Origin of the sequence: Pseudomonas sp. ES4 (assembly GCF_050586665.1) — a bacterium.
Classification (GTDB): Bacteria; Pseudomonadota; Gammaproteobacteria; order Pseudomonadales; family Pseudomonadaceae; genus Aquipseudomonas; species Aquipseudomonas frederiksbergensis.
Map to the genome: position 1 here is coordinate 113,052 of NZ_JBOBDO010000007.1, position 57,671 is coordinate 170,722.

Genomic DNA, 57,671 nt, shown 5'->3' on the forward strand with positions numbered 1-57,671 from the left:
AACCGTCAACCTGAATCCAGTCGGCCAGACTGGTCAGCACCAGTTCGGCTTGCATGAAGGTGTCTTCAGCTTGTTGCGCCATGGCCCGTGTCAGGTTTGTAGACGCCACTTGCGCCAAGGCCAGGTCATGCCGGCGCGACTGCTCCAGTTGCAGGTACAGCAAACCGCACAGGCTCAGGCACACGACTGCGATAAACAGTACCGCTGCTTTGCGCAAAGGTAACCGTTTCAGCGTGACGCCAGTGGCGTTGTGCGGATCGTGAAGAGGGATAGACAAAAGCTCGTCCTGTAAGGGTAAGGCATGGGTATCACCCCAAAACCCTTATTTTTTGTGAGCTTAGTCTACGAGGGGATGGCGGGCAAATGCCGTTTGGCTAGCCGTTGCATCGCACTGCGCAAATGCGCCCGAGCTGGCGCATTTGCCGGTATGCCCGCGGGGCAACCTCCCAGACATAATCACCCAACAAAAAAACAGGCGCCTCGCGGGCGCCCATTAAGTACGAATTACCTTCAGATCAACTTGTCGATCTCATCCAGCGTCACTCGGGGAATGAGTTCGCCGGGAATCCGTGAGGAACTGGACAGGTTGTAGACCCGAAAATCTTCACTCACGACGTACTTCGACAAGATCTCGAACGACGGCAGGATTCGCGTATAAAAATGCTGATCGAGCAGGCATGGCGAGGCGACCGTGTCGGCCCCTTCATAAAACCGGCTTACAGACTGATTCAAATCGACGCCTACCAGAAACACCTTGGTAAACCCCACGTGATAGGCAATCTGTAACGCCAGATAAGCCACCGTACGAGCATCAAAAAAACCGCGTTTAAGGTTCTTGCTGAAACCAAGGGTTCTGTTACGGCCATTTCCAAGTTTGCGACTTCTGACGAGTTCTTTATCGGCCCTGAAAACCAGGTCCGTCCAGGAGAGCTTGGGGGCTCGGCCGAGTAAATACAGTTCGCCTTCAGGCGGGACCGTCGTATGCCAGATGTGCTCTTGCCACAGCGCCACCCGCTGGCTGATGCGCATGGCCTCTGAAAACAGTTCGGGTTGTTGCCTGGAAAAGCCTTGATCCGTACAGGCATAAAAGAAAGGCTTGATACCTGTCCCGGAGAACATGGAAATGGCGCCGTTCATTGTGATCATCGGAACGTTCGCAAACTTTTCCAGCGGAAAATCCTTGGCGGACGCCCCCGAAGCAATGATAAACACGGCACCTTTCTGGATGTTGCGGCACTCATCGAGGTCATGCCCATTAAGCATGCCTGTATTGAGTGACGGTTTTTTTTGCGCAACATCCATCTTCAATTCCCTATCCCTTCACATCAATGATCGGCGGACTTTTTTTGCATTGTGATAGTTTTCAACAGGCGAGCCAACCTTTTGGCTTCCCCATTCCCTGAATCTGCGACGGAGCGCAAAGGTTGATGCAGAGCGCTTGCAACGTCAGTGCATCGATGACCTGCCGGTTACCTACGGATAGCACACCTCGCCTGTTTCAGGATCATTACCGGTTTTGCCCCGTCGCGACCGCGGAAGTTCCTGCTCGTCGCACATCCAGGACGGGCAGTTCCGAAGGCTGATTGAGCCCCCGCAGTACCGCGGAGTCATAGCCGTATACATCAGGTTTAAACATCACTCGACCATCACTACTCAGATCCACCGTCCAGTAAGCCAACAGCACCGGCACTTTGACAGGAAGCCTGATGTTTTCGGTCTTGCCGTTAGCCAGCTGGGCCCGTATTGCGGCGCTGTTCCAACGAACCGGGTCATTGAACAGTAGCTCTACCAACTGCAGTGGATTCTCCACTCGTATGCAGCCTGAACTGGTGGCTCGGCGCGATTGCGCAAACAACTCGCGATGCGGCGTGTCGTGGAGATAAATCGAATATTCATTGGGAAACCGAATGACCACCTGCCCCAGCGAGTTGTCCGGCCCCGCATCCTGTCGCAGCGTGATACCGCGTGCGTTATCCCAGTCGACGGTCGACGGATCGAGCACATTCCCCTCTCGATCAAGGGCTCTTATTCGGTTGGCGGCCAGGTAGCCGGGATCTCTTCGTATCTTCGGCAGCATGTCTTTGACGAGGATGGTCGGTGGTACGGTCCAGGTGGGGTTGAACGTTACGTAAGTGATCTCGGATTGAAACACCGGCGTACTGCGAAACGGCTTACCGACCTGAACCCGGGAACGCCATATCGCCTTCCCGTCGCGATAAAGCGCCACCTTGTAACCCGCAATATCAACGATGACAAAAGTGCCCTGAAGTTTGTACAGCAACCAGCGCGCGCGCTCCATGTTCACCCGGACCTGGTCTATCCGTGCTTCTACGGGCACATTCAACGCCGCCAGTGTCGCGGCGCCCGCTACGCCATCCGCCCCCAGGTATTGCTCGGCCTGATACTTTTTCACTGCTGCGGTGACGCTGTCGTCGTAGTCAGTGCGTGGGCTCTTCGATGGGGCCAGATAACCACCCGCCACCAAGCGTGCGCGCAACTGCGCGACAGCGACGTCATCCATGCCTGGCTTGAGCGATTGGCCTTCGGCAACCTTCGGCCAGCCGCCAGTGTCCCGAACCTTGCGCAGTTGCGCCAGGCCCACGCGCAGGCTGCGGTAAACCGCCTCTTGTGGCGGTGCTTCGGCGAAAGCGCGCGCCACGTCATGCGCATCGAGCGCGGCGAACAATTTATGCATGTCTCCACGGGGATCGGCGCCCACAGGGTCGAAATTCCAATGAATGTCCAGACGCGAAGGGTCAACCTTGCCACGCCGCAATTGCAGCAGCGCCGTGACAAAGGTACGGGTGGCTGCGATATCGAACGCCGCCCGTTGCGCCACTGTTGGCGCTGCTGCCTGCATCGACGCCCGGGCATTCGCCAATTCCTCGATATGAAAGTCGGCAGGGTCCAACCCATCGGCCTGGGTCTCGCTCAGGCTTTTCAATAACTGGATGACATCGCGGTCGTTGGCCCAGGCCGAGCGGTAACCCCGATGCATGTAAAAATCCATGACCACACGACTCGGGTCCATCCGTTGATGGCCACGGGAAGTGAGCAAGGGAGGAAACGATGAGCTCAAGGGCTCAAGTGCCGCCTGAATCGTTTGAGCGACGTAATCGTCAGGTGCTGCGCCATTTCTGCGGATAGCAGCAGATACCCCCTCAATCGGCGAGGTTTCTGCAATCGCTGCGCCGCTGATCAGAAAGCCCATAAAAAACATGCGGCTTATGACGAATAACCTTGTTAACTGCCCCATGGATAATCCTTAATCGCCCCGTATTCAACGGCTAGCATCCTGCACACTGCTAGACTCGAAACATTAATGTGAGATTTACATATGGCGCTAGACCGCTTTTGTTTCCTGTTCTCGGCCCTGCTGCTGACGTCAGTTTCAGTACCGGCAGCCTACGCCGATTCGCTTGAAGCCGCGCTGCTCAAAGCAGCACCTGGCGCCAACGCCAAAGTCATCGGGCTGGCCGTACGCGCGACTCAATGCAGCTTGGCCCAAGGTAAAGCGCCTGTCCAAAGACTTGCTGTCATCGACTATTCACTGCCTTCGACCGAACAACGGTTGTGGGTGTTCGATCTGAAGAAACGTAAATTACTGTTCCACGAACTGGTCGCCCACGGTCGCAACAGCGGCGAGAACATGGCGGTCAAGTTCTCCAACCAGAATGAAAGCTTTGCCACCAGCCTGGGTTTGTATCGGACCCAATCGAGCTACGTCGGCCAGAACGGGTATTCCTTGCGCATGGAAGGCCTGGAGCCGGGGTTCAATGACAAAGCGTTCGAGCGAGCGATCGTTATTCACGGGGCGCCCTATGTCAGTCCGGTTCTTGCCCGAACCAATGGCCGGATTGGTAGAAGCCTGGGGTGTCCAGCGGTGCGGCCAGCAATTGCGCATAAGTTGATTGATTCAATGAAAGACGGGCAGTTGTTGTTTTCTTACTATCCGGATCAGCGCTGGTTGAAGTCGTCTTCGTATATCAATTGCGGGGGCGGCACCGTGGCCACAACATCAACGCCCGGTACACGCCAATAAATACGGCATGAACCTGTCAAAAATGTAATCTGCGCCTCAGCCTGCTGAAAGGCGCCGCCCATTAGCCTTGTCACCAAGCACTCTCCACGCTGACGGACCAGGAAAACGGCATGCATTCCAACACAACAAGACGCACCTTCGTGAAGGGCCTGGCCGCAGGCGGGCTCCTTGGCGGCCTCGGGTTATGGCGCACACCTGTCTGGGCGGTCACCAGTCCTGGCGAGCCTCAAGTGCTGGCAGGCACCGATTTCGACCTGTTGATCGGCGAAACCCCGGTCAACATCACCGGCAACCCGCGCACCGCGATGACCATCAACGGCGGTATTCCCGGCCCCCTGCTGCGCTGGCGCGAAGGTGACACGGTGACGCTGCGGGTAAAGAACAAACTCAACGCCGACACCTCCATTCACTGGCACGGCATCTTGCTGCCGGCCAACATGGACGGCGTGCCGGGGCTGAGCTTTCACGGCATCGAGCCGAATGGCACGTACGTCTACCAGTTCAAGGTCCGGCAGAATGGCACTTACTGGTACCACAGCCATTCCGGTTTTCAGGAACAGTCCGGCGTTTACGGGCCACTGGTGATCGATGCAAAGGAGCCGGAGCCTTTCCAGTACGACCGCGATTACGTGGTGATGCTGACCGACTGGACCGATGAAGATCCGGTCGGCCTGATGAAGACGCTGAAAAAGCAATCCGATTACTACAACCACAACAAGCCCACCGTGGGTGATTTCATCCACGACGTCAGCGAGAAAGGTTGGGGTTCCACGGTCGCCGATCGAAAAATGTGGGCCGAGATGAAGATGAACCCCACCGACCTGGCCGACGTCAGCGGCGCAACTTACACCTACTTGATGAACGGCCAGGCGCCGAACTCGAACTGGACGGGTGTGTTCCGGCCGGGCGAAAAGCTGCGCCTGCGCTTCATCAATGGCTCCGCCATGACGTATTTCGACGTGCGCATTCCCGGGCTGAAAATGACGGTGGTCGCTGCGGATGGGCTGCACGTCAAACCGGTGAGTGTCGATGAGTTTCGCATTGCGGTGGCAGAGACCTTCGATGTGATTGTCGAGCCCACCGAAGCGGCTTACACCTTGTTCGCCCAGTCGATGGATCGGACTGGCTTTGCACGCGGCACGCTCGCAGCGAAGGCGGGGTTATCCGCGCCGGTACCGCCGCTGGACCCTCGGCCGCTGGTGACCATGGATGACATGGGCATGGGCGGCATGGATCACGGCAGCATGGCGGGCATGGATCACAGCGCCATGGCCATGCCCGGCATGCAGTCCCATCCCGAGACGGAAAAAGACAACCCACTGGTGGACATGCAAGCCATGACCACCGCCCCCAAACTCGACGACCCCGGCCTCGGCCTGCGCAACAATGGCCGCCGCGTCCTGACCTATTCCGACCTGCGCAGCACCTTCGAAGACCCGGACGGTCGCGACCCGAGCCGTACCATCGAGCTGCACCTCACCGGCCACATGGAAAAATTCGCCTGGTCGTTCAACGGCGTGAAGTTCTCCGACGCCGAACCTGTGCGCCTCAAATACGGCGAGCGGGTTCGGGTGGTGCTGGTCAACGACACGATGATGACCCACCCGATCCATCTGCATGGCATGTGGAGCGACCTCGAAGACGAGAACGGCGAATTCATGGTGCGCAAACACACCATCGACATGCCACCCGGTTCCCGACGCAGCTATCGTGTCACCGCCGATGCGCTCGGACGCTGGGCCTATCACTGCCATCTTCTGTACCACATGGAAATGGGCATGTTCCGTGAAGTTCGGGTGGAAGAATGAGGCGCCTATCGATGACCAGACTCACTTCCCTCTCTTTGGCACTCGTGACCGCGAGCCTGACACTCTCTTCGGCGATGGCCGCCACCGACGACATGCAGAACATGGATCACAGCCAGATGCCGGGCATGGACCATAGCCAAATGCAAAGCATGGACGACGGCCAGATGCAGCCCGCCGCACCGACCGAAAGCCGCACGCCGATCCCGGCGCTGACCAATGCCGACCGCGCCGCCGTGTATGCCAGTCCGTCCGGCCACATGGTGCATGACACCGCGCTCAACTATTACTTCCTCGCCGACAAACTCGAATGGCAAGACGCTGACGACGGCAGCACCCTGGCCTGGGACATGTCCGGCTGGATCGGCGGCGACATCGATCGCCTGTGGCTGCGCTCCGAAGGCGAACGCACCAATGGCAAAACCGAAGACGCCGAAATCCAGGCCCTGTGGGGCCATGCCATCTCCCCGTGGTGGGACGTGGTGACCGGCATTCGCCAGGATTTCAAACCTGGCGACCCGCAAACCTGGGCCGCGTTCGGCGTGCAAGGGATGGCGCTGTACAACTTCGAAACCGAGGCCACCGCCTTCATCGGCGAAGGCGGCCAAACCGCTGCACGACTGGAAGGCGACTACGACATCCTGCTGACCAACCGATTGATTCTGCAGCCAACCGCCGAACTCAACTTCTACGGCAAAAACGATCCGCAACGGGGGATCGGTTCCGGGTTATCCAACACCGAAGCCGGCCTGCGGCTGCGCTATGAAATCCGCCGGGAAATCGCGCCCTATATCGGCGTGACCTGGAACCGCACCTACGGCAAAACCGCCGACTACGCCAACGATGAAGGTGAGGACCGCAGCGAAGCACGCCTGGTCCTCGGTGTTCGCCTGTGGTTTTAAACGCATTAACTCAACAACCAAAAAAACAACCGCTTAAAGCGGTAAGAGGCCTTGCATGCGCATGATTAAAACGACCGCTGTTGCCATTGGACTGCTCATGAGCGCGCTCGCTCAAGCGCACCCGAAACTGCTGTCCTCCACCCCGGCCGAAGGTGCGGACGGTGCGGCACCGAGCAAGATCGAACTGCACTTCTCGGAGAACCTCATGACCCAGTTCTCCGGCGCAAAACTGGTCATGACCGAAATGCCTGGCATGGCGCACTCCCCCATGCCGATGAAAGCCAAGGTCTCCGGCGGCAACGATCCGAAAACCATGGTCATCACCCCGCTTTCGCCATTACCCGTCGGCACCTACAAAGTCGAATGGCGCGCGGTGTCATCGGACACCCACCCGATCACCGGCAACGTCACGTTCAAAGTGAAGTGATTGATGAGCGACTCGGTCAGCATTGCACTGCGCTTTGGGTTGTATGTGGATTTGATGCTGCTGTTTGGCCTGGCGCTGTTTGGGCTCTATAGCCTTAAAGGACAGGAACGGATTTCCGGCGCGGTGTTGCCGTTTCGGTCGATGTTGGTGGGCACGACGGTGCTGGGTGTGCTGTTTTCCATCGCCAGCATGGTGGTGATGGCAAGCGCCATGAGCGGTGAGACGGACTTTGCCGAGTTGCACCCGCATATCGAAATGATGGTGCTTGAGACGGACGTGGGATTGGCCTGGGTCGTGCGCCTCATCGCGCTGGTGGTCGGCGGTTTGGCGGTCGTATTCAACCGGCGAGCACCAGGATCCAGCCTGCTGATCGCGTTTATTGCCGGCGCTATCGCCCTCGCCAGCCTGGCCTGGAACGGTCATGGAGCGATGGATGAAGGTGACCTTCGTTATTGGCATTTCATCACTGACATCGGGCATCTGCTGGCTTCGGGCGCCTGGTTCGGTGCGCTGGTGGCGCTTGCCTTGATGGCAAAGATCAACGCGCTGCAAACCGAGGAGCGCATCAGATTGCTGGCTCGGGCTGTCCGCCGATTTGAATGGGTGGGCGCGGTGATCGTGGTCGTCATCACGGTCACAGGCGTCGTGAATTACCTGTTCATCGTGGGCCCGACGCTCGACGATCTATTGCTCAGCACCTACGGGATTTTACTGTCGATCAAAATCGCGCTGTTTGCCGGGATGCTGGTGCTCGCCGCGTTGAACCGGTTTCACCTGGGACCGTTTTTGGAGCGGTCGTTGCGTGACGGTCAATATCGGGTGGCAGCGAATGCGTTGCGCCGCAGCGTGGTGGTTGAATTGGCGGCGGCGGTGCTGATTGTGGGGCTGGTGGCGTGGTTGGGGACGTTGAGTCCAGGGATGGAAATGGGCGCGGAGTAACGGAAAGAGGCACCACTTGATATGGATCAATCACGGCCTCTTTCTCGGGACTAAGCTCAAGGTAACTCCTCGGATCGGGTACACACTATGCTCTGGTTCCGCACGCACCTACCGCTGCTGATCCGCCAAGTGCTCGCACTGTGGCTGCCAGCACGCCTGCGCTTCGTTCGCTTCAACAATTAAAACAGTCCTCCGAGCGTCTGGAACTCCGGACGCCCCTTTGGCTTCACCTCTTTAGCGCTGCTCCATTCCCGTACGTCCCTGACTCACTGGAGATTGCCATGCAAATGCACTTCAAAGCACTCGTCGCCGCTCTGCTCATCAGTAGCCCATTGGTTGCCCTCGCTGTCGAGGAACATCACCCCGACACACCGCCAACCGCACCGACCACCGCAGCTACCGCCCCCGCTACCGCGCAAGACAAAGCCATGAGCGAACAGATGGAAAAAATGCAGGCCGCTCACGAAAAAATGATCGCTGCCAAAACCCCGGCCGAACGCCAGGCCGCCATGCAAGAAGGCATGGCCACGATGAAGGACAGCATGGGCATGATGCACAACCATTGCCAAGGCATGGGCATGGGCATGGGCAAAGGCATGTCCGGCGGCATGGCTCATTCAGACCAGATGATGGACATGATGATGAAAATGATGGATCAGCAGTCGAACATGATGAAAAAGCCGATGAGCAACTAACGCCCTTTAAAAAGCGCTTGACCTTGCCATCGCGGCAAGGTCAACCATCGATCTCATCCATCCCCCCCTGCCACTCACGGTAAAAGAGGTTTACGTAATGAACAGCACTGAACTGCAAGTCGATGGCATGAGTTGCGGGAGTTGCGTCAAACACATCAACGCCGCATTGCAACCACTCGCAGGAGTGGGTGAAGTGACAGTCGATCTGACGGCCGGTCGGGTCAAGGTGACTGGAGATGCCGAGAGCGAAGTTCTGTTATCGGCATTGAAAGAGGCAGGGTATCCGGCAAGCGTACTGACAGAAGACAAACATGAAGGCGTAAAGAAGAAGTCTGGCTGCGGCGGTTCAAGTTGCTGCTGTCACTGAGTCCGGCCCGGCGAGGATGATGTTGAGCAGAGCAGCAGAAAGTCAGTACTCTCAGCACCCACTCCATCATGGAAGCCGGATAACAATGAACAACCTGAAAAGCACAATGCTGCTCGGTGGCCTGCTCGCTCTATCGTTTGCCGCTCAGGCAGAGCCATCGCATCTGGACAGCGTCATCCAACAGGGCCAACTGCGCGTGTGCACAACAGGCGACTACAAACCCTATACCGTCAAAGCCGAAGACGGCGAATACTCGGGCATCGACATCACCATGGCCCGCTCGCTGGCCGACAGCCTGGGCGTCAAGGTCGAGTGGGTGCAGACCACCTGGAAAACCCTGATGCCCGACATGCTCGCGGGCAAATGCGACATCGGCGTCGGCGGCATATCGGTCACGCTGGAGCGCCAGAAAAAAGCCTTCTTCAGCACCACGCTGGACGTCGACGGCAAAATCCCGCTGGTGCGCTGCGAAGATCAGGCGCTGTACCAGACCGTCGAGCAAATCAACCAGCCTTCGGTTCGTTTAGTCGAACCGGCCGGCGGCACCAACGAAGCCTTTGTTCACGCCTTCCTGCCCAAGGCGCAATTGCGCCTTCACGACAACGTGACCATCTTCCAGGAACTGCTGGACAAGAAGGCTGACGTGATGATCACCGACGCTTCGGAAGCGCTCTATCAGCAGAAACTCAAACCCGGTCTGTGCGCGGTGAACCCGAAGCAATTCATGCAATACGGCGAGAAGGCTTACTTGCTGCCGCGTGATGACATGACCTGGAAGTTGTACGTCGATCAGTGGCTACACCTGGCCAAAGTCACGGGCAACTACCAAAAAATTCTGGGCCAGTGGATAGCAACACCCGAACCCAAATAACCGCCACCTACTCGATCCATGTAGCAGCCGGCGAAGCCTGCGTCCGGCTGCGCAGCAGTCGCCAACTCAGCACTCACCATGTCTCAGGCAAACCACGCAACGGCAAAAACACTTCGGCCGTTGCGTCCGCCCTTAGTCGTGCAGCACCCCCACTGTACTCAATGAAGCTGCTACCGATCGCGCTCCCGCCTAAGTTCAACATGTTGGGGTCGAGGCAGTGATTGCAGGTGCGAATCACGAAGAGAAGGAAGGGCCGGCCGTACGGATGTTTCAGGAGATGATCTGGAAGCGGCTGCAGCGATCCGCGAAATAGAACTCTAGAAGAAAGATCTAAGTCCCCAGCAACTCACCGCCCAACTGGGGTTGAGAACAAATAGGTGCAAGGCCGCTGCATTTATGAGGTGCGGCCTGACCCCTAAGGAAATTCTGTAGGTGAAAACAGAGCCAACGGGAGTCAGGTACGATTGATTCTTTTACCTGATTGTCGCTCGCTACATTTTGCTGTTTCTAGGGTCGTCCGCCGGGTTGAGGTAGGTGATCCCCCAAGGCCCCGTGCCGTGGAGTTGGAGCACGGTTTCCTGCTCTCGACTGGCGCCGTACATCGGCATGCCGACGGGAATGATCAGGGTATCACCCGGTTGATAGGCCTTGGCCCGTGCCGAATCGAATGTGTCTCCGGTGGCGAAGTAGAAAATGCCTGAGATAACGGTTACGCGTTCGGTCACGGGATGGGTATGCACGCCGATTTTCGTATTTGCCGGCAGCTTCAAGCGCAGAGTGAAAGGCTCGGCGGCTTTCAAGTCACCTTCAATCACTGCAATCATCGCACCGGGCCCCACCGACGGCGCGGCTGTCCACTTGAGTTCGGATGGGGTGGAGGCAATCAAACCCGCTCCCTCGGCCAGGGCGGCAGATGTGAAGAAGGCTGCGCTGAGCAAGGCCAGCGAAACAGCGACAGCTTTGTGGGAGTTCATCATGGTTTCCTCGTGTTTGGGAGCTGTGGGTGTATCGCAGCAGAGGCAAATAAATATAGCTTCAACGCACAGGAGCAGAGCCTGCGCAATCAAGTCATATACGATGACGGTAGCCGAATGGTGAAGCGTGGATATACCCATTATGAACAGCGCTATAACGCACAGGTATGGACTGTGACCTCCTACAGCAGGCGCTGTGCTGTTCGCTGTCAGGTCAGCCATTGGCGGTGCCAAGGATGACGGCCGCAGATCAGCAGTAGCAAGACTCACCAACGCTCCGCCAGCCCAATCCTGATAAACTCCCCACCTTCCAGCCTCACCGATCCAGATTCCTAATGTCCATAACCAACGCAACACCCGCCCCGCTCTCCCGCCGCTTCAGCGTTGCGCCCATGATGGATTGGACTGATAGGCATTGCCGTTTTTTCCTACGCCTACTCTCCAAGCACGCCCTCCTCTACACAGAAATGGTCACCACCGGCGCGCTCCTAAACGGCGATCACGACCGCTTCCTGCGTCACAACGAAGCCGAACACCCGCTCGCGCTGCAACTCGGCGGCAGCGTCCCGCTGGACCTGGCGATGTGCGCGCGCATGGCGCAGGAGCACGGTTACGACGAGGTGAATCTGAATGTCGGCTGCCCGAGTGATCGGGTGCAGAACAATATGATTGGTGCGTGCCTGATGGGGCATCCGCAGTTGGTGGCGGATTGTGTGAAGGCAATGCGTGATGCGGTGTCGATTCCTGTGACGGTGAAGCACCGCATCGGGATTAATGGGCGGGACAGTTACGAGGAGTTGTGTGATTTCGTCGGTACGGTTCGGGATGCCGGGTGCACGAGTTTTACGGTGCATGCGCGGATTGCGATTCTGGAGGGGTTGTCGCCGAAGGAGAATCGCGACATTCCGCCCCTGCGTTATGACGTGGCGGCGCGGTTGAAGACGGATTTTCCGGAGTTGGAGATTATTCTCAACGGCGGGATCAAGACGCTGGAAGCCTGTCACGAGCATTTGCAGACGTTCGACGGCGTGATGTTGGGCCGTGAGGCTTATCACAACCCTTATGTGATGGCTGAGGTGGATCAGCAACTGTTCGGCAGCACGGCGCCGGTGATCAGCCGGGCTGAGGCGCTGGCGCAGTTGCGGCCTTATATAGCCGCGCATATTGATGCGGGCGGCTCGATGCACCACATCACTCGGCATGTGCTGGGGCTGGGTACCGGGTTTCCCGGGGCGCGCAAGTTTCGGCAGTTGTTGTCGGTGGATATTCACAAGGCTAAAGAGCCTTTAGTGTTGCTGGATCAGGCGGCGGAGTTGCTTGAAGGGCGTTAACGGTCGCTTGGGTTGAACCTGTGGTCTGATTTGGCATCGTATTTACCGATACCGCGCCCCGCCATTCAAACAGCCGTTTTCCGGTTGTTGCCGCTGGGGCCCTCGATACGTACACGCACCCTTGAGTGGCTGTCAGCGCTCGGGTAATGTCATTAGACCCATAGGACAGAGCACGCCCATGACTTCCAAGCTGGAACAACTCAAACAAATGACCACCGTGGTTGCCGACACCGGCGACTTCGAAGCTATCGCTCGCGTTAAACCCGTGGACGCTACCACCAACCCTTCCCTGCTGCTCAAAGCGGCGGCCATTCCCGGTTATGCCGAGTTGCTGAACGCTTGCGTCAGCGACTGCAAGGGCGATGTGGGCCTGGCCAGCGACCGTTTTGGCGTTGCGGTAGGGCAAGAAATTCTGAAAGTGATCCCCGGCCGTATTTCCACCGAAGTGGATGCGCGCCTGTCGTTCGACACTGACGCCGTATTGAAGCGTGCGCACCGTCTGATCGACTTGTACGACAAGGCCGGCATTGGCCGTGACCGCGTGCTGATCAAGATCGCTTCCACCTGGGAAGGCATCCGTGCTGCCGAAATTCTGGAAAAAGAAGGCATTCAGACCAACCTGACGTTGCTGTTTTCGTTTGCTCAGGCTGCGGCGTGTGCTGACGCCGGGGTGTTCCTGATTTCGCCGTTCGTGGGTCGCATCTACGACTGGTACAAGAAAGCCAACGGCAACGACTACACCGGCGCGGATGATCCGGGCGTGCAGTCGGTGACACGCATATACAACTACTACAAGGCCAATGACTACAAGACTGTGGTCATGGGTGCGAGCTTCCGTAACCTGAATCAGATCGAGCAGCTGGCCGGTTGCGACCGTCTGACCATCAGCCCGGATCTGATTGATAAGCTGGCGGCGGATACTGGCAAGCTGGAGCGCAAATTGGCGCCGGGTCATGCTGGTGAAGCGCGTTTGAGCTTGAATGAAGCGCAGTTCCGTTGGTTGTCCAACGAGGATGCGATGGCGACCGAGAAACTGGCTGAGGGTATTCGCCAGTTCGCTCGCGACCAGGAGAAGCTTGAGGCGTTGCTGCAAGCCAAGCTGTGATCCAGTAAGAAAACGCAAAAGGGCGAACCTTTACGGGTTCGCCCTTTTTTATATGTCGATTTTGGGGCTGCTTCGCAACCCAGCGGGAGCAAGCTCCCTCGCCACAGGTATGCGGTGAATCAGTGACGCTCGAGGGCGTTCACCAGATCATGGAACGCTTCACGATTGGAGTCGTTCAGGCCCATGAGGATCTTGTGCGCTTCGAGCACTTTGATCCGTACCACTTCTTCGGACTGATCCTGGTCTGGCAGGTCGGTCAGGCACTCAGGGCACGGGATCGGGCGGTCAACAATGTTGAACACTTGCTCGAAGCCCATGGACTGCAGCAGACGGGTGATGTCTTCGTGGGTGGTGACGACGGTCGGCAGCAAGCCGACCTTTTGCCGCGACAGGATCGACAGCTTGGCCAGCAGGCCCAACGTCGTGCTGTCGATGCTGCGGGTTTCGGTCAGGTCGATCACGATTGTGTTGAAGTTCAACGCCGTGAAGATCCGCTCGATAGTCGCATCCAACGCCGAACACAGGGTCAGGCGAACTTCACCGACGAACTTCAGGACGAAGGTGCCATCCTGCTCGGCGAACTGGATTCTACCGGTACTCATTAAAGATTCCTGCTCAACACCAACAGGGCGATATCATCCGGCATCTCCCCTAGCGTGGCCAATCCAAAAACCTGCCGCAGACCATCCAGGCTGCCGCCCGCTGCCTTGACCCGTTGGGGCAAAGCCGCCTCTTTTTCTTTGAGTGTAGGTTCTGGCAAAAGGTCCAGAATGCCATCGGACATCAGCGTCAGGCTGAACGTCGGCGGCAGTTCCAGTACGTGATCTTCGTAGGTGGCTTCATTGAAGAGGCCCACCGGCAGACCACGCCCTTCCAGGTAACGAACACTGTCTGGCGTGTACAACACAGGCAACGGTAAATGACCACCGATGCTATAGGTCAACAAACCTGTCTCCTCGTCGATGACTCCACCGACCATTGTGACGTGTTTACCCAGCTTACAACTGATCAGGCCTCGGTTGATATGACCAAGGACCTCTGAAGGCTTGAATTCCGGCAAGGTACCGCTGCGCTTGGATTCGAACAACAAGCGCGTGGTCATGAACTTCAGCAGCACGGTAACGAAGGCTGAAGAGGCGCCATGACCGGAAACGTCCGCCAGGTAGAACGCTACCCGACGCTCGTCGACCCGAAAGTAGTCGACGAAATCACCCGACAGGTACAGCGACGGGATGATCTGGTGAGCAAACTGGAACTCGTCGATGGTCCAGGGGCTGACCGGCAGCATGTTCATCTGCACCTGGCGACCGGCGTTCTGGTCTTCCTGGAGCAGGTTCAGGCTGGCGGCGAGTTCGCGGTTGGCCTTTTCCAGCTTCTCGCGGTAGCGCTGGTTTTCCAGCAACAGGCGCGCACGATCCAGGGCCCGGCGCACAGAGTGCTCGAGCACAGCCAGATCTTCGAGAGGCTTGATCAGGTAATCCGCCGCGCCCAGGCGCAGGGCCTCGACCGCGTCGTTCATCACGCCGGCGCCCGAAACCACGATCACCGGGGTTTGTGGTGACAGCTCGGTGACCTGGCGAATGAGTTCGAGCCCGCCCATCTGTGGCATGCGCAAATCGCAGATGACCAAGTCGGGCTTGTCTTGCTCGAATACCTGAAGACCCTGCTGGCCATTGCTGGCCTGCAAGACGCTGAAACCACTGTCTTCCAAATAGGCGGCGAGGCTCGCGCGCACTACTTCGTCATCATCGATTATCAGCAGCGTGGCACTGGTTTTTGGCATGTGGGCAAACGGCGCCAGAATTAGGTTGGCGTAGCAGGCAGGGGCTTTGTCCCGGCTCATACTACTGGATTCGCTTTCTAGCCTCTCTAGCGCACTGTTTTCGAGCATTTGCCCTACACACAGGTACACCAGAGGTGCCCTTCTAAGGCGCAGACGGTACTCCCATCCGCGGGTCGTTTCAAGCTCACGCCGATGGTCGCTTGACGTCTTTCAATTTCAAATCACCGGGAGTTATAAGAACCGGCAAAACCGTAACGTAATGGAAGGTTCAAACCATCGCTGAAACTGGCCAAAAAGCCAAACGAAAGAAGGCGGCCTACTGGCCGCCTTCTTCACGTTTTACCGGTCGAGATCAAAAATCGTCTTCAACCTGGCCGTCCTTTACTTTGAATTCGCGGTTCTGCAAGTACGCATTACGGATGAATATGTATTTGTCGCCGCTGATCAGCTTCTCGCTCGACAGCAGGCTGGCGCGGGTGTCAACGATGTTCAGGCCGAAGATGGAGTTACGCACAGGCACGTCGTGGATGTAAGGGTACGGGCCGGTATAGCCGTCGACATACTTGGATGGCGCGTCACGCAAGGTGCTAGGGCCCAGAAACGGCAGCATCACGTACGGGCCGCTGCCTACGCCCCAGTAGCCGAGGGTCTGACCGAAGTCTTCGTCATTGCGTTGAAGGCCCATCTTGGTGCCGACGTCGATAAAGCCCAACAGGCCAAACGTAGTGTTGAAGATCAAGCGCGCGGTGTCGACGCCAGCGGCGGCCGGTTTGGCCTGCAAGATATCGTTGGCAAGGTTGGTGACATCGCCGACGTTGCGGAACATGTTGTGGATGCCGTCCTCAAGAAATTGCGGCGTCACGAACTGATAGCCCTGGGCCAAAGGCTTCAGCGCATAGGTGTCGAGCACATCGTTGAACTTGTAGATCGGGCGGTTGATGCTTTCCCAAGGGTCGTCTTCCGAGGCTGCCTGGGCAACGAACGGAACCAGCAATACGCTGGCAAACACACAAAGCTGAGCTAGATGATTGCTCCAGCGCATAGAAAAACTCCTTGGATTGTACTGACGCGTGGGCTTGGCCCAAGCGTAAAGCTGGCTAGTATAAGACGGAAAAGCCGCTTAAGGCAGCACCGTGCGAGTCAGCCTGCGGATCATTCGTGATGATTGTGAGCGATTCACATCAGTGTCACTCAACTGTCACCGTCGCCCCCTAGCCTTGAGGCTATTTCAGGGAGGTTGATATGCCGCATGCCGAAACCTTGCCCCACTTTGCGCCCAGCCTGACCGCCGTCCTGTTTGGCCTCAGTGGTTGCCTGGTGGATTTCGGTGCCCGCACACGCGCACAGGGCATCCCCTCTTCCCTACACGCCGAGGCCACGCCCGGCGCCCTGGATAGCTTGCGCAGCTTGCAGCATCAGCAGATTCCCTGTGCCTGGCTCGAAGAACTCCCCCCTGCCCTCAGCCATTCCCTGGCCGCTGCCTTGCCTTCATGGATCAAACCCTCGCAACACCCCGAAACAAACAATCCATGGCCGGCACCACATGCCTGTTGGCAAGCCCTGATGACGTTGAATGTTGAACGACTGGAAGGTTGCGTGCTGGTCAGCGGCGAACCACGATTGCTGCAAGCGGGGCTCAACGCTGGATTGTGGACGATTGGGCTGGCGTCCTGCGGCTCACTCTGCGGCCTGGCGCCCAACGAATGGCAGGCGCTGACGCAGCAGGAACGGGAATTCAAACGCGGCAAGGCAACGATGCAATTGTTCGGCCTGGGTGTGCATTCGGTGATCGATCACCTCGGTGAACTCGACACCTGCCTGGCCGACATCAGCCTGCGCCGGCTCAAGGGCGAAAAGCCCTGATCGATATCATGCAGGTTACGCGCGAGTGGATTAATCTAAAGATCAAGCCATAGACCTTTGGCGTGCTGCTGCGGTCTATGCCAGTGCCTATCGATAAAAGGAAGAACGCCATGCCTGCCCGCGAACTGCAACAACAGCTCAATACTCTGCGCGAGCAATTGGAACAAAATCCACCGCTGACCGAAGCCGAGCGCGACGACCTGCACGCGCTGATGCAACAGATCGAACTGGAACTGGAGCTCGAAACCAAAACCCAGGACTCCAGCCTTGCCGACAATGTGAACCTGGCCGTCGAGCGCTTTGAAATCGAACACCCGACCCTTGCTGGCACCTTGCGCAATATCGTGCAAGCGCTGGCTAACATGGGGATCTGAACCCGCCGAATACAAAAAGCCCCGCTAGTGATAGCGGGGCTTTTTAGTTTCTGCGATTTGCAATGCAATCCCTTGTGGGAGCGAGCCTGCTCGCGATGGCTGAGTGTCAGTCAACATCAATGTTGAATGTGCTGGACTCATCGCGAGCAGGCTCGCTCCCACCGTAGATCTTTATTGGCGGACCAGCCGGTGGTTCGGCAGTTGAACGGTTTCAGTACTGCGATACGGGTTGATGTCCAACCCACCGCGTCGCACATAGCGCGCATACACCGTCAATTTCTCCGGTTTCAACAACCGCTGCAGGTCGAGAAAGATCCTCTCCACGCACTGCTCATGAAAGTCCGAGTGCTGACGGAAGCTCACGATGTATTCCAGCAAACTTGCGTGATCCAGCGCCGCGCCACGGTATTCCACCGCCACGCTGCCCCAGTCCGGCTGGCTGGTGACCGGGCAGTTGGATTTGAGCAAATGGCTGTGCACGCTCTCCTCCACCACACGCGATGCATCGCAACGCAGCAGTTCCGGACGCGGATGCTCATAGTTGCTGACGCTGATATCCAGATCATCAATGCACACGCCCGGCAACGCCACGACGCCTTCGGCCTCGACGTCCTTCAGGCTGCGAATCCGCACGCCCACCGGTTTACCGGCAGCAGCCGACAGGTCTTTGATCAATGTCGCTTCAAGGCTCGCGGTGTCGGCAAACGGTGTCTGGTTCAAGGAGTTGAGGTACAGCTTGAACGACTTCGATTCGATGATATTCGGCGAATCCGCCGGGATACTGAACTCGCCAATCGCCACCACTGGCTTGCCGGACGGCAACAGCCACGACAGTTCGAAGCAGTTCCAGAAATCCACGCCCTTGTACGGCAGGGTTTCAGCCGTCAGGCCCAGCTCGGCCCATTTCGCGGTGCGCGGGATCGGAAACAGCAAGGACGGCGTGTAGGTGGCGATGTATTCGCTGGATTTGCCCAGCGGCGAGTGTTCGGCTGCGGGATGCATGGCGGAAACCTGACTGAAGAATCAGCGGATTCTACCAGCCTTTGCTCCCGCCTTTGAGTGCTTACTGACTGACAGTCACCTTGCCGACCATGCCGGCCTGGTAATGACCGGGGATGTTGCAGGCGAATTCCAGGTTGGTGGCCTTGGTGAAGGTCCAGGTCAACTCAGCGGTTTTGCCCGGCTCGACGAGCACGCTGTTGGGGTCGTCGTGTTTCATTCCATGCTCCATACCGGCCATACCGGCCATGGCGCCGTGGTCCATTTCCTTCATGCCTGCAGGCATGAGCATGCCGCTCTGCTGCATCTTCATCATTTCCTTTTGATGTTTGGCATGCATTGCCGCGTTACCGAGGTTGAATTCATGCAACAACTGACCTTTATTCACCAACACGAAACGAACCGTCTCACCGGCCTTGATATCAATCGCCTTGGGGGTGAACGACATGTCGCCCATGATGAACTCTACGCTGCGAGTCGCCTTGGTCGCCGAGGCCGGATGGCCGAAGTCGTAGGTATGCGCCGGGGCAGCCCACGCCGGCGAGCTCAGCGCCAGCAGACACGCGACGCACAGCAGTGATTTGCGCAAAAACATAGTCGTACTCCAACAAGTTAAGGTTCAGCCTGTGGAAAACTCTAAACTGCTACGACTGCCCGCAACCTGACAGGCAAATTACAACTTTGTCAGGTTGACCTGCATTAACGCCGCCCACGGTATAAAGCGTTCGTTCCATTTGCCTCGAGTCGCCCATGAAACTGCTGATCGTCGAAGACCAACCAAAAACTGGCCACTACTTGCGCCAAGGCCTGACCGAGGCCGGTTTCAATACTGAACTGGTGGCGGACGGCAGCACCGGCCAGCAACTGGCGCTGACCGGCGATTACGCGCTGTTGATTCTTGATGTGATGCTGCCCGGCCGCGATGGTTGGCAGATCCTGCAAGCGGTGCGCGGTGCCGGCCTCGACACGCCGGTACTGTTTCTGACAGCGCGCGACGCGGTGGAGGACAGGGTCTACGGCCTCGAACTGGGCGCCGACGACTACCTGGTCAAACCGTTCGCCTTCTCCGAACTGCTGGCCCGGGTCCGCAGCCTGTTGCGCCGTGGCAACGCCACAGCTCAGGAAACCAGCCTGCAACTGGCGGACTTGCGCCTTGACCTGATCCGCCGTCGGGTCGAACGCAATGGTCAGCGCATCGACCTGACGGCCAAGGAGTTCGCCCTGCTGGAAATGCTTCTGCGCAGGCAAGGCGAAGTCCTGCCCAAGTCGTTGATCGCTTCCCAGGTATGGGACATGAACTTCGACAGTGACACCAACGTCATCGAAGTGGCGATCCGTCGTTTGCGCCTGAAGATCGACGATGATTTCCCCAACAAGTTGATTCACACCGTGCGCGGCATGGGTTACGTCCTTGAAGAGCGTCCCGCCTGATGCGTCGACTTTCGTTAAGCAGTCGCCTGGCGCTACTGTTTGCGGCGTGCACCGCCGTGGTGTCGCTGTTCGCCGGGGTGTTGTTCAGCCGGGCCAGTGAAGCGCATTTCGTTGAACTCGACCAACAGTTGCTGAACGGCAAGTTGATTGGGCTGCGTCGGGCACTTCATGACATTCAGTCGAGTGAAAGCGAAGTCAAACTGGCCGATGAATTGAGCCGACAGGCTGATCTGTCGCTGCGGATCACCGGCAGCGACGGCAAGCGCTGGTATGACAGTTCGACGCACCTACCCCAGGAACTACCGACCCAGGCGGGCTTGTCCACGGTGAGCAGCGAAGGCACCGACTACCGCGTCCTCAACGCTCCGTTGTACCTCGACAAACCTGACTCACCGCAGTTGACCTTGCTGCTGGACATCACTCATCACCAGCACTTTCTGCAGCGCATGCAACACCTGATCTGGTTGACAGTCGGCTTGTCGGCACTGGCCACCGCCCTGCTCGGGGCCTGGGCTGCGCGCAGTGGGTTGCGGCCGTTGCGGCGCATGAGTGCGGTTGCCAGCGGCGTTTCAGCGCAGTCGCTCAATGCACGCCTGCCTGAAGAAAACATGCCACCAGAACTCGCGGAAATGGCCCACAACTTCAACGCCATGTTCGGACGCCTCGACGACTCTTTTCAGCGGCTCTCGGCCTTCTCCGCCGACATCGCCCATGAATTGCGCACACCGTTGTCGAATCTGTTGACCCACACCCAGGTCACCCTCACCCGCCCACGCCCCATTGAAGATTACCGCGAAGCACTGCACAGCAATCTCGAAGAACTGCAATGGATGGCGCAACTGGTCAACGACATGTTGTACCTGGCCAAGGCTGACCACGGGTTGTTGATGCCCAGGCGCGAACCGCTGGAGCTGGCGGAAGAAGCGGATCTGTTGCTGGAGTTTTTTGCGCCGTTGGCGGAGGACGCTCAAGTCAGGTTGAGTCGTGAAGGCAATGCGCGCATGGAAGGTGATCGCAGCATGTTGCGGCGGGCGCTCTCCAATTTGCTGGACAATGCGTTGCGGTTTACGCCGGTCGAAGGCGAGGTTCGGGTGCGGATTGTTGATCAGCCAAAGGGATTGCGACTGACGGTCGAGAACAGCGGCGACGGAATTGATCGGGCGTTGCTGCCGCGAGTGTTTGATCGGTTCTACCGGGCTGATCCGGCGCGCCAGGAAGGCAGTAGTGAGCATGCGGGATTGGGGTTGGCGATCACTCAGTCGATCATCCGCGCCCATGGCGGGCAGATTCATTGCGAATCGGATAACGGGTGGACGCGGTTTGTGATTGAGTTGCCCAAGGGGGATTGAGGCCAGCAGGGCCGGCCCCTTCGCGAGCAAGCCCGCTCCCACAGTGACCGAGTTAAATCACAATGGTGTGAACGACTCGAAACCCTGTGGGAGCGGGCTTGCCCGCGATAGCGATCTACAGGCTTACGAATACCGCAACGCAGTAGCCGGTTCGACTTTCGCCGCACGCCATGCCGGGTAAACGGTGGCGAGGAAGCTCAGAATGAACCCGGCGGAGCAGATCAACAGCACATCCGCCCCCTGCAGTTCGGACGGCAGGTTACTGACGAAGTACACGTCGGAACTGAAGATGTGCTGCCCGCTGACCCGCTCCATCCAGCCCACCAGTTCACTGACGTTCAGGGCCGCGATCACGCCAAGCACACCACCGATCAGCGTACCGACGACCCCGATCACGGTGCCCTGCACCATGAAGATCGCCATGATCTGTCGCGGCGTGGCGCCGATGGTGCGCAGGATCGCGATGTCCGCGCCCTTGTCGTTCACCACCATGATCAGGGTTGCGATGATGTTGAACGCTGCCACGGCGACAATCATCAGCAACAGCAAACCGATCATGGTTTTTTCCATCTTCATCGCACTGAACAGACTGCCCTGTGTGTGAGTCCAGTCATCAGCCTTGTAAGCACTGCCCAGCCCGCCAGCAATATCGCTGGAAACCTTCGGCGCATCGTACAAATCCTTTACCGCCAGGCGCACGCTCTGGACCTGATTGGGCGCCCAGTGCTGCATCTGCGCCGCATCGGCCACGTGGATCAGCGCCATGGAACCGTCCAGTTCGGCGCCAACCTTGAACACGCCGACCACGTTCAACCGCTGCATGCGCGGGGTGATGCCGCCCGGTGCAGTGCTGATTTCCGGCACGATCAGGGTGATCTTGTCGCCAACGTTCAAGCGGAAACGGCGCGCCGTGATCTCGCCGATCACCACGCCGAACTCACCCGGCTTCAAGGCATCGAGACGCCCTTGGACAATGTGCTGAGCGACGATCGACACCTTGCCTTCGAGCGCCGGATCAACGCCGCTGACCTGGATCGGCTGCATCGTCCCCTTATAGGAAAGCATGCCTTCCATCTCGGTGAACGGCACGGCGGCCGTCACTTCCGGGTTCTTCATGGCCGCCGCAGCGACGGGCTGCCAATCATCAATCGGATTGACGCCAACGATCGTCGCATGAGGCACCATGCCGAGGATGCGCGAGCTCATTTCGCGCTGGAAGCCGTTCATCACCGACAGCACCACGATCATCGCCAGCACGCCCAGGGCGAGACCGATCATCGAGGTCATCGAGATGAAGGAGACAAAGCGATTGCGGCGCTTGGCGCGGGTATAGCGCGCGCCGATAAAGATCGATAACGGTCTGAACATTCGCTGGGGCACCGTATAAAAATAAGAGACCCGGCGTACTTTTCAGTCACGCCGGGTTTCGGCCAATCAGATGGGCGTCAGGTAACCTTCCTGCAAATGCAGGACGCGATCCATCTGGCGAGCCAGGTTCATGTCGTGAGTCACCACCAGGAACGCCGTGCGCATCGAGGTGCTGAGTTCCAGCATCAAATCCTGAATGCCCTGGGCGGTGTGGGAATCGAGGTTGCCGGTCGGCTCGTCGAGCATCACCAGGCCTGGCTTGTTCACCAGGGCGCGGGCGATGGCCACGCGCTGACGTTCGCCACCGGACAATTCGGCCGGTTTGTGTTCCAGGCGATGGCCCAGCCCTACCCGCTCCAGCAATGCCGTCGCACGCTGACGCGCTTCAGGAATAGCCGTCTTGCCGATCAGCAGCGGCATGCAGACGTTTTCCAGCGCGGTGAACTCAGGCAGCAAGTGGTGGAACTGGTAAACGAAACCCAGCGACCGATTGCGCAGCAAACCGCGAGACTTTTCGTTCAGCGCCGACAGCTCTTCACCGGCCAGCCAGACGCTGCCCTTGGTCGGTGTATCGAGGCCGCCGAGCAGGTTGAGCAAGGTACTTTTGCCCGACCCCGACGTACCGACAATCGCCACGCGCTCACCCGGATGCAGCTCCAGTTGCAGACCGGCCAGAACCTCTACCGACTCAGGGCCTTCCTCGTAGGATTTGCCCAGGTTGCGGCAGCTCAAGATTGCTTTATCACTCATGCCCGACTCACTCATAACGTAGCGCCTCCGCAGGCTGGGTGCGCGCGGCACGCCAGGCTGGATACAGGGTGGCGAGGAAACTCAGGACCAACGCGGCGGCGCAGACCATCAACACATCCTGGCTCTGCACTTGCGACGGCAGGTAATCGATGAAGTACACGTCGGCGTTGAGGAATTTGTGCCCGATCAGCCCTTCAAGGGCCGAGATCGCGGCGCTGACGTTCAGGGCGGCGAAGATCCCGACCACAGCGCCGATCAGCGTACCGATCACGCCAATGACCGTGCCCTGGACCATGAAGATCGCCATGATCTGCCCCGGCGTGGAACCCAGGGTGCGCAGAATCGCGATGTCGCCCTTCTTGTCGTTCACCACCATCACCAGCGTGGAAATGATATTGAAGGCCGCGACCGCAACGATCAGCAGCAACAGCAAACCGATCATGGCTTTTTCCATGCGGATCGCCTGATACAGATTGCCGTGGGTGCGCGTCCAGTCGCGGGCATAGAAATGGTCTTCGCCGAGCTGCTGGGCGATGGTCCACGCAACGCGTGGCGCCTGGAACAGATCGTCGAACTTCAGACGGATGCCCTGGACCTGATCCGGTTTCCAGCGGTGCAGCTTGGCCAGATCCTGCAGATTGGTGATGCCCAGGTAGCCATCCAGCTCACCGGCGCCGACATGGAAGATGCCGACCACGGTAAAGCGCTTCATGCGCGGGAACATCCCGGCCGGGGTCACGGTGACTTCCGGCGCCACGAATGTCAGCTTGTCGCCGATCGCCGCACCCAACTTGGCCGCGGCCTTGTCACCGATGACGATGCCGAAACTGCCCGGCGCCAGGTCATCGAGTTTGCCCTGCTGCATGAAGTTATCAATGATCGAGACCTGCCGTTCCAGCGCAGGGTCGATGGCATTGAGCAGGACTTTGGACACCTTGCCGTTATTGGTCAGCAACCCCTGCATCTGGGTAAACGGCGCCACGGCCGTCACCTGCGGGTTCTGCTTGACCTTGGCGGCCAGGCTTTGCCAGTCGCCGATCGGCTCACCGGACTCGATGGTCGCGTGGGGCACCATGCCCAGCACGCGGGTGCGCATCTCATGATCGAAGCCGTTCATGACCGACAGCACCACGATCATCACGACCACGCCGAGGGCGAGTCCGATCATCGAGGTCAGGGAAATGAATGACACAAAATGATTGCGACGCTTTGCACGGGTATAACGCGTGCCAATAAATACGAAGAGAGGTCTGAACATGTCGGGGCTTGTTCGGAGGGAAAAGGAACGTCCTTGTGGCGGGGGTCGATAACCAGCTTTACACTCAGACCACCGCCGCTACCATGGGTTCGCCATGTCGACATTAGATGAAGAAGATCGCCGCGAATACTACCGTATCGAGGACACGATCGCACTGGAAATTCGGCCCCTGTCCGCTCCCGAAGCCGCAGGCCAGGAAGTGTTGCAGGATGCTTCCCCTCTGTTCAACTTGCTCAGCGAACTGCACCTGAGCGAATTCGAGTCACAGCACCTGTTGCGCCAGATCAGTGAGCGCGACCGCAACCTCGCCGCATTCCTGAAATCCCAGAATAAACGCATCGATTTGCTGAGCCAGGTGATCGCAATCACCGTACTCGGGCAGATCGGCGAACCGCAGCCGGTGATCATTTCCGAAGGCGGGATCGACTTTCAACATCCGACCCCCATTGCCGAGGGCGCACACCTGTCGATCAAACTGGTGCTGATGCCGCAAGCCCTCGGGCTTTTGTTGCGGGCTCGCGTCACCCATTGCGATCGCAAAGGCGACGGCTACGACGTCGGCACCGAGTTCGAATACCCGAGCGATGCCCAGCGCCAATTGCTGGCCCGCTATATTTTGCAGAAGCAGGCCCAGGAACGACGTCTGGCCCGCGAACAAAACGAATCAGGCATTTAATTTAAGGAAGAACCGTGACCCTCATCTACGGCCATCGCGGCGCCAAGGGCGAAGCACCGGAAAATACGCTGACCAGTTTTCAGCAATGCCTCAAGCACGGCGTGCGCCGTTGCGAACTGGACCTGCACCTGTCCATGGACGGCGAGTTGATGGTCATCCATGACCCGACACTCAAGCGCACCACCGACCGTCGCGGCAAAGTCGTCGAGCACACGGCGGCCGAGTTGGTGACCTACGATGCGCGCAAGGGTGGCCCGGGCTGGATCAAACCGTGCCCGATTCCAACACTGGAAGAACTGTTCGAGAAATGCGACTTCGAGCACTGGCAACTGGAGGTCAAAAGCGCGTCACGCACCCGCGCCGCGACTACCGTACTGGCGATTCGCGAAATGGCTCAGCGTTTCGGCTTGCTCGACAAGGTCACGATCACCTCGAGTTCGCGGGAAGTATTGAAAGCTGCGCTGGACCTGGTGCCGGATGTGTCCCGCGGATTGGTGGCCGAGTACGCCTGGCTCGATCCGTTGAAGGTCGCGCAAAGCTATGGCTGCGAGATTCTGGCGCTGAACTGGACCCTGTGTACGCCGGAACGCCTGCAGAAGGCGCAGCGCCAAGGGCTGCATGTGTCGGTATGGACAGTCAACGAGCCCGCGCTAATGCGCAGACTCGCCGACTTCGGCGTTGACAGCCTGATTACAGACTTTCCCGGTTTGGCCATCGCCACGCTCGAGAATTGCTGAAATCGGTCTCCCCGGCCGGCTCAGGCCACCGGCCGGAGCCGCTCAAAAAAGCCGGTTGAGGCCATCGTACGCCGCTACCCGATAGGCTTCGGCCATGGTCGGGTAGTTGAACGTCGTGTTGACGAAGTACTTCAGCGTGTTCTGTTCGCCCGGCTGGTTCATGATCGCCTGACCGATGTGAACGATCTCCGACGCCTGATAACCGAAGCAGTGAACGCCCAGCACTTCCAGGGTATCGCGGTGGAACAGGATCTTCAGCATGCCTTGCGGTTCGCCGGCAATCTGCGCACGCGCCATGCCCTTGAAGAACGCCTTGCCCACTTCATACGGCACCTTGGCCTGAGTCAGCTCCTGCTCGTTCTTGCCGATCGAGCTGATCTCCGGAATGGTGTAGATGCCGGTCGGCACGTCGTTGACGAAGCGCCAGCTTTGATTATCAACGATGCTGCCAGCGGCCGAACGACCCTGGTCGTGAGCAGCACTGGCCAGGCTCGGCCAACCAATCACGTCACCGGCGCCGTAGATGTTCGGCTTGCAGGTACGGTAGGCCTCGTCCACTTCGATCTGGCCACGGCTGTTGACCTTCACACCGATGTTTTCCAGACCCAACTGATCAGTGTTGCCGGTACGGCCGTTGCACCAGAGCAAGGCGTCGGCCTTGATTTTCTTGCCGGACTTGAGGTGCAGGATCACGCCGTTGTCCACGCCTTCGACGCGGTCGTAGTCTTCGTTGTGGCGAACCGTGATGTTGTTGTTGCTGAAGTGATAGCTCAGGGCCTGGGAAATTTCCGAGTCGAGGAAGCTCAGCAACTGACCGCGGTTGTCCACCAGTTCAACCAGTACACCCAGTCCGCTGAAGATCGACGCGTACTCGCAACCGATCACGCCGGCGCCGTAAACAATGAGTTTGCGCGGGGTGTGGCCGAGGCTGAGGATGGTGTCGCTATCGTAGATACGCGGGTGGTGGAAATCGATGTCCGCCGGACGATAAGGGCGCGAGCCGGTGGCGATGATGATGTGCTTGGCCACCAGCTTTTCGACCACGCCGTTGGCGCAGACCACTTCGATGGTTTGCTCGTCGGCGAAGCTGCCGGTGCCGAAGAACACGTCGACGCGGTTACGGGCGTAGTAGCCGGTGCGCGAGGCGACTTGTTTGGAGATGACTTTTTCAGCGCTTTTCAACACGTCCGGGAACGAGAACCAGCGTGGCTCACCAATGGCCCGGAACATCGGGTTGGTGTTGAACTGCATGATCTGCCGGACCGAGTGACGCAGTGCCTTGGACGGGATGGTGCCCAGGTGGGTGCAGTTGCCGCCGACCTGGCGACGGCTATCGACCATCGCCACCTTGCGCCCTGCTTTGGCGGCGTTCATTGCCGCGCCTTCTCCCGCCGGGCCGGAACCCAGCACCACCACGTCGTAGTTGTAGACAGCCATGCATACTCCTCAGAACAGGCCGCGGCGCCCTCGGCACCTGCGGCTAAATCACGCCGATCTGTGGCGTGAAGGAACAATTTGGGGCCAGTGCAGAACCCGGACACAGTCTATATAAGCGTCAACGCCGCGCACATTAACCCTTGGTCGCGTCGTAGGCTAGTTTTGCCTGCACTACAACGCCAGTCTTTGCTGCTTGAATCGCCGTGATCACTCGGTTATGCCGCCACTCAGGCGCTCAAAGGCCTGCGTGGTTCGTGTGACGAATCCTGTATCGGCACGAATCACAAAGAATGCACCGATGTCATGCGTTTCGGCATAGTCCCAACCCCTTTCGGGCCCCAGAATCAGCAACAGCGTCGATAAGCCATCGGCCATCAACGCTGAAGGATGAATCACCGTGACTGACGCCAGGGTGTGTAGGACCGGCGCCCCGGTGCGGGCATCGAAGGTGTGGGAATAACGCCGACCGTCCCGCTCGAAATAGTTGCGGTAATCGCCGGAAGTGGAAACGCCGTAGCCGTCTACGGCGATGATGCGCTCGGCCACTCGCTGGTCGTCGCGGGGTTCTTCCAGGGCGACGCGCCACGGCGATCCGTCGAGTTTTTTGCCCGCCGCCTTGAGCTCACCCGTGGCTTCGGCGAGGTAGTTGTGGATGCCCATTGCTTCGAGTTTTGCGGCAATTGCATCGACCGCGTAACCGGCGGCGATGCTGTTGAAGTCGACCTCTACCGCGGCGTCCTTGCACAGCTGATCGCCGTCGATGCGCAGGTGTGCGTGACCGACGCGCTGCCTGACTTCGGCGAGCGCTTCGGCAGTCGGGATTTTTTCCTCACGGCCCTGCGGGCCAAATCCCCAGAGATTGAGCAGCGGTTCCACGGTCAGGTCGTAGGAGCCTTCGCTTTGCGAAGACAGTTGCTCGCCCACACGGATCAATTCGAGCACCGGGCCAGGCATGACCTGACAGCGGCCGGCCGGCAGTGCGTTGAAGCGTTCGATAACCGAGTCGCTGCGATAGGTCGAGAATTGTCGATCCACTTCAGCGAGGATATTTTCTACTTCAGCCTGCACCGCTTTCAGCCCGGGCGTGGAGGAATGCCTTACGTATTGAATGGAATAACGACTGCCCATGGTCGGGCCGTCGAAGCGTTCCAGGCTGTCGCCGTTGCCACAACCGGACAAAACACCGGCCAGCATCACAACCCCAGTCCACCGTCCAGTTAACAAATTTTCATCCCCCCCTCAAAACCGCGCCCGCCATTATGGGCTTCAGAGCGCACGAGAGCGAGGTCTGCCAGCGCCTGCCAGTCAAACGCAAAACCTGTGGGAGCTGAGTTGCGGACAGCGTAGGCCGCTGTGGTTGGCGGCGCCTGATCGATCACTCTCGTCGACAAGATCGTTCCCACGCGCGCGGGAGCGATCACCGCACAAACAAAAACGCCCCGACCAAAGTCGGGGCGTTTTCATGTGCAGCTAATGCTTAGCGCGGGAATGCAGGCGGGTTTACACCGGCCATGTCTTCCATCACGCGAACCACCTGGCAGCTGTAACCGAATTCGTTGTCGTACCAAACGTACAGAACAACGCGGTTGTCTTGGCTGATGGTTGCTTCAGCGTCCACTACGCCTGCGTGGCGCGAGCCAACGAAGTCGGTGGAAACCACTTCCTGCGAATTGACGTAGTCGATTTGCTTATGCAGGTCGGAGTGCAGCGCCATGTAGCGCAGGTACTCGTTCATTTCTTCACGAGTGGCGGCTTTCTCAAGGTTCAGGTTGAGAATGGCCATCGACACGTTAGGCGTCGGAACGCGGATCGCGTTACCGGTCAGCTTGCCGGCCAGCTCAGGCAGTGCCTTGGCAGCAGCGGTAGCAGCACCGGTCTCGGTGATTACCATGTTCAACGCGGCGCTACGGCCACGGCGATCGCCTTTGTGGAAGTTGTCGATCAGGTTCTGGTCGTTGGTGTACGAGTGAACCGTTTCGACGTGACCGTTGATGATGCCGAACTTGTCGTTGACAGCCTTGAGCACCGGCACGATGGCGTTGGTGGTGCAGGAAGCCGCGGAAACGATCTTGTCATCAGCGGTGATTTCACCGTGGTTGATGCCGTGAACGATGTTCTTCAGCTTGCCTTTGCCAGGCGCGGTCAGAACAACGCGATCGATACCCGGGCATGCCAGGTGCTGGCCCAGACCGTCGGCGTCACGCCATACACCGGTGTTGTCCACCAGCAGCGCGTCTTTGATGCCGTACTGGGTGTAGTCCACTTCAGTCGGGTTTTTCGCGTAGATAACCTGGATCAGGTTGCCGTTGGCGGTGATGGTGTTGTTGGCTTCATCAATGGTGATGGTGCCATTGAACGAACCGTGTACCGAATCGCGGCGCAGCAGGCTGGCGCGTTTGATCAGATCGTTTTCGGCGCCCTTGCGGACAACGATGGCGCGCAGACGCAGGCCGTCGCCACCACCGGTTTTCTCGATCAGGATGCGCGCCAGCAGACGGCCGATACGACCGAAGCCGTACAGAACGACGTCGGTGCCTTTGCGCGCGGAAACATTTTGCTGACCAACGACGTCAGCCAGTTCTTCACGGACGAACTGCTCGGCAGTACGGCCATTGCCTTCAGCCTTGTACTTGACTGCAAGCTTGCCCAGGTCTACCGAGGCAGCGCCGAGCTTGAGCTCGCTCATTGCCTTGAGCAGCGGGAATGTTTCGTGGACGGACAATTCGCTGTCATCGGACTGGCGATGGCGAGCAAAGCGGTGAGCTTTGAGAATCGCGATGACAGACTGGTTGATCAGACTGCGGCCATAGATCGAGCTCACCACGTTGTTATTGCGGTAGAGCTGACCGATAAGCGGAATCATCGCTTCTGCGAGTGCTTCACGGTCGATCCATTCACCAAGACACTGGTCGGGCTTCTGAGTCACGGGAACCTTCCACATGTAGGGGCAGAAAAAAGGGGCTACATTATGCCGCCGAGTGCCTCCCGTAGCAATGCGCGCTTGTCGCACGACCAGTAACAAAATCAACTTCAAAAAAATGACGCATGGCTCAAGCCCAATAAAACCGGGGCCTGCAACGCAGTCATTTTTTCGGAGACATCGCTGTCTTGTCTGTAACCCTCCGTAACACCCAATCGTTTTGCCACTACATATTCGGTCTTTTTTACTAAAAAACGGGCCGATTTTGTCTTTACCACTACATTTCGCCCAACCTGCGTAATAGACACATCTGCAACTGACAGGCGGCACCCGGGACCGCTACAATTACCGACTTTGTCGCAACGCTTGGAGCTCAACCTTCCGTGCCCGTTCTGCGTCTACCGCTTCTCCCTGCCGCGGCAGGTAAACAGCACTGGGGCAACCTGCCCGGTGCCGCCCTGAGCCTGGCCATTGCCGAGGCCGCCAGCGCTGCCAAGCGCTTCACCCTGCTGCTGACCGCCGACAGCCAAAGTGCCGAACGGCTGGAACAGGAGCTGAGTTTCTTCGCCCCTGATTTGCCGGTGCTGCATTTCCCGGACTGGGAAACCCTGCCCTACGATCTGTTTTCGCCGCACCAGGACATTATTTCCCAGCGCATCTCCGCGTTGTATCGGTTGCCGGAGCTGAGTCATGGCGTTTTGGTCGTGCCGATCACGACGGCCCTGCATCGCCTGGCGCCGACCAAATTCCTGCTCGGCAGCAGCCTGGTGCTCGACATCGGTCAGAAACTCGATGTCGAGCAGATGCGCACCCGGCTTGAGGCCAGCGGCTATCGATACGTCGATACCGTCTACGAGCATGGCGAATTTACCGTGCGCGGCTCGCTGATCGATCTGTTCCCGATGGGCAGCAAACTGCCTTTCCGAATTGACCTGTTCGACGACGAAATCGAGACCCTTCGTACCTTCGACCCGGAAAACCAGCGCTCCATCGACAAGGTTGAAACGGTTCGCCTCCTGCCAGCGAGAGAATTTCCGCTGCAAAAGGATGCGGTCACCCGCTTCAAGGCGCGCTTCCGCGAGCGTTTCGATGTCGACTTCCGTCGCTGCCCGATCTTCCAGGACTTGAGCAGCGGGATTACACCGGCCGGTATCGAGTACTACCTGCCGCTGTTCTTCGACGACACTTCCACGCTGTTCGATTACCTGCCCCAGGACACGCAAGTGTTTTCCTTGCCGGGTATCGAGCAGGCGGCGGAAAACTTCTGGAACGACGTGCGCAATCGCTATGAAGAGCGTCGCGTCGATCCGGCCCGTCCTTTATTGCCGCCCGCCGAGTTGTTCCTGCCGGTGGAAGATTGCTTCGCGCGCCTGAAAAACTGGCCGCGCGTGGTTGCCAGTCAACAGGACGTGGAAACCGGCGTCGGCCGCGAGCGCTTCCCCGCTCGAGAGCTGCCGAACCTGGCCATCGAAGCCAAGGCCACCCAACCGTTGGCGGCGCTGGCGGGTTTCCTCGACGAATTTCCCGGTCGCGTGCTGTTTACCGCCGAATCCGCGGGCCGTCGTGAAGTGCTGCTGGAATTGCTCGAACGCCTGAAGCTGCGGCCGAAAACCGTCGACAGCTGGCCGGATTTCGTCGCGAGCAAAGAACGCCTGGCGATCACCATCGCGCCGCTCGACGAAGGCCTGGTGCTCGACGACCCGGCGCTGGCCCTGGTCGCCGAAAGCCCATTGTTCGGTCAGCGCGTGATGCAACGCCGTCGCCGCGAGAAACGCGCCGACGCCAACAATGATGCCGTGATCAAAAACCTCACCGAGCTGCGCGAAGGCGCGCCGGTGGTGCATATCGATCACGGCGTCGGTCGCTATCTCGGGCTGACGATCCTGGAAATCGACAGCCAGGCCGCTGAGTTCCTGACCCTCGAATACGCCGAAAACGCCAAGCTGTACGTGCCGGTGGCCAACCTGCATCTGATCGCCCGCTATACCGGCAGCGACGATGCCCTGGCCCCGCTGCACCGTCTAGGCTCCGAGACCTGGCAGAAAGCCAAACGCAAAGCTGCCGAACAGGTGCGCGACGTGGCCGCCGAGTTGCTCGACATCTATGCCCGCCGCGCCGCTCGCGAAGGCTATGCGTTCGCCGACCCGAAAGCCGATTACGCGACCTTCAGCGCCGGTTTCCCATTCGAAGAAACCCCGGACCAGCAAACCACCATCGACGCCGTGCGCGCCGACATGCTCGCGCCGAAACCGATGGACCGCCTGGTCTGCGGCGACGTTGGCTTCGGCAAGACCGAAGTGGCGATGCGCGCCGCGTTCATCGCGGTACACGGCGGTCGTCAGGTGGCGATTCTGGTACCGACCACCCTGCTCGCCCAGCAACACTACAACAGCTTCCGCGACCGCTTCGCCGATTGGCCGGTGAGCGTGGAAGTGATGAGCCGCTTCAAATCGACCAAAGAAGTGAATGCGGCGGTCGCGGACCTGGCCGAAGGCAAGATCGACATCGTCATCGGCACGCACAAGCTGCTGCAGGACGACGTAAAAATCAAAAACCTGGGGCTGGTGATCATCGACGAAGAGCACCGTTTTGGTGTCCGTCAGAAGGAACAGCTCAAGGCGCTACGCAGTGAAGTCGATATCCTGACCCTGACCGCCACGCCGATTCCGCGCACGCTGAACATGGCCGTGTCGGGCATGCGCGATCTGTCGATCATCGCCACGCCGCCGGCCCGTCGCCTGTCGGTACGCACGTTCGTCATGGAGCAGAACAAGAGCACGGTCAAAGAGGCCTTGCTCCGTGAGCTGTTGCGTGGCGGTCAGGTCTACTACCTGCACAACGATGTGAAAACCATTGAGAAATGCGCCGCCGACCTCGCCGAACTGGTGCCGGAAGCACGGATCGGCATCGGCCACGGGCAGATGCGCGAACGCGATCTCGAACAAGTAATGAGCGACTTCTACCACAAGCGCTTCAACGTGCTGATCGCCTCGACCATCATCGAGACCGGCATTGACGTGCCGAGCGCCAACACCATCATCATCGAACGCGCCGACAAGTTCGGCCTGGCGCAGCTGCACCAGTTGCGCGGCCGGGTCGGTCGCAGTCACCACCAGGCTTACGCTTATTTGCTGACGCCGCCGCGCCAGCAAATCACGCCTGACGCCGAAAAACGTCTGGAAGCGATCGCCAATACCCAGGACCTCGGCGCGGGCTTCGTGCTCGCCACCAACGACCTGGAAATCCGTGGTGCCGGCGAATTGCTCGGCGATGGGCAGAGCGGACAGATCCAGGCTGTCGGTTTCACCCTGTACATGGAAATGCTCGAGCGCGCGGTGAAGTCGATCCGCAAGGGCGAACAACCGAACCTCGACCAGCCGCTCGGCGGTGGTCCGGAAGTCAATCTGCGGGTACCGGCGTTGATTCCCGAGGACTATCTGCCAGACGTACACGCCCGACTGATTCTCTACAAACGCATCGCCTCGGCCACCGACGAGGAAGGCCTCAAGGACTTGCAGGTGGAGATGATCGATCGTTTCGGTCTGCTGCCGGAGCCGACCAAGAACCTGATGCGCATTACCGCGCTGAAATTGCAGGCCGAGCTACTGGGCATCAAGAAAGTCGACGGCGGCCCGCAAGGTGGCCGAATCGAGTTCGCGCCGCAAACACCGGTCGACCCGCTGACGCTGATCAAGTTGATCCAGAGCCAGCCAAAACGCTACAAATTCGAAGGCGCTACGATGTTTAAATTCCAGGTGCCGATGGAGCGCCCGGAAGAGCGCTTTAATACTGTAGAGGCGCTGTTTGAGCACCTCATTCCGAAAACTGCTTGAAGGACGCCGCATGCGCCTGTTCCGCTCACTGACCTCGTTGACCATGTTATTAACAGCGCTGGTCACCCCTACGGCATTTGCCGATGACTTGTATCAGATTGAAATGATCCTGGTCCGCCAAAACGCCGTGCCCGCTATCGTCAGCCGCGCCGCGCCGGAAGACTGGGCGGCTGGAGCTCAGCCCATCAGCCCCGACAGCCTGCGCACACCAAGCCTCAATGCTGAAGTGGAAAAACTCACCGCCAGTAATGAATACACGGTGTTGCTGCACAAGGCCTGGCAACAGAACCTTGGCGAAGAGGCCAGCAAAGTTGCGATCAGCGAGGGCAAGGAACAGTTCGGCCAGTTCCCGATCGAGGGCACGCTGAGCATGAAACTGGGGCGTTTCACCGACGTCGACGCCGACTTTTGGGTTAACCAGATCGACGCCAACGGCATGGTCACCGCCAGCGAACGCATGAAACAGGAAAGCCACACCAAGAACGGCCAGTTGAACTTCCTCGACAATGGCCACTTGGGCCTGTTGATCAAGATCACCTCGCTCACCTCCCCTGCGCCTCGGCCAGTCCCCGAAGAAATTCCGGACTGATTGAGTCCTTATGTCAGCGACCCTGAGCAAACCCCTGGCACCTTCCTGGGTCAGCCGATTCAAGGAACAGAGCCTGGAGCGTGGCCGTCGCTACGCTTTGGAGAACCGCGTCAGGATCATCGAGGCCGGGGACGCCACCATCATTGCCGTCTGCGAGGGCTCTGGCGGCAATGTTTACCGTCAGACCATTCGCCTGCGCGAGTCAGCCAAAGCCACGTTGCTGATGATCGACGCCACCTGCACCTGCCCGGTTCACAACAACTGCAAACACTGCGCAGCGGTGCTACTGAAAGTGCAGGAAACCCTGGCCTACCCCGCCGCCGCGCAAGACGCCGAGCTACTCGAGAAACTTCAAGCCGTACTGGAAAACCGTAGCCCGAAGCCCCCGCAAGTACTGGTGGATAACGTGCAGCCGGTGCCGCGCTTGTGGCTGGCGAGCATCGAGTTCAGCGCCTTCGAACCGCGTAACGGCAAGATGCAACGTTACATTCAGCATCGCGCGGCGTTGTCATTCGGCTATCTGGATGAATACGTTTCTGGACAGAAGAACGCCGACATCCTGATTCGCCAGGAGACGCAAACGCTACGGATAAAACGCCACCCGGAAGTCGAACAGACCTACAGGGAGCAACTGCGAATCCTTGGCTTCAAGGTCGCCACCCGGCAAAGCAAAGCCTTGCCGGAAAGCGCCGGCGAACTTTTCGAGATGGTCAACGACAGCGCCTGGCTGACCTTCACCCTCAATGAACTGCCGAAGCTGCGCACCCAGGGTTGGGAGTTGCAGATCGACGAAGACTTCGGCTTCGACCTCACCGCCGTGGACGATTGGTACGCCACCGTAGAACAGGCGCCGGAGCGTGACTGGTTCGATCTGGAGCTGGGAATCATCGTCAACGGCGAACGGCTGAGCCTGCTGCCGATCCTGCTGAACCTGATGCGTTCTCACACCGAGATCCTCAACCCGGAACGCCTTGCACGACGGCGCGACGACGAGTTGATCCTGGTGAACATCCCCAATCGCCCGAACTCCGAGCACGGGCCGTTGCAAGTCGCCCTGCCCTTCGGCCGATTGAAACCGGTGCTGGCGACCCTCGGCGAGTTCTACCTGCAAGGGCCTGGCGAAACGACGCTGCGCCTGAGCAAGGCCGATGCCACGCGCCTGAATCCGCTGGAAGACCTGCCGCTGCTTTGGGAGGGCGGCGAGCAAATTCGCACCTTTGCCCAGCGGCTGCGGGACATCAAGGACTTTACCTCGACTGCACCGGAAGGCCTGAACGCGACCTTGCGCCCCTATCAGCTGGAAGGCTTGAGCTGGATGCAGTCGTTGCGCCAACTGGAAGTCGGCGGGATTCTCGCGGACGACATGGGGCTGGGCAAAACCCTACAGACCCTGGCGCACATTCTCAGTGAGAAGAACGCCGGACGCCTTGATCGGCCGTGCATGGTGGTAATGCCGACCAGCCTGATCCCCAACTGGCTGGATGAGGCGGGGCACTTCACGCCGCAACTCAAAGTGCTGGCGCTGTACGGTGCCAGTCGCAAAAAGCATTTCGACACGCTGGCCGATTACGACCTGATCCTGACCACCTATGCGCTGCTGCCCAAGGACGTCGAACGTCTCGCCGCGCAACCTTTGCACGTACTGGTTCTGGACGAGGCGCAGTACATCAAGAACCCCAACAGCAAGGCCGCACACGCCGCCCGCGAATTGAATGCCCGTCAGCGTCTGTGCCTGAGCGGCACACCACTGGAAAACCACCTGGGTGAGCTATGGTCGCTGTTTCACTTCCTGCTGCCCGGCTGGCTGGGTGACGTGAAAAGCTTCAACCGCGATTACCGCGTGCCAATCGAAAAGCGCGGCAGCGAAGTACGACTTCAGCACCTCAACGGTCGGATAAAACCGTTCCTGCTGCGTCGAACCAAAGAGCAAGTGGCGACCGAGTTGCCGCCGAAAACCGAAATCATCCATTGGGTCGAGCTCAACGAAGCCCAGCGTGACGTGTACGAAACCATGCGCCTGGCGATGGACAAGAAAGTCCGCGACGAGATCACCCGCAAGGGCGTGGCGCGCAGCCAGATCATCATTCTTGAGGCGCTGCTGAAGCTGCGCCAGGTTTGCTGCGATTTGCGCCTGGTCAACGATGCCACCCTGCCCACACGCGGCAGCACCTCGGGCAAGCTCGACAGCCTGATGGAAATGCTTGAGGAATTGTTCGATGAAGGTCGACGGATCCTGCTGTTCTCGCAGTTCACTTCGATGCTGTCGTTGATTGAAGATGAGCTGAAAAAACGCGGAGTCGATTATGCGCTGCTGACCGGGCAGACCCGCGACCGGCGCGCACCGGTCAAAGACTTCCAGAGCGGCAAGCGTCAGATCTTTCTGATCAGCCTGAAGGCGGGTGGCGTCGGCCTGAACCTGACCGAAGCCGACACGGTGATTCACTACGATCCATGGTGGAACCCGGCGACGGAAAACCAGGCCACTGACCGAGCGTATCGCATTGGCCAGGAGAAACCGGTGTTCGTCTACAAGATGATTGCCCGGGGCACGGTGGAAGAGAAGATTCAGCATCTGCAGAAGGAAAAATCCGACCTGGCGGCTGGCGTGCTGGACGGACGCCAGACCGGGGACTGGAAGTTGCAGAGTGATGATATTGAAGCGTTGTTTGCGCCACTGCCGGACAAGCTGGAAAAGCGCTGAGATAGTCGCCGCCTGGTAGGTCGCTTTCGCGAGCAAGTCGATCGCCTCACCGCCGCTCCCACAGGGTTAACCTCAACCCTGTGGGAGCGTGGCTTGCCCGCGATGGGGTCACCTCGTATTGACTGAAGAAATCAGCTATCAGGACCTGGGTTCAGGCAACGGCGCAAACAACGCTTCAATGTCACTCTGCTCAAGCTTCCACCCTCCGGTCGTCCCACCTTCAAGCACAGCCCCGGCCAACGCCGCCTTCTCCTGTTGCAGTGCCTGTATTTTCTCTTCCACCGTGCCCTTGGCAATCATCTTGTAGACGAACACCGGTTTGTCCTGACCGATCCTGTAAGCACGATCGGTGGCCTGGTTTTCAACAGCAGGGTTCCACCACGGATCGAAGTGAATCACCGTGTCGGCCGCTGTCAGATTAAGCCCCGTGCCACCCGCTTTCAGACTGATCAGGAACAACGGCACCTTGCCGCTCTGGAAGTCTTTGACTGGCGTGCGCCGATCAGTCGTTTCGCCAGTCAACAACGCATAGCCGACGCCACGCTGCAGCAATTCCTCCTCAATCAATGCAAGCATCGAAGTGAACTGCGAAAACAGCAAAATCTTGCGTCCTTCACTGAGTAACTCCTCCAGCATCTCCATCAAACCGATCAACTTGCCGCTGCCCGCACGAAGTGCTTTCGCCGTCAGGGACATTTTGACCAGCCGCAGATCGCAGCACACCTGACGCAACTTCAGCAAAGCGTCGAGGATGATGATCTGGCTACGCGCAACGCCGCTGCGGGCAATTTCATCACGCACCTTTTTGTCCATCGCCACGCGCACGGTTTCATAAACATCCCGCTGCCCATCGCTGAGTTCGATCCAATGCACGATTTCGGTTTTTGGCGGCAACTCGGTGGCGACCTGTTCTTTCTTGCGGCGCAACAGAAAGGGCTTTATGCGGGCAGTCAGGTGCTGCATCCGTTCGCTATTGCCGTGCTTCTCGATCGGGGTGCGGTAGTCACGATTGAAGGTTTTACTGTCGCCCAGCCACCCGGGCAACAGGAAGTGAAGCAGTGACCATAGCTCGCCGAGGTGATTTTCCAATGGCGTGCCGGACAGGCACAAACGCTGCCGGGCCTCCAGATCACGGGCAGCCTGGGCAGCTTTGCTGAGCGGATTTTTGATGTTCTGTGCTTCATCGAGAATCAGTACGCTCCAGACCTGTGGTTGCAAAACCTCAAGATCGCGCGGCAATAACGCATACGTGGTCAGCACCAGATCGTATTCGGCAAGGTTGATGAAATCCTTTTGCCGAGTAGCGCCATGCAGCGCCAGGACTTTCAGCTGCGGAGTGAAACGTGCCGCTTCGTCGAGCCAGTTGGGAATGAGGCTGGTCGGCATCACCGCAAGTGCCGGAACATCGAGTCGCCCTGCCTGCTTCTCGACGAGTAAATGAGCCAGTGTTTGCAGGGTCTTGCCCAGGCCCATGTCGTCGCCAAGAATACCGCCAACCTCAAGCTCACGAAGAGTCTGCATCCAGTTCAGACCTTCAAGCTGATAAGGCCGCAATGTGGCGTTGAGGCCTTCCGGAACAGCAACGTTCGCCTGAGTCGATTCACGCAAGCGTTTGGCGAAACTGCGCAAGCGCTCACCGCCCTGCCAGACCAGCGGCAACCCCTCCAGCTCGCTCAGTCGCGCCGCATCAGGAGCGCTCAAGCGTAACGAGGCGCTGCTGCTCCCCCCCAAATACAACTCACCGAGCGTTGCCATCAATGGTTTGATTCGTCCCAGGGACAGCGCAATTTTTATACCTGGCTTGGCACCCAACTGCCCACTGTTGAGATCGATCAGCACTTGATCGTCATCGTCACGCATGGCCAGCTCTGTCGGGTTCAGCAGCTGCGGCTGTCTGCGCAACAATTGCAGCAGGATGGGCAGCAAACTGTGGCGCTCGCCATTGACTACGACCCCCAACTGCAGATCGAACCACTCGCGCCCCGGAGATTCCTCGACATCGGCATACCATTCATCTACGGGCTGCACATTGAAATGAAAGCTCTCATCGATACGGATCTGCCAATTTGCCTCTCTGAGCGCCGGGACTACGGACTGCACAAAAGTCAGCCAAGCCGAGTCGTCCGGCAAATCGAACATTTCGCCCGCACTGTCGGGTAGCGCATCACATTTACGGGTGGCCTTTTTGAAGCCCTGTTTTTGCAAAGCTTGGCGCAAGGCTTTTTCAGCCACGGTTTTGCGTTGGATGCGCTGGGTTTCGGTGCCGGACAGTATCAGTACTTCTGAGGATTTTTTGTCCGCCGCCACGTGCCCGTTATAGGTAAACGCCAAAGCCGCGCGATGTTCAACTTCATGCTTCCAGTTCCTGTAACGGTTAGTGCTTGCAAGCGTCAGGAAGGCTTGGGGTTCGACGTCATCGACGATCCGCTCGGTCAATGCATGCGGTGGAGGCACGACTCGAGTTACAGCACTCATCCGATGGCTGAACTGCATGGCCTGAGGTGCGGGAATGTCAGGGACCAATGACAGATGGCAGGCCAGCTTTCCGTCTAGCTCGCTAAGCAGCGGCCCAACTTCCAGCCGTTCGCGATCCAGGTAGTACAAAGGTTCCAGCGCCAGAACCGTTTCTTCAGACGCTTCCTCACTACGCCACTGAGGACGGAAGCTGCCGCTGAGTTGCTCGGTCCAGGCAAACTGCCCAGACCTGCTCTTTCCAGCTACCAGCGGCTGCAATTGTTCGAAATCGAGATACAGGCGTGAGGTTTTTAATGCCAATTGAAGAACTTCGGCGCCACTGCTGCCCTGCAGGGGATAGCCGCTGTAAAACGAATGTTGGGAGTGGACGGCGACCAGCAATCTTGCGATTCGCAAGTCAAGCTCCGACAGATAGCCGGGCTCGCGCATCAGTGCATCTGACGGCGAGTACACCGATTTGATGTCCTGCAAGCGGCCATCCTTGAGCTGACGAGCCTTGTAGATTTCCAGCAACCACTTGCCTGTGGTGGACGTTGCTTTGAGTTTGTATACCCAGCAAGTGCCAGCGCTCTGCGCAGCCCCCTCGCGATCTGGAACGTCGTGGGGAATATCATTGAGCCAACGCTCCAACTCACGATTCAGTTGAACCGAGGCAGTGCTTTTGAACGAGTCCATCGGCAGTTCTTGCAAGTTGTAAAGCACGGTTGCGCAGTGCTTGCAATTGATCACCACCGGACACGAACAAGAACAAACCAGCTCAAAATCACCATTAGGGTCTTCGATGAGTTCAATGGCTTGTTCGTAAATATTCCCTTGGGAACCTTTGCAGATGGCGAGAACGAGAGCGTCCTCGATTTCGCAGATTTGCACCCGGTTTTCTACAGCGTATCTGCGAGCCTTATCCAGAGCACGATGACTGAACTCCTCCGCCCATGACAGTTCTTGAAGTTGCTCAATAATTGCCAGCATCATATTTACACTTCTGAAAGTGATCGCAGTTCGCAGGTATCAAAACTCAGCATGTAAGCCGAAAGGTCTCAATCGATCAGTTGAGCATCTTTGAGCGCGCCCACGGCTGTCAGCCAGCGAGGATCCTGACGGTATTCAGTGCTGGCGTACGACTGGCCGCGCATCCGCGCAATGCGCTCGGACGGCTTTACCTTCAGGCGCTGGGCGGCGCTCAGGGCCAATTCAGCGGCCGCGCGATCGTTGCACACCAGGCCCATGTCGCAACCGGCCGTCAGCGCCGCTTCGATACGGCTGGCAGCATCGCCGACTACGTGGGCACCGGCCATGGACAGGTCATCGCTGAAGATCACGCCGTCAAATTGCAGTTCGCCACGCAGGATGTCCTGCAACCAGCGGCGGGAGAAGCCGGCAGGCTGCGAATCGACTTGCGGATAGATCACGTGGGCCGGCATGACTGCAGCCAATTGCTTGCTCAGTCGGGCGAACGGCACCAGGTCATTGGCGCGGATTTCGTCGAGACTGCGTTCATCAACAGGGATTGCAACGTGGGAATCGGCCTCGGCCCAGCCGTGACCGGGAAAGTGCTTGCCGGTGGCGGCCATCCCGGCGCTGTTCATGCCGCGAATGAAGGCTCCCGCCAGCAACGCTGCACGTTCGGGATCACCTTCGAATGAACGGGTGCCGACCACAGCGCTGCGCTGGAAGTCGAGGTCCAGCACGGGAGCGAAACTCAGATCGAGGCCGACGGCCAGCACTTCAGTCGCCATGATCCAGCCGCACTGCTCGGCGAGGTACTCGGCATTCGGGTTGTCAGCGATGGCGCGCATGGCTGGCAGGCGTACAAAACCCTGACGCAAACGCTGAACCCGGCCGCCCTCCTGGTCGACTGCCAACAGCAGATCGGGACGAATGGCGCGGATTGAGGCGCTCAATTCGCGCACCTGACGCGGGTGTTCGATATTGCGGGCGAAAATGATCAGGCCGCCCACTTCGGGCTGGCGCAACAATTGGCGATCTTCAGCCGTCAGCCAGGTACCGGCGACGTCCACCATCAACGAGCCTTGCAGGCCAGCAGTCATAGAGATTCCTTGATAATGATAAATCCGGCTCGCACAAAATCGCCGCCATGGGCAATGCCCGGCAGGTCGGCGATACAAATGGGGAGCGGGTTCAAAACGAGAGTCGGCATGGGCGGCTAGCTTAGCGGATGTCAGCTGCCGCGCCCACCCGTGCGCAGTTAAACCTTGGCGACGGCCGGGGTCGATTTGCTGCGTGGACGCAACTGCGCGGTGGCCATGGCCGTGTCGGTGACCCCGGTTTCGGCGCGCATGCCAGCCGCCAGGAACGGCACCATCAGACGCATTACTTGCTCAATGGAGGTGTTGACGCCGAAGTCGGTCTCGGCAATTGCGCGCAGGGCCTTGATACCGGACATGCTGAATGCGGCGGCACCGAGCATGAAGTGCACGCGCCAGAACAACTCGATCGGCGGGATACGCGGCGCAGCTTCGTTGACCAACATCATGTAGCGGCGGAACACCTTGCCGTACATGTCTTCCAGATAACGCCGCAAGTGCCCTTGGCTCTGACTGAAAGCCAGGCCCAGCAATCGCATGAAAATCGACAGATCGTTGCCGCTACGTGGCTGCACCACCAGAGCTTGCTCGACGAGGATTTCCAGCAGCTCCTCTAGCGTCGGCTTGTTCTCCGGCTTGGCCTGACGCCGCTCGAGCTCTTTATCGAGGCTCAAGCAGAACGGCCCGAGAAAGCGCGAGAAAACTGCCTGGATCAAGGCCTTCTTTGAACCGAAGTGATAGTTCACCGCCGCCAGATTGACACCGGCCTTGCTGGTGATCAGACGCAATGAGGTTTCAGCAAAACCTTTTTCCGCGAACAATTGCTCGGCAGCATCAAGAATGCGTTCAACGGTTTCCGACTGGGCCATGGCTACTCCGCCTGACAAACACTTGTTTGAAACATACGTTTCAGCCCAGGCCTTGTCAAGCCTGACGGTTCGTTTTGGGAATGGCCGGTCAGCTATTTAACCATACAACTCGCAAGCGTGAATCAGCGTGCTCATCGACCGTCTGGCGGTCGGCAAAAAAAGGAGCATTGCCAAGACCGTTTCACTGTATATAATCCCAGTCACTGTATAAAAAGACAGAGCGATCATTATGCTAAAGCTGACGCCACGCCAAGCAGAGATTCTGGCCTTCATCAAACGCTGCCTCGAAGACAACGGCTACCCACCCACCCGCGCGGAAATCGCTCAGGAACTGGGCTTCAAGTCACCCAATGCGGCAGAAGAACATCTCAAGGCGCTGGCCCGCAAGGGAGCGATCGAGATGACACCCGGTGCTTCCCGTGGCATTCGCATTCCCGGCTTTGAAGCCAAGGCCGACGAGTCCACCTTGCCGATCATTGGCCGAGTGGCTGCCGGTGCTCCGATCCTAGCCCAGCAGCACATCGAAGAGTCTTGCAACATCAACCCGTCGTTCTTCCATCCTCGCGCCGACTATCTACTTCGGGTTCATGGCATGAGCATGAAGGATGTAGGCATTTTCGACGGTGACCTGCTGGCAGTGCACACCACCCGAGAAGCCCGCAACGGCCAGATTGTAGTAGCTCGGATCGGCGACGAAGTGACCGTCAAGCGTTTCAAGCGCGACGGCAGCAAGGTCTGGTTGATCGCCGAAAACCCTGAATTCGCCCCTATCGAAGTGAACCTGAAAGATCAGGAACTGGTGATCGAAGGCTTGAGTGTCGGCGTCATTCGCCGCTAAAGGAGGCTTTATGCAGTTCCCACATACATCACAACAAGCCCAACTGCCGTTGTTCGAGGCTTTCATGGTGCAGCCATTGGCGCCGATCCTGAAAGATGTGGTCGAGTCACCCTGGAGCGCCGAGCCCGAAGTCTTCAGTGAGCTGTCGCTGCGTGGTGCCGCCGGGAACTGCCTGAACCTTCTGGCGCCGATTCTCAGGGAACTGAGCCAGGACCAGGACGCGCGCTGGCTAACGCTGATCGCGCCACCCGCCAGCCTGACCCAGGCCTGGTTGCGGGACGCCGGCCTTAACCGCGAACGCATCCTGCTGCTGCAACCGCGCGGCACTCAGAGCGCACAGCAACTGACCTGCGAGGCCTTGCGCCTGGGCCGCAGCCACACGGTGGTCAGCTGGCTCAACCCTTTGAGCACAACTTCACGGCAACAGCTGATCAGCGCCGCCCGGATCGGGGACGCACAAAGCCTGAATATTCGATTGGGTTAACTGACAAACAATGCGCGCGTTGAACAACGCGGGGCTTCTCCAAGGATAGAGAAGCCAAACTGTAGCGAGATCAGCAAAAAACCGACGGGCGGGATCAATGAAGAACCCGAGACGCCTCGTCTGTATTGAAATCGCCTTCAACCAAGCGTCCGGCCATCTGAACGCCGACGCTCAACATCGCCTTGGCGACTTCCACGTGCTGACCCTGCAGAAACGCTTTGGCATCCTCGGAGAAATCCAAAGTAACCAGAGAACCCTCGTCCTCAGCCCTGCGCAGCTCAATACGGCCGTCTGGTAACTCGACAATTTCTAGAAAGGACGTTGGCATAAAGGTCTGTTCTCCACGAAAGGCGGGGATTATATAGGCATCGGCCAGGCTTCGCTCGGGATCTTGACCAGATGCCATCATATAGAGAAAGGTCCGACAGCTCTCAGACCTGAACGGACAACCCACCGGGCCATCCATTATTCCGCTCTATCCTTCAGCACTCGTTCAGGCCTTCACGAAACCGAATCGCCAGTCCCTTGAGATTCTGACGCCAGCTCTCCAGCTCTTCCCGGCTCAGCTCCTGCGGAGCCTCTTCTTCATCCAGGTTAACGGCCAGGATCAGCGGCTGCGTCACGTCCCCCTTAGGCTTGTGCGGCGCCCGAGGCGGCTGAAACAGCGCAGCATGAGCTGCCAGCAGTTTAGCCAGCCAGGTTTCCGGATTATTGGCCAACTCGACCATCTCGGCCATTTCCGGAATCGCGATGGCTTCAAGTACTTCACGCGTCAGCAGCAACTCGGCCCGAGGCGCGTTGGCTTGAGGCAAGCGATAGAAACCGGCGATTTCATGGCACAGCCCAAGCAATGCACCGTAAAGGTGAAATAACGCCGATTCACGTCCGGCCTGGATCAGCGCCAGGGAATTCATCGCCCGCCCCTCTTCGGCTCTGGCGAGCGCTTCCAGCGACAGGCCGGCGAAGTAAATCTTCTGGTTGGTACGGGTATAGAGTTCGTGGGCCATGACGGCAGCCTCCACAACGAAATAATTGCTTCACGCAGGTCAGACAGTGTCGTGGATCAGCTCCGCTTCCCGCAAGCACAAAACAAAAAGGCCGCATGAAAACCCGAGGGCTGTCATGCGGCCTTTTGTGTTCAGCGCCTTTTAAGCCTTGGCAGTCTTCGCCGGGCGCTTGTCTTCAACTGTCCACTTGCCGCCGTCGTAGTAGGCTTTCCAGCCAGTCGGCTTACCCTCGACTTCAGTCTGCACGTACTGCTCTTTGGTTTTACGGCTATAACGGATCACCGCAGGCAGGCCGTCCGGATCTTTCTTCGGCGCTTCGCAGAGGAAGTGGTACTTCGGATCGATCTCATCTTTGTGCGGCACAATTTCCATGACCAGCGGAGCACGGGTCTCGCGGTTTTTCGGGAATTGACTGGCCGCCAGGAACAGGCCGGAAGCACCGTCGCGCAGGATGTAAGTGTCGTTGACCTTTTCGCATTTCAGCTCAGGCATCTTCACCGGATCCATCTTCGGCGGTGCTGCATCACCGCTTTTCAGCAGTTTGCGGGTGTTCTTGCACGTCGCATTGGTGCAACCGAAGAACTTGCCGAAACGGCCGGTCTTGAGCTGCATCTCGCTGCCGCACTTGTCGCACTCCAGGCTCGGACCTTCGTAGCCCTTGATGCGATAGGTGCCCTCTTCGATTTCGTAGCCAGAGCAATCCGGGTTGTTACCGCAGATGTGCAGCTTGCGTTTCTCATCCAGCAAGTAAGCGTCCATCGCCGTGCTGCAGATCGGGCAGCGATGCTTGCCACGCAGCACCAGCGATTCCGATTCACCTTCATCGTCCGCCGCGATTTCGTCGCCCGGCACCAGGTTGACCGTAGCCTTGCAGCGCTCTTTCGGCGGCAGGCTGTAGCCCGAGCAGCCGAGGAACACGCCGGTCGATGCGGTGCGAATCTGCATCGGACGACCGCACAACACACACGGAATATCAGTCATTACCGGCTGATTGGCGCGCATTCCGCCTTCGGCGCTTTCGGCTACTTCGAGCTTCTTCTTGAAGTCGCCATAAAACTCATCGAGTACGTTCTTCCAGTCGCGCTCACCCTGGGCCACGTCATCGAGGTTCTCTTCCATGCCGGCAGTGAAGCCGTAGTCCATGAGATTGGAGAAGCTTTCGGCCAGACGTTCGGTAACGATGTCGCCCATTTTTTCCGAGTAGAAACGACGGTTGTGCAGCGCAACGTAGCCACGATCCTGGATCGTCGAAATGATCGCCGCGTAGGTCGAAGGACGACCGATGCCGCGTTTTTCCATTTCTTTAACCAGGCTCGCTTCCGAGTAACGCGCCGGCGGCTTGGTGAAGTGCTGGGTCGGATCAAGCTTGATCAGCTTCATCGCGTCGCCCTGAGCCATGTCCGGCAACACGTCGTCATCGCCAGGCTTGGCAATTTGCGGCATGACGCGGGTGTAACCGTCGAATTTCAGGATCCGTCCTTTGGCACGCAACTCGAAATCGCCGGCACCGACGGTGACAGTGGTCGACAGGTATTGGGCCGGCAGCATCTGGCAAGCGAGGAACTGGCGCCAGATCAGCTCATAGAGCCGCTCAGCATCGCGCTCCATGCCCGACAGCTTGCTTGGCTCGGTATTGGCATCGGAGGGACGAATCGCTTCGTGAGCCTCTTGTGCGCCTTCCTTGCTGCTGTAGACGTTCGGGTTTTCCGGCAGGTACTTCTTGCCGAACTCGCCTTCAATATAAGTACGCGCCATCGTCACGGCATCAACCGAGAGGTTGGTGGAGTCGGTACGCATGTAAGTGATGTAGCCGGCTTCGTACAAACGCTGGGCCATCATCATGGTTTTCTTCACGCCGAAGCCCAGGCGGTTACTCGCGGCCTGTTGCAGGGTGGAAGTGATGAACGGTGCCGACGGCTTGCTGCTGGTCGGTTTGTCTTCGCGCTTGACGATGCTGTAGCTGGAAGCCTTGAGCTTTTCCAGTGCGGCCATGGCCTGGGTTTCGTTCAGCGGCTTGAAGGCTTCGCCTTTCTCGCGCGCCACATCAAAACGCACAGTCGCGCCCTTGGCGGTGCCGAGGTCGGCATGAACTTCCCAGTACTCTTCCGGGTTGAACGCGCGAATTTCACGCTCACGCTCGACCACCAGCTTCACGGCAACCGATTGCACGCGACCGGCGGACAGGCCACGGGCAACTTTGGCCCACAGCAGCGGCGATACCATGTAACCCACCACGCGGTCGAGGAAACGACGCGCCTGCTGGGCGTTTACACGGTCGATGTCCAGCTCGCCCGGCTTGGAGAAGGCTTCCTGAATCGCCTTCTTGGTGATTTCGTTGAACACCACGCGCTTGTAGCGGCTGTCATCACCACCGATGGCTTCGCGCAGGTGCCAGGCAATGGCTTCCCCCTCGCGATCCAAGTCGGTTGCGAGATAGATGGTGTCAGCATCTTTGGCGAGCCGTCGTAGCTCTTCGATGACCTTTTCCTTGCCCGGGAGGATCTCGTACTTGGCTTTCCAGCCATGATCGGGATCGACACCCATGCGCGAGACCAGCTGCTTGCGCGCCTTCTCTTTCGGCGTGAGCACCGGACCTTCACCCGCGGCGGCCTTGCCGCGCTTGGCGGCGGGCTCTTTGCTGGCGCTAGCCGAACCGCTGGTGGGCAGGTCTCGGATATGGCCGATACTCGACTTCACCACGTATTGGTTACCCAGATACTTGTTGATGGTCTTGGCCTTAGCCGGGGATTCCACAATGACCAGCGATTTGCCCATGGATCAGAAAATTCCTGAATTCTAGAAGTGAAAGGCGGTTGGCGCCTGACGCGGCACCGCTATATATAGTGGCTACAAGGTGAGGTCAAGCGCAGGGTTCTGCGCGCACTCCCCTTATGGCTGCGGAAATATGCTCGGTTCGGCTTGCACCAAAGCAAAGCGTGGCACCTGTTCGCCGTCAACCTCGACCGACTCCAGGAACATGCTCAAGGGGCGCACCCAAAAGCCGTAATCGCCATACAGGGCTTGGTAGAACACCACTTCTTCTTCGGTTTCCGAATGCCGCGCAACACTGAATACACGGTACTGCGGACCTTTGTAATGTTGGTAGAGCCCAGGTTGTATCGGCATGGTTTGGCCCTCGCTCAAATCTTTTCAAAATAAAAACAAAAATAAATTCAGAAAAACAAAAACCGGGGCACTTGGCCCCGGCTTCCTTCGACGAAACGCTTAAACGCGTTCGAAGACGGTGGAGATGCCTTGGCCGAGACCAATGCACATGGTAGCCACCCCGAAGGTGCCGCCATTTTGCTTCATCACGTTCAGCAGAGTGCCGGAGATACGCGCACCGGAGCAACCGAATGGGTGACCCAGGGCAATCGCACCGCCGTGCAGGTTAACCTTCTCGTTCATCTTGTCGAGTACTTTCAAATCTTTCAGCACTGGCAGGGCCTGTGCGGCGAAAGCTTCGTTGAGCTCGAAGAAGTCGATATCGTTAATGCCAAGACCCGCGCGCTTCAGTGCTTTTTGTGTGGCCGGTACTGGACCATAGCCCATGATCGCCGGGTCCACACCTGCCACTGCCATCGAACGAATCACCGCCATAGGCTGAATGCCCAGGTCCTGTGCACGCTGCGCCGACATCACGATCATGCACGAAGCACCGTCGGTGATTTGCGACGAAGTACCGGCTGTCACGGTGCCGCCCTTAGGGTTGAAAGCAGGCTTGAGAGCCGCCAGGCTTTCCAGGGTGGTTTCCGGACGAATGGTTTCGTCATAGTCGAACAGTTTCAGGAAACCGTTCTCGTCGTAGCCCTGCATCGGGATGATTTCGTCTTTGAACTTGCCTTCCAGTGTCGCCTTGTGAGCGAGCTGGTGGGAGCGCACGCCGAAAGCGTCCTGTTGTTCGCGACTGATGCCGTGCATTTTGCCGAGCATTTCTGCGGTCAAACCCATCATGCCCGAGGCTTTCGCCGCGTACAGGGACATGTGCGGGTTCGGATCGACACCGTGCATCATGCTCACGTGACCCATATGCTCGACGCCGCCAACCACGAACACGTCACCGTTGCCGGTCATGATCGCTTGCGCAGCAGTGTGCAGAGCGCTCATCGACGAACCACACAGACGGCTGACGGTCTGGCCGGCAGCGGTGTGCGGGATCTGAGTCATCAGGGACGCCATGCGAGCGATGTTCCAGCCCTGCTCCAGGGTCTGGTTCACACAGCCCCAGATCACGTCTTCGACTTCGCCCGGATCAACCTTGACGTTGCGTTCCAGCAATTTGCTGATCAGGTGCGCCGACATGTCTTCAGCGCGGGTGTTGCGGTGCATGCCGCCCTTGGAGCGGCCCATCGGAGTACGACCAAAGTCGACAATCACGACGTCTCTAGGATTCAAGCTCATATATTCACTCTCACTCTAGTTGGAGGCGCTTAACCGAAGAACCGCTGGCCGGTTTTGGCCATTTCGCGCAGTTTTGCGGTCGGGTGGTACAGCGCGCCCAAATCAGCGTACTGGTCAGCCAGGGCAACGAACTCTGCAACACCCATCGAATCGATGTAGCGCAGCGCACCGCCACGGAATGGAGGGAAACCGATACCGTAGACCAGGCCCATGTCGGCTTCTGCAGCGGTTTCGACAATGCCGTCTTCCAGGCAACGCACGGTTTCCAGGCACAGCGGGATCATCATCCAGTTGATGATGTCTTCGTCGGTGACTTCACGCTGCTCGAACACGATTGGCTTAAGCACTTCCAGTACCGACGGATCGGCGACTTTCTTCTGCTTGCCGCGTTTGTCAGTCTCGTAGGCGTAGAAGCCCTTACCGTTTTTCTGACCCAGGCGCTTGGCTTCGTAGAGCACGTCGATGGCCGAACGACGGTCGTCTTTCATGCGGTCCGGGAAACCTTCAGCCATCACGTCGCGACCGTGGTGACCGGTGTCGATGCCGACCACGTCCATCAGGTACGCCGGGCCCATTGGCCAGCCGAATTTTTCCATGACCTTGTCAATGCGGACGAAGTCCACGCCGGCGCTGACCAGCTTGGCGAAACCGCCGAAGTACGGGAACAGCACGCGGTTGACCAGGAAGCCCGGGCAGTCGTTGACGACGATCGGGTTCTTGCCCATTTTCTTGGCGTAGGCAACGGTGGTGGCAACGGCCACTTCGCTGGACTTCTCGCCACGGATTACTTCAACCAGCGGCATCATGTGCACCGGGTTGAAGAAGTGCATGCCGACGAAGTTTTCCGGACGCTTGAGGGCTTTGGCCAGCAAGCTGATGGAAATGGTCGAGGTATTGGACGCGAGGATGGTGTCCTCTTTGACCTTGCCTTCGACTTCAGCCAGAACGGCTTGCTTGACCTTCGGATTCTCGACAACGGCTTCGACGACCAGGTCGACGTGACCGAAATCACCGTAGGACAGGGTCGGACGAATGCCATTGAGCACTTCGGCCATTTTCGCCGGGGTCATGCGACCTTTATCAACGCGGCCCACCAGCAATTTGGCAGCTTCTGCCAGACCTTGCTCGATGCCGTGCTCGTTGATGTCCTTCATCAGGATCGGCGTACCTTTGGAGGCCGACTGATAAGCGATACCGCCGCCCATGATGCCAGCGCCCAATACGGCAGCCTGCTTCACTTCCTTGGCGATTTCGTCGTAGGCCTTGGCCTTTTTCTTCAGCTCCTGATCGTTCAGGAACAGCCCGATCAAGCTCTGCGCGGCAGAAGTCTTGGCCAGTTTGACGAAACCATTGGCTTCGACTTCCAGCGCCTTGTCGCGACCGAAGTTCGCGGCTTTCTGGATAGTCTTGATCGCTTCGACCGGTGCCGGGTAGTTCGGGCCCGCCTGACCGGCCACGAAACCCTTGGCGGTTTCGAACGACATCATCTGTTCAATGGCGTTGAGCTTGAGCTTTTCGAGCTTCGGCTGACGCTTGGCCTTGTAGTCGAACTCGCCGGAGATGGCGCGCTTGAGCAGTTCCAGAGCAGCTTCCTGCAGCTTCTCAGGGGCAACCACTGCGTCGACTGCGCCGACTTTCAGCGCGTCTTCAGGGCGGTTTTCCTTGCCGGCGGCAATCCATTCGATGGCGTTATCGGCACCGATGATGCGCGGCAGGCGCACGGTACCGCCGAAGCCCGGGTAGATGCCCAGCTTGACTTCCGGCAGACCGATCTTGGCCTTGGTGGACATGACGCGGTAGTCCGCCGCCAGGCACATTTCCAGACCGCCACCCAGGGCGATGCCGTTGATCGCGGCGACAGTCGGGACGTTGAGGTCTTCGAAATCGCTGAAAATCTTGTTGGCTTCCAGATTGCCAGCAACAAGCTCTGCATCAGGCAGCTTGAAGTTCTCGACAAATTCGGTGATGTCGGCGCCGACGATGAACACGTCCTTGCCACTGCTGACGATCACACCCTTGATCGAAGCATCTGCCTTGATGGTGTCTACGGCCTGACGCAGTTCGTTCAGGGTTAGACGGTTGAACTTGTTGACGGACTCACCCTTGAGGTCGAATTTCAATTCGACGATGCCACTTTCAAGAGCCTTAACCGTGATGGCTTTACCTTCGTAAATCATCAACTGATCTCCACGATATGGAAGCTGAACAGTACACGTCGGACGCAGGCGAATGGTTCGGCAGGGACGTTTAACGTCAATGCTACGCCCATTCACCCGGCACACCCGCCAACGCGATAGTCGGGATTCTGTAGGAGCGGTCTGTAATACAAACGCTCAATTCATACGCCCGTTTGATTTGGGTACGTCACCTTCACGGAATTTCCGACAATTGTCAATCGCCCAAAATACTGGTTGAAACGCGACTTTCCGGTCATTTCCGTACCGCGAAGCCCTGCAACACGCGTCTGCATGTAAGGCCATTCATAGGATCAATAGTTAGAAAAGTCGCCCTAATTCGCTGCAGCCTTTGTTTAACAAGCTACGCTGGCGGGACCTTGTGGAAAAAAACATGAACGCTTTTGGCGAATGCCCAGCGTAAGATCAGTGTGACCCAGAATTACCGGCCTGCCTGGCCAACTCCAGCCCGATGATGATGTCGGGCTTTTTATTGCCTGTCTGCCGGAAATTTCGCGCCATTGCGGCGCGAAATTTCCGTGATTTATGCCAGCGCCTTCAGCACCGCATCAATATCCTGCAAAACCGTCGCTTCGCCCTTCTCACCCCAATACAACGTGATCATCTGCTTGTCTGCTTCGACCTTGTAAACGTTATCTGGCAATTTTTCGAAATGAATCAGCAACACAGGCTCCTCGCAGACCTCCTGCCACTGATTGACCCACACACCCGGCGCTTTTTGCCAGTAACTCCAGCACGCCGGCCGATTGCCACGCCGCGGTCGATGGTATTGGGCGCAAGGGCTCGGCGGCTCCTTGCTCAGCCAGTGCGGCCAGTCCTGAGGCGCCAGCTGCATCGCCAATCCGATACGCCTCGCCTCCATGCGCAAGGCCATGCGCCCGCTCTGGTGGCGCGACGGACGCAACCATGCCAGCGGACTCAGAACCACCAACAAGATTGACACCACTATCCAGACCGTCATATCTGTACTCCCGATTCTTGATGAGCGCATTGGGTCACTGTGGAAACAATGCGCTTGAAACCAGCCATACTTACCAATATTGCAACCCTCAGGAGGAGCACCTCATGCCCTACAACCACATTCTGGTCGCTGTAGATCTAACCGAAGAGTGCGATCCTGTAATCCACCGCGCTCGCGAACTGTCAGTGAGCAACGGGGCGAAGCTGTCCCTGGTGCATATTGTCGAACCGATGGCCATGGCCTTTGGCGGCGACGTCCCCATGGACCTGTCACAACTGCAACAACAGCAGTTCGATCAGGCCAAGGAACGCCTGGACCGACTGATCGTGAAGTATCCGGAACTCTCCAAGGAATACAGCCACCTGACCTACGGCCAGCCACGCCAGGAGATCCACCACCTGGCCAAGGAACAGACCTGCGACCTGATCGTGGTGGGCAGCCATGGCCGACACGGCCTGGCATTGCTGCTGGGCTCGACTGCCAATGACGTGCTGCACGGTGCGCCCTGTGATGTGCTCGCGGTGCGCCTGATCAAAAGCTAAACCACAGCGCTTACGAAAAGCCCGGCGCTCATCACTGAACGCCGGGCTTTTTTATAGCAGGATCAATCAGGCATCCAGCTCGGCCCAACGCTCGACCATTACGTCGTGCTCAGCCTGCAACTGCTCCAACTGAGCAATCACGGCAGCGGTCTCGGCCGCAGGACGCTGATAAAAACCGGCATCGGCCATTTGCGCCTCGACGGTAGCGATCTGCTGCTCCATGGCTTCGATCTGGCCCGGCAACATTTCCAGCTCACGCTGCAACTTGTAGCTGAGCTTCTTCTTCGCCACCGGCGCTTCGACTGCAGCAGCAACTGGCGCAGCTTCGGCCGTCACGACAGCAGAGGTCAGGTCGGCTTTGCCGGACTTGCTCTCGGTCACGCCCAGCAGGCGCGGCGAGCCGCCCTGACGCAGCCAGTCCTGATAACCACCGACGTATTCGCGAACCTTGCCTTCACCTTCGAAGACCAGGGTACTGGTGACCACGTTGTCGAGGAACGCCCGGTCGTGACTGACCATCAGCACGGTGCCGTTGAAGGTCAGCAAGACCTCTTCCAGCAACTCGAGGGTTTCGACGTCGAGGTCGTTGGTCGGTTCATCGAGGACCAGCAGGTTCGCCGGTTTGCTGAACAGTTTCGCCAGCAGCAGACGGGCACGCTCACCACCGGACAGCGCCTTCACCGGCGTGCGGGCACGCTGCGGGCTGAACAGGAAATCGCCGAGGTAGCTCAGCACGTGGCGGCTCTGACCATCGATATCGATGAAGTCGCGACCTTCCGCAACGTTGTCAATTACGGTCTTTTCCAGGTCCAGCTGATGGCGCAACTGGTCGAAGTAGGCCACGTCGATGCGCGTCCCTTCTTCCACTGTGCCGCTGGTTGGCTGCAGACCGCTGAGCATCAGCTTCAGCAGTGTGGTTTTGCCGGTGCCGTTGGCGCCGAGCAGACCGATACGGTCGCCGCGCTGCAGGACCATCGAGAAATCCTTGATCAGGAACGGGCCGCCCGGGTGAGCGAAGCTTACGTTCTCGAGGACCATCACCTGCTTGCCGGACTTGTCGGCGGTATCCAGCTGGATGTTGGCCTTGCCGGTGCGCTCACGACGCTCGCTACGCTCGTTGCGCAGGGCTTTGAGGGCGCGGACGCGGCCTTCGTTACGGGTGCGGCGAGCCTTGATGCCCTGGCGGATCCAGACTTCTTCCTGGGCCAGTTTTTTGTCGAACAGCGCGTTGGCGGTGTCTTCCGCGGCCAGCGAGGCTTCCTTGTGCACGAGGAAGCTGGCGTAGTCGCCGTTCCAGTCGATCAGGCCACCGCGATCCAGTTCGAGAATGCGGGTCGCGAGGTTCTGCAGGAATGAACGGTCGTGCGTGATGAACAGCACGGCGCCCTGAAAATCCTTCAGCGCTTCTTCGAGCCAGGCAATTGCACCGATGTCCAGGTGGTTGGTCGGTTCGTCGAGCAACAGCAGATCGGGTTCGGAAACCAGAGCCTGAGCCAGCAGGACGCGACGACGCCAGCCGCCGGACAACTCGGCGAGGGTCTTGTCGGCCGGCAACTGCAGACGGCTCAAGGTGCTGTCGACCAATTGCTGCAAACGCCAGCCGTCACGGGCTTCGAGGTCGTGCTGGACGTGCATCAGTTTGTCCAGATCGGCGTCGGTGACGATGTTCTGGCTCAGGTGGTGATACTGCGCGAGCAGTTCGCCGACACCGTCCAGGCCTTCAGCCACCACGTCGAACACGGTCCGCTCGTCGGCTACCGGCAATTCTTGCGGCAATTCGCCAATCTTGAGGCCGGGTGCGCGCCAAACGGAGCCGTCATCGGGCTTCTGGTCGCCCTTGACGAGCTTCATCATGCTGGACTTGCCAGTGCCATTGCGGCCGATGATGCACACCCGCTCACCACGGGCGATCTGCCAGGACACCTTGTCCAACAACGGCGTAGAGCCGAAAGCAAGGGACACATCGCTGAATTTGAGCAGGGTCATGAGCTTCTCCAAAAACCGGGCGCGCATTCTACCTGAATTGAGGCTTCAGAAGGCCGGCAATTTCACCTTCGCGACACTCTGCATGACAAATGTTGCGAACTGATGCTGACAGGCCGGCAAAGCTTTCGCCCGCTGCTGGCAAAAGGCTAAGCTACAGTTAATTCAGTGTTGGTATCTTCAACGCTTGTCATGATTTCTCTGTTCGGACGTCTCATGCGCAGTCGCCTTTTTGGTCTTTTATCCTGTTTTCTTCTTTCTGCCACTGCCATCCAAACAGCACAGGCGGTGGACCTGTCTACCCAGCGTCAATACTACGATGAAGCCAAGCGTGCCCTGGCCAAGGGTGATACAGGTCCTTACTTCCGTTACAGCCAGGCTCTTAGTGATTACCCGTTGGAGCCTTATCTTGCGTATGACGAACTGACCGCACGTCTGAAAACCGCGAGCAATGCCGAAATCGAGAAATTTCTCGCCGAACACGGCGACCTGCCGCAAGCCAACTGGATGAAACTTCGCTGGTTGCGCTGGCTGGCCGATCGCGGCGACTGGGAGACCTTCGTCAAGTACTACGACCCCAAACTCAATTTCACCGAACTGGACTGCCTGAACGCGCAGAATCAGATCGCGCGCAAACAGAAGACCGAAGGTTATGCCAACGCCGAAAAACTCTGGCTGACCGGTAAATCGCTGCCTGGGGCATGTGATGGCTTGTTCGGGATCTGGGCCGCCGAAGGTCAACTGACCGAACAGAAACGCTGGGAGCGCACTAAACTCGCCGCCCAGGCGCGCAACTACCCGTTGGCCAACAGCCTGGTGAGTGGCCTGACCACCCTCGCCCCTCGCGGTCGTTTGTTGATAGATGTGGCGCAGAAACCCGAGCTGCTCAATCAGCCGTCGCGCTTCACCCCGGCCGATGAGCCAATGTCCGACATCGTCAGCCTCGGCCTGCGCCGCCTGGCCAAACAGGATCCGGACAAGGCCATGGCCTTGCTCGACGGCTATGCCAGCAGCATGCACTTCTCGCGAGACGAAAAAGTGGCCATCGCCCGAGAAATCGGGCTGACCCTTGCACGACGTTTCGACAGCCGCGCGCTGGACGTGATGACCAAATACGACCCGGAGTTGCGGGACAACACCGTTTCTGAATGGCGCCTGCGCCTGCTATTGCGTCTGGCCCGCTGGGATGATGCCTATCAATTGACGCGTCGCCTGCCTCAGGATCTGGCCACCACCAACCGCTGGCGTTACTGGCAGGCTCGCAGCCTGGAACTGGCCCAGCCACAGAATCCCGAAGTACAGACGCTTTACAAGAACCTGGCTCAAGAGCGCGACTTCTACGGTTTCCTGGCCGCCGACCGCTCGCAATCCCCCTATTCACTGAACAACAAACCGCTGGTGCTCAGTCAGGCGCTGATCAACAAGGTGCGCAATACCCCAGGCATACGACGCGCCCTGGAATTCCATGCTCGCGGGCAGATCGTCGACGGTCGTCGCGAGTGGTACCACGTCAGCCGCCACTTCAACCGCGACGAAATGGTCGCCCAGGCGAAACTGGCCTACGACCTGAAATGGTATTTCCCGGCAATTCGCACCATCAGTCAGGCGAAGTACTGGGACGACCTGGATATCCGCTTCCCGATGGCCCACCGCGAAACCCTGGTGCGCGAAGCCAAGGCTCGCGGCCTGCACTCGAGCTGGGTGTTCGCCATCACTCGCCAGGAAAGTGCCTTCATGGCCGACGCCCGCTCCGGCGTCGGCGCCAGCGGCCTGATGCAGCTGATGCCCGGCACCGCCAAGGAGACTGCGCGCAAGTTCAGCATTCCACTGGCCTCGCCGCAGCAAGTGTTCGATCCGGACAAGAACATCCAGCTCGGTGCCGCCTACCTGAGCCAGGTTCACAGCCAGTTCAATGGCAACCGCGTCCTCGCGTCCGCAGCCTACAACGCCGGCCCCGGCCGCGTGCGTCAGTGGCTACGCGGTGCGGACCATCTGAGCTTCGACGTCTGGGTGGAAAGCATCCCGTTCGACGAAACCCGTCAGTACGTGCAGAACGTGCTGTCGTACTCGGTGATCTACGGCCAGAAGCTCAACTCCCCGCAGCCGTTGGTGGATTGGCATGAGCGCTATTTTGACGATCAATGAACCTTCGAAGCACTGACAAAAAATGCCCGCATCGATTGATGCGGGCATTTTTTGTTCGCGTCCAGAACGACTACGCCGACTTGAGCCGTGCGGCAATCCGATTGCCATGCTGGGTCAGTCGATATTTTTGAGCAGGGCTGCTTGGCGACCCGGGATTGGTCATCTCAATCAAGTTGGCAGCCAATGCGGGCCTGAGATAG

Annotated in this window: 49 protein-coding genes and 1 pseudogene (2 of these 50 cut by a window edge); 23 read left to right on the forward strand and 27 right to left on the reverse strand. The window is 58.5% G+C overall.

All coding sequences use genetic code 11. The features are described 5' to 3' along the window. From ACQ4OB_RS10905 to ACQ4OB_RS10915, 3 genes are all read right to left on the reverse strand, one after another. Positions 1–277: the beginning of a sensor domain-containing diguanylate cyclase gene (locus tag ACQ4OB_RS10905; protein WP_102615234.1), read on the reverse strand. It extends 1,295 nt beyond the left edge of the window; 277 of the gene's 1,572 nt are visible here — the first part of the coding sequence; the start codon lies at positions 275–277; its stop codon lies off the left edge, out of view. A gap of 233 nt (positions 278–510) precedes the next feature. Continuing rightward, complete coding sequence (locus ACQ4OB_RS10910) at positions 511–1,302, reverse strand: lipopolysaccharide biosynthesis protein (RefSeq protein WP_074875195.1); 792 nt, start codon at positions 1,300–1,302, stop codon at positions 511–513. Between the two features lie 205 nt (positions 1,303–1,507). Further along, positions 1,508–3,256 (reverse strand): L,D-transpeptidase family protein, encoded by a 1,749-nt coding sequence (locus ACQ4OB_RS10915; protein ID WP_430955670.1) that lies wholly within the window; start codon positions 3,254–3,256, stop codon positions 1,508–1,510. A gap of 81 nt (positions 3,257–3,337) precedes the next feature. On the opposite strand from ACQ4OB_RS10915, the gene ACQ4OB_RS10920 reads away from it, so the two are divergent. The 8 genes from ACQ4OB_RS10920 (at position 3,338) to ACQ4OB_RS10955 (ending at position 10,048) form a co-directional block, all read left to right on the forward strand. After that, positions 3,338–4,042 (forward strand): murein L,D-transpeptidase catalytic domain family protein, encoded by a 705-nt coding sequence (locus ACQ4OB_RS10920; protein ID WP_074875191.1) that lies wholly within the window; start codon positions 3,338–3,340, stop codon positions 4,040–4,042. Positions 4,043–4,152: 110 nt separating this feature from the next. Continuing rightward, the gene (locus tag ACQ4OB_RS10925) at positions 4,153–5,850 is read left to right on the forward strand and encodes a copper resistance system multicopper oxidase (protein WP_430955671.1); all 1,698 of its coding nucleotides are present in this window, start codon (positions 4,153–4,155) and stop codon (positions 5,848–5,850) included. 11 nt (positions 5,851–5,861) lie between these two features. Next, positions 5,862–6,749 carry a copper resistance protein B gene (locus tag ACQ4OB_RS10930; RefSeq protein ID WP_430955672.1) on the forward strand — a complete coding sequence of 296 codons (888 nt, stop codon included), beginning with the start codon at positions 5,862–5,864 and terminating at the stop codon, positions 6,747–6,749. 55 nt (positions 6,750–6,804) lie between these two features. Then, positions 6,805–7,176, forward strand: a complete 372-nt coding sequence (gene copC, locus ACQ4OB_RS10935) for a copper homeostasis periplasmic binding protein CopC (protein ID WP_430955673.1) — start codon at positions 6,805–6,807, stop codon at positions 7,174–7,176. 3 nt (positions 7,177–7,179) lie between these two features. Continuing rightward, entirely contained in the window at positions 7,180–8,115 is a 936-nt protein-coding gene (copD, locus tag ACQ4OB_RS10940) for a copper homeostasis membrane protein CopD (RefSeq protein ID WP_430955674.1), read from the forward strand. Positions 8,116–8,396: 281 nt separating this feature from the next. Next, positions 8,397–8,810 (forward strand): hypothetical protein, encoded by a 414-nt coding sequence (locus ACQ4OB_RS10945; protein WP_430955675.1) that lies wholly within the window; start codon positions 8,397–8,399, stop codon positions 8,808–8,810. Between the two features lie 97 nt (positions 8,811–8,907). Then, a complete protein-coding gene (locus ACQ4OB_RS10950) occupies positions 8,908–9,177 on the forward strand; it encodes a heavy-metal-associated domain-containing protein (protein ID WP_430955676.1) in 270 nt (89 codons plus the stop codon). 85 nt (positions 9,178–9,262) lie between these two features. After that, positions 9,263–10,048, forward strand: a complete 786-nt coding sequence (locus tag ACQ4OB_RS10955; RefSeq protein ID WP_074875175.1) for a transporter substrate-binding domain-containing protein — start codon at positions 9,263–9,265, stop codon at positions 10,046–10,048. Positions 10,049–10,539: 491 nt separating this feature from the next. Here the strand turns inward: ACQ4OB_RS10955 and ACQ4OB_RS10960 are convergent, their stop codons facing one another. Beyond that, positions 10,540–11,022, reverse strand: coding sequence for a cupin domain-containing protein (locus ACQ4OB_RS10960; protein ID WP_074875173.1), 483 nt, complete (start codon positions 11,020–11,022; stop codon positions 10,540–10,542). A 335-nt stretch (positions 11,023–11,357) separates the two neighbouring features. Here ACQ4OB_RS10960 and dusA point away from each other — a divergent pair, with 335 nt between their 5' ends. Together dusA and tal are read left to right on the forward strand one after the other, a co-directional pair. Continuing rightward, positions 11,358–12,353 (forward strand): tRNA dihydrouridine(20/20a) synthase DusA, encoded by a 996-nt coding sequence (gene dusA, locus ACQ4OB_RS10965; protein ID WP_074875171.1) that lies wholly within the window; start codon positions 11,358–11,360, stop codon positions 12,351–12,353. 178 nt (positions 12,354–12,531) lie between these two features. Next, a complete protein-coding gene (gene tal / locus ACQ4OB_RS10970) occupies positions 12,532–13,458 on the forward strand; it encodes a transaldolase (protein WP_008151357.1) in 927 nt (308 codons plus the stop codon). A gap of 119 nt (positions 13,459–13,577) precedes the next feature. Here the strand turns inward: tal and rssC are convergent, their stop codons facing one another. The 3 genes from rssC to ACQ4OB_RS10985 all read right to left on the reverse strand — a co-directional run bounded on the left by rssC (position 13,578) and on the right by ACQ4OB_RS10985 (position 16,283). After that, a complete protein-coding gene (gene rssC / locus ACQ4OB_RS10975; RefSeq protein WP_074875167.1) occupies positions 13,578–14,060 on the reverse strand; it encodes an anti-sigma factor antagonist RssC in 483 nt (160 codons plus the stop codon). Further along, positions 14,060–15,241 (reverse strand): two-component system response regulator RssB, encoded by a 1,182-nt coding sequence (rssB, locus tag ACQ4OB_RS10980; RefSeq protein ID WP_010456296.1) that lies wholly within the window; start codon positions 15,239–15,241, stop codon positions 14,060–14,062. Before rssB ends, rssC begins: the two co-directional genes overlap by 1 nt. 352 nt (positions 15,242–15,593) lie before the next feature. After that, positions 15,594–16,283, reverse strand: a complete 690-nt coding sequence (locus tag ACQ4OB_RS10985; RefSeq protein WP_430955677.1) for an MlaA family lipoprotein — start codon at positions 16,281–16,283, stop codon at positions 15,594–15,596. A gap of 200 nt (positions 16,284–16,483) precedes the next feature. On the opposite strand from ACQ4OB_RS10985, the gene ACQ4OB_RS10990 reads away from it, so the two are divergent. Then, positions 16,484–17,104 carry an HAD family phosphatase gene (locus tag ACQ4OB_RS10990; protein ID WP_430955678.1) on the forward strand — a complete coding sequence of 207 codons (621 nt, stop codon included), beginning with the start codon at positions 16,484–16,486 and terminating at the stop codon, positions 17,102–17,104. A gap of 110 nt (positions 17,105–17,214) precedes the next feature. Further along, on the forward strand, positions 17,215–17,478 hold the full coding sequence (locus tag ACQ4OB_RS10995; RefSeq protein WP_074875161.1) for a DUF4404 family protein: 264 nt from the start codon (positions 17,215–17,217) through the stop codon (positions 17,476–17,478). A gap of 171 nt (positions 17,479–17,649) precedes the next feature. Here ACQ4OB_RS10995 and queF read toward each other — a convergent pair whose 3' ends face one another. Both queF and ACQ4OB_RS11005 read right to left on the reverse strand, forming a co-directional pair. Further along, positions 17,650–18,480, reverse strand: coding sequence for an NADPH-dependent 7-cyano-7-deazaguanine reductase QueF (gene queF / locus ACQ4OB_RS11000; RefSeq protein ID WP_430955679.1), 831 nt, complete (start codon positions 18,478–18,480; stop codon positions 17,650–17,652). A 61-nt stretch (positions 18,481–18,541) separates the two neighbouring features. Continuing rightward, a complete protein-coding gene (locus ACQ4OB_RS11005; protein WP_102615246.1) occupies positions 18,542–19,072 on the reverse strand; it encodes a cupredoxin domain-containing protein in 531 nt (176 codons plus the stop codon). 155 nt (positions 19,073–19,227) lie between these two features. On the opposite strand from ACQ4OB_RS11005, the gene ACQ4OB_RS11010 reads away from it, so the two are divergent. Both ACQ4OB_RS11010 and ACQ4OB_RS11015 read left to right on the forward strand, forming a co-directional pair. Then, positions 19,228–19,908: a heavy metal response regulator transcription factor gene (locus ACQ4OB_RS11010; protein ID WP_074875155.1), complete on the forward strand. Its 681-nt coding sequence runs from the start codon at positions 19,228–19,230 to the stop codon at positions 19,906–19,908. Then, positions 19,908–21,257, forward strand: a complete 1,350-nt coding sequence (locus ACQ4OB_RS11015; protein WP_074875153.1) for a heavy metal sensor histidine kinase — start codon at positions 19,908–19,910, stop codon at positions 21,255–21,257. Before ACQ4OB_RS11010 ends, ACQ4OB_RS11015 begins: the two co-directional genes overlap by 1 nt. Positions 21,258–21,380: 123 nt before the next feature. Here ACQ4OB_RS11015 and ACQ4OB_RS11020 read toward each other — a convergent pair whose 3' ends face one another. The 3 genes from ACQ4OB_RS11020 to ACQ4OB_RS11030 all read right to left on the reverse strand — a co-directional run bounded on the left by ACQ4OB_RS11020 (position 21,381) and on the right by ACQ4OB_RS11030 (position 24,633). Then, positions 21,381–22,625 carry a lipoprotein-releasing ABC transporter permease subunit gene (locus ACQ4OB_RS11020; protein WP_074875150.1) on the reverse strand — a complete coding sequence of 415 codons (1,245 nt, stop codon included), beginning with the start codon at positions 22,623–22,625 and terminating at the stop codon, positions 21,381–21,383. A gap of 66 nt (positions 22,626–22,691) precedes the next feature. After that, on the reverse strand, positions 22,692–23,375 hold the full coding sequence (gene lolD / locus ACQ4OB_RS11025; protein ID WP_162842853.1) for a lipoprotein-releasing ABC transporter ATP-binding protein LolD: 684 nt from the start codon (positions 23,373–23,375) through the stop codon (positions 22,692–22,694). A 7-nt stretch (positions 23,376–23,382) separates the two neighbouring features. Next, positions 23,383–24,633, reverse strand: coding sequence for a lipoprotein-releasing ABC transporter permease subunit (locus tag ACQ4OB_RS11030; RefSeq protein ID WP_430955680.1), 1,251 nt, complete (start codon positions 24,631–24,633; stop codon positions 23,383–23,385). 94 nt (positions 24,634–24,727) lie between these two features. Here ACQ4OB_RS11030 and ACQ4OB_RS11035 point away from each other — a divergent pair, with 94 nt between their 5' ends. Then, positions 24,728–25,309: a PilZ domain-containing protein gene (locus ACQ4OB_RS11035; protein ID WP_074875144.1), complete on the forward strand. Its 582-nt coding sequence runs from the start codon at positions 24,728–24,730 to the stop codon at positions 25,307–25,309. Positions 25,310–25,323: 14 nt separating this feature from the next. Then, the gene (locus ACQ4OB_RS11040; RefSeq protein ID WP_074875142.1) at positions 25,324–26,046 is read left to right on the forward strand and encodes a glycerophosphodiester phosphodiesterase; all 723 of its coding nucleotides are present in this window, start codon (positions 25,324–25,326) and stop codon (positions 26,044–26,046) included. 42 nt (positions 26,047–26,088) lie between these two features. Here ACQ4OB_RS11040 and sthA read toward each other — a convergent pair whose 3' ends face one another. From sthA to ACQ4OB_RS11055, 3 genes are all read right to left on the reverse strand, one after another. Next, entirely contained in the window at positions 26,089–27,483 is a 1,395-nt protein-coding gene (sthA, locus tag ACQ4OB_RS11045; RefSeq protein WP_074875140.1) for a Si-specific NAD(P)(+) transhydrogenase, read from the reverse strand. Between the two features lie 207 nt (positions 27,484–27,690). Beyond that, positions 27,691–28,677 carry an FAD:protein FMN transferase gene (locus ACQ4OB_RS11050; protein WP_430955681.1) on the reverse strand — a complete coding sequence of 329 codons (987 nt, stop codon included), beginning with the start codon at positions 28,675–28,677 and terminating at the stop codon, positions 27,691–27,693. Between the two features lie 283 nt (positions 28,678–28,960). Further along, positions 28,961–30,424 carry a glyceraldehyde-3-phosphate dehydrogenase gene (locus ACQ4OB_RS11055; RefSeq protein ID WP_430955682.1) on the reverse strand — a complete coding sequence of 488 codons (1,464 nt, stop codon included), beginning with the start codon at positions 30,422–30,424 and terminating at the stop codon, positions 28,961–28,963. Between the two features lie 362 nt (positions 30,425–30,786). Here ACQ4OB_RS11055 and mfd point away from each other — a divergent pair, with 362 nt between their 5' ends. Genes mfd through ACQ4OB_RS11070 form a run of 3 tightly spaced genes read left to right on the forward strand, consistent with a single transcriptional unit; the run spans position 30,787 to position 37,526 of the window. Next, positions 30,787–34,236: a transcription-repair coupling factor gene (gene mfd / locus ACQ4OB_RS11060; protein ID WP_430955683.1), complete on the forward strand. Its 3,450-nt coding sequence runs from the start codon at positions 30,787–30,789 to the stop codon at positions 34,234–34,236. Between the two features lie 10 nt (positions 34,237–34,246). Then, positions 34,247–34,825 carry a CsiV family protein gene (locus ACQ4OB_RS11065; protein WP_430955684.1) on the forward strand — a complete coding sequence of 193 codons (579 nt, stop codon included), beginning with the start codon at positions 34,247–34,249 and terminating at the stop codon, positions 34,823–34,825. Positions 34,826–34,835: 10 nt separating this feature from the next. Continuing rightward, positions 34,836–37,526 carry an SNF2-related protein gene (locus ACQ4OB_RS11070; RefSeq protein WP_430955685.1) on the forward strand — a complete coding sequence of 897 codons (2,691 nt, stop codon included), beginning with the start codon at positions 34,836–34,838 and terminating at the stop codon, positions 37,524–37,526. Between the two features lie 138 nt (positions 37,527–37,664). Here the strand turns inward: ACQ4OB_RS11070 and ACQ4OB_RS11075 are convergent, their stop codons facing one another. The 3 genes from ACQ4OB_RS11075 to ACQ4OB_RS11085 form a co-directional block, all read right to left on the reverse strand. Continuing rightward, a complete protein-coding gene (locus ACQ4OB_RS11075; protein ID WP_430955707.1) occupies positions 37,665–40,970 on the reverse strand; it encodes an SNF2-related protein in 3,306 nt (1,101 codons plus the stop codon). Positions 40,971–41,038: 68 nt separating this feature from the next. Continuing rightward, positions 41,039–42,037: a beta-N-acetylhexosaminidase gene (gene nagZ, locus ACQ4OB_RS11080; protein WP_173860483.1), complete on the reverse strand. Its 999-nt coding sequence runs from the start codon at positions 42,035–42,037 to the stop codon at positions 41,039–41,041. 170 nt (positions 42,038–42,207) lie between these two features. After that, a complete protein-coding gene (locus ACQ4OB_RS11085; protein WP_074875128.1) occupies positions 42,208–42,915 on the reverse strand; it encodes a TetR/AcrR family transcriptional regulator in 708 nt (235 codons plus the stop codon). Positions 42,916–43,144: 229 nt separating this feature from the next. Between ACQ4OB_RS11085 and lexA the strand changes: the two genes are divergently transcribed. Both lexA and sulA read left to right on the forward strand, forming a co-directional pair. Then, positions 43,145–43,753, forward strand: a complete 609-nt coding sequence (gene lexA, locus ACQ4OB_RS11090) for a transcriptional repressor LexA (protein ID WP_007933171.1) — start codon at positions 43,145–43,147, stop codon at positions 43,751–43,753. Between the two features lie 10 nt (positions 43,754–43,763). Then, positions 43,764–44,237 (forward strand): SOS-induced cell division inhibitor SulA, encoded by a 474-nt coding sequence (sulA, locus tag ACQ4OB_RS11095; RefSeq protein ID WP_008151409.1) that lies wholly within the window; start codon positions 43,764–43,766, stop codon positions 44,235–44,237. Between the two features lie 94 nt (positions 44,238–44,331). Here sulA and ACQ4OB_RS11100 read toward each other — a convergent pair whose 3' ends face one another. The 7 genes from ACQ4OB_RS11100 to ACQ4OB_RS11130 form a co-directional block, all read right to left on the reverse strand. Further along, positions 44,332–44,565, reverse strand: a complete 234-nt coding sequence (locus ACQ4OB_RS11100) for a hypothetical protein (RefSeq protein WP_008151412.1) — start codon at positions 44,563–44,565, stop codon at positions 44,332–44,334. Positions 44,566–44,719: 154 nt separating this feature from the next. Beyond that, complete coding sequence (locus ACQ4OB_RS11105) at positions 44,720–45,244, reverse strand: DUF6586 family protein (protein ID WP_074875126.1); 525 nt, start codon at positions 45,242–45,244, stop codon at positions 44,720–44,722. A 141-nt stretch (positions 45,245–45,385) separates the two neighbouring features. Next, positions 45,386–48,019, reverse strand: a complete 2,634-nt coding sequence (gene topA / locus ACQ4OB_RS11110) for a type I DNA topoisomerase (RefSeq protein ID WP_074875124.1) — start codon at positions 48,017–48,019, stop codon at positions 45,386–45,388. Positions 48,020–48,133: 114 nt separating this feature from the next. Beyond that, the gene (locus ACQ4OB_RS11115) at positions 48,134–48,370 is read right to left on the reverse strand and encodes a DUF1653 domain-containing protein (protein WP_007933188.1); all 237 of its coding nucleotides are present in this window, start codon (positions 48,368–48,370) and stop codon (positions 48,134–48,136) included. A gap of 99 nt (positions 48,371–48,469) precedes the next feature. Beyond that, a complete protein-coding gene (fadA, locus tag ACQ4OB_RS11120; RefSeq protein ID WP_046047846.1) occupies positions 48,470–49,645 on the reverse strand; it encodes an acetyl-CoA C-acyltransferase FadA in 1,176 nt (391 codons plus the stop codon). Between the two features lie 29 nt (positions 49,646–49,674). Then, positions 49,675–51,822 (reverse strand): fatty acid oxidation complex subunit alpha FadB, encoded by a 2,148-nt coding sequence (gene fadB, locus ACQ4OB_RS11125; RefSeq protein WP_430955686.1) that lies wholly within the window; start codon positions 51,820–51,822, stop codon positions 49,675–49,677. A gap of 541 nt (positions 51,823–52,363) precedes the next feature. After that, positions 52,364–52,801, reverse strand: coding sequence for a hypothetical protein (locus tag ACQ4OB_RS11130; protein WP_430955687.1), 438 nt, complete (start codon positions 52,799–52,801; stop codon positions 52,364–52,366). A gap of 104 nt (positions 52,802–52,905) precedes the next feature. Between ACQ4OB_RS11130 and ACQ4OB_RS11135 the strand changes: the two genes are divergently transcribed. Then, a complete protein-coding gene (locus tag ACQ4OB_RS11135) occupies positions 52,906–53,343 on the forward strand; it encodes a universal stress protein (RefSeq protein WP_008151425.1) in 438 nt (145 codons plus the stop codon). Positions 53,344–53,409: 66 nt separating this feature from the next. On the opposite strand, the gene ACQ4OB_RS11140 is transcribed toward ACQ4OB_RS11135, so the two are convergent. Next, positions 53,410–55,329: an ATP-binding cassette domain-containing protein gene (locus ACQ4OB_RS11140; protein ID WP_074875117.1), complete on the reverse strand. Its 1,920-nt coding sequence runs from the start codon at positions 55,327–55,329 to the stop codon at positions 53,410–53,412. 213 nt (positions 55,330–55,542) lie between these two features. Here ACQ4OB_RS11140 and ACQ4OB_RS11145 point away from each other — a divergent pair, with 213 nt between their 5' ends. Next, the gene (locus ACQ4OB_RS11145; RefSeq protein WP_074875115.1) at positions 55,543–57,471 is read left to right on the forward strand and encodes a transglycosylase SLT domain-containing protein; all 1,929 of its coding nucleotides are present in this window, start codon (positions 55,543–55,545) and stop codon (positions 57,469–57,471) included. 70 nt (positions 57,472–57,541) lie between these two features. On the opposite strand, the pseudogene ACQ4OB_RS11150 reads toward ACQ4OB_RS11145, so the two are convergent. Then, positions 57,542–57,671, reverse strand: a pseudogene (locus tag ACQ4OB_RS11150) (Fic family protein); its annotated part runs 434 nt beyond the window's last position; the annotation flags it as partial.

Excerpts from the sequence above, each read along its gene's own strand:
- ACQ4OB_RS10990 (WP_430955678.1), top strand. The coding sequence starts at position 16,484 with ATGCCGCATGCCGAAACCTTGCCCCACTTTGCGCCCAGCCTGACCGCC.
- ACQ4OB_RS11085 (WP_074875128.1), bottom strand. The coding sequence starts at position 42,915 with ATGGCCCAGTCGGAAACCGTTGAACGCATTCTTGATGCTGCCGAGCAA.
- ACQ4OB_RS11075 (WP_430955707.1), bottom strand. The coding sequence starts at position 40,970 with ATGCTGGCAATTATTGAGCAACTTCAAGAACTGTCATGGGCGGAGGAG.
- topA (WP_074875124.1), bottom strand. The coding sequence starts at position 48,019 with ATGGGCAAATCGCTGGTCATTGTGGAATCCCCGGCTAAGGCCAAGACC.
- fadB (WP_430955686.1), bottom strand. The coding sequence starts at position 51,822 with ATGATTTACGAAGGTAAAGCCATCACGGTTAAGGCTCTTGAAAGTGGC.
- ACQ4OB_RS10915 (WP_430955670.1), bottom strand. The coding sequence starts at position 3,256 with ATGGGGCAGTTAACAAGGTTATTCGTCATAAGCCGCATGTTTTTTATG.
- ACQ4OB_RS11070 (WP_430955685.1), top strand. The coding sequence starts at position 34,836 with ATGTCAGCGACCCTGAGCAAACCCCTGGCACCTTCCTGGGTCAGCCGA.
- fadA (WP_046047846.1), bottom strand. The coding sequence starts at position 49,645 with ATGAGCTTGAATCCTAGAGACGTCGTGATTGTCGACTTTGGTCGTACT.
- ACQ4OB_RS11010 (WP_074875155.1), top strand. The coding sequence starts at position 19,228 with ATGAAACTGCTGATCGTCGAAGACCAACCAAAAACTGGCCACTACTTG.
- ACQ4OB_RS11105 (WP_074875126.1), bottom strand. The coding sequence starts at position 45,244 with ATGGCCCACGAACTCTATACCCGTACCAACCAGAAGATTTACTTCGCC.
- copD (WP_430955674.1), top strand. The coding sequence starts at position 7,180 with ATGAGCGACTCGGTCAGCATTGCACTGCGCTTTGGGTTGTATGTGGAT.
- ACQ4OB_RS11100 (WP_008151412.1), bottom strand. The coding sequence starts at position 44,565 with ATGCCAACGTCCTTTCTAGAAATTGTCGAGTTACCAGACGGCCGTATT.
- ACQ4OB_RS10910 (WP_074875195.1), bottom strand. The coding sequence starts at position 1,302 with ATGGATGTTGCGCAAAAAAAACCGTCACTCAATACAGGCATGCTTAAT.
- ACQ4OB_RS11030 (WP_430955680.1), bottom strand. The coding sequence starts at position 24,633 with ATGTTCAGACCTCTCTTCGTATTTATTGGCACGCGTTATACCCGTGCA.
- ACQ4OB_RS11005 (WP_102615246.1), bottom strand. The coding sequence starts at position 19,072 with ATGTTTTTGCGCAAATCACTGCTGTGCGTCGCGTGTCTGCTGGCGCTG.
- ACQ4OB_RS11050 (WP_430955681.1), bottom strand. The coding sequence starts at position 28,677 with ATGCTGGCCGGTGTTTTGTCCGGTTGTGGCAACGGCGACAGCCTGGAA.
- rssB (WP_010456296.1), bottom strand. The coding sequence starts at position 15,241 with ATGCCAAAAACCAGTGCCACGCTGCTGATAATCGATGATGACGAAGTA.
- lolD (WP_162842853.1), bottom strand. The coding sequence starts at position 23,375 with ATGAGTGATAAAGCAATCTTGAGCTGCCGCAACCTGGGCAAATCCTAC.
- ACQ4OB_RS11140 (WP_074875117.1), bottom strand. The coding sequence starts at position 55,329 with ATGACCCTGCTCAAATTCAGCGATGTGTCCCTTGCTTTCGGCTCTACG.
- ACQ4OB_RS10985 (WP_430955677.1), bottom strand. The coding sequence starts at position 16,283 with ATGCGCTGGAGCAATCATCTAGCTCAGCTTTGTGTGTTTGCCAGCGTA.
- ACQ4OB_RS11130 (WP_430955687.1), bottom strand. The coding sequence starts at position 52,801 with ATGACGGTCTGGATAGTGGTGTCAATCTTGTTGGTGGTTCTGAGTCCG.
- ACQ4OB_RS11145 (WP_074875115.1), top strand. The coding sequence starts at position 55,543 with ATGCGCAGTCGCCTTTTTGGTCTTTTATCCTGTTTTCTTCTTTCTGCC.
- ACQ4OB_RS10920 (WP_074875191.1), top strand. The coding sequence starts at position 3,338 with ATGGCGCTAGACCGCTTTTGTTTCCTGTTCTCGGCCCTGCTGCTGACG.
- sulA (WP_008151409.1), top strand. The coding sequence starts at position 43,764 with ATGCAGTTCCCACATACATCACAACAAGCCCAACTGCCGTTGTTCGAG.
- ACQ4OB_RS11055 (WP_430955682.1), bottom strand. The coding sequence starts at position 30,424 with ATGTGGAAGGTTCCCGTGACTCAGAAGCCCGACCAGTGTCTTGGTGAA.
- tal (WP_008151357.1), top strand. The coding sequence starts at position 12,532 with ATGACTTCCAAGCTGGAACAACTCAAACAAATGACCACCGTGGTTGCC.
- ACQ4OB_RS11115 (WP_007933188.1), bottom strand. The coding sequence starts at position 48,370 with ATGCCGATACAACCTGGGCTCTACCAACATTACAAAGGTCCGCAGTAC.
- sthA (WP_074875140.1), bottom strand. The coding sequence starts at position 27,483 with ATGGCTGTCTACAACTACGACGTGGTGGTGCTGGGTTCCGGCCCGGCG.
- ACQ4OB_RS11015 (WP_074875153.1), top strand. The coding sequence starts at position 19,908 with ATGCGTCGACTTTCGTTAAGCAGTCGCCTGGCGCTACTGTTTGCGGCG.
- rssC (WP_074875167.1), bottom strand. The coding sequence starts at position 14,060 with ATGAGTACCGGTAGAATCCAGTTCGCCGAGCAGGATGGCACCTTCGTC.
- ACQ4OB_RS11065 (WP_430955684.1), top strand. The coding sequence starts at position 34,247 with ATGCGCCTGTTCCGCTCACTGACCTCGTTGACCATGTTATTAACAGCG.
- ACQ4OB_RS10955 (WP_074875175.1), top strand. The coding sequence starts at position 9,263 with ATGAACAACCTGAAAAGCACAATGCTGCTCGGTGGCCTGCTCGCTCTA.
- ACQ4OB_RS10960 (WP_074875173.1), bottom strand. The coding sequence starts at position 11,022 with ATGAACTCCCACAAAGCTGTCGCTGTTTCGCTGGCCTTGCTCAGCGCA.
- ACQ4OB_RS10930 (WP_430955672.1), top strand. The coding sequence starts at position 5,862 with ATGACCAGACTCACTTCCCTCTCTTTGGCACTCGTGACCGCGAGCCTG.
- queF (WP_430955679.1), bottom strand. The coding sequence starts at position 18,480 with ATGCATCCCGCAGCCGAACACTCGCCGCTGGGCAAATCCAGCGAATAC.
- lexA (WP_007933171.1), top strand. The coding sequence starts at position 43,145 with ATGCTAAAGCTGACGCCACGCCAAGCAGAGATTCTGGCCTTCATCAAA.
- ACQ4OB_RS10945 (WP_430955675.1), top strand. The coding sequence starts at position 8,397 with ATGCAAATGCACTTCAAAGCACTCGTCGCCGCTCTGCTCATCAGTAGC.
- ACQ4OB_RS11035 (WP_074875144.1), top strand. The coding sequence starts at position 24,728 with ATGTCGACATTAGATGAAGAAGATCGCCGCGAATACTACCGTATCGAG.
- dusA (WP_074875171.1), top strand. The coding sequence starts at position 11,358 with ATGTCCATAACCAACGCAACACCCGCCCCGCTCTCCCGCCGCTTCAGC.
- ACQ4OB_RS10950 (WP_430955676.1), top strand. The coding sequence starts at position 8,908 with ATGAACAGCACTGAACTGCAAGTCGATGGCATGAGTTGCGGGAGTTGC.
- ACQ4OB_RS10995 (WP_074875161.1), top strand. The coding sequence starts at position 17,215 with ATGCCTGCCCGCGAACTGCAACAACAGCTCAATACTCTGCGCGAGCAA.
- ACQ4OB_RS11020 (WP_074875150.1), bottom strand. The coding sequence starts at position 22,625 with ATGTTCAGACCGTTATCGATCTTTATCGGCGCGCGCTATACCCGCGCC.
- ACQ4OB_RS11135 (WP_008151425.1), top strand. The coding sequence starts at position 52,906 with ATGCCCTACAACCACATTCTGGTCGCTGTAGATCTAACCGAAGAGTGC.
- copC (WP_430955673.1), top strand. The coding sequence starts at position 6,805 with ATGCGCATGATTAAAACGACCGCTGTTGCCATTGGACTGCTCATGAGC.
- ACQ4OB_RS10925 (WP_430955671.1), top strand. The coding sequence starts at position 4,153 with ATGCATTCCAACACAACAAGACGCACCTTCGTGAAGGGCCTGGCCGCA.